General features: G+C 70.7%; 52 protein-coding genes and 2 pseudogenes (2 of these 54 cut by a window edge). 36 read left to right on the top strand and 18 right to left on the bottom strand.

Going from position 1 to position 55712, the window contains the following annotated elements; genetic code table 11:
- Positions 1 to 817, top strand: the 3' portion of a protein-coding gene (locus tag ABZ464_RS07085) for an endonuclease/exonuclease/phosphatase family protein (protein ID WP_359272050.1). Its footprint begins 221 nt before the window's first position; 817 of the gene's 1038 nt are visible here — the last part of the coding sequence; the start codon falls outside the window, past its left edge; the stop codon is at positions 815 to 817.
- A 121-nt stretch (positions 818 to 938) separates the two neighbouring features.
- Here ABZ464_RS07085 and ABZ464_RS07080 read toward each other — a convergent pair whose 3' ends face one another.
- The 4 genes from ABZ464_RS07080 to ABZ464_RS07065 are packed head-to-tail and all read right to left on the bottom strand — an operon-like array spanning position 939 to position 5698.
- The gene (locus ABZ464_RS07080; RefSeq protein ID WP_359272047.1) at positions 939 to 2585 is read right to left on the bottom strand and encodes a glycoside hydrolase family 13 protein; all 1647 of its coding nucleotides are present in this window, start codon (positions 2583 to 2585) and stop codon (positions 939 to 941) included.
- A gap of 4 nt (positions 2586 to 2589) precedes the next feature.
- Entirely contained in the window at positions 2590 to 3423 is an 834-nt protein-coding gene (locus ABZ464_RS07075) for a carbohydrate ABC transporter permease (protein ID WP_359272044.1), read from the bottom strand.
- The gene (locus ABZ464_RS07070) at positions 3420 to 4391 is read right to left on the bottom strand and encodes a sugar ABC transporter permease (RefSeq protein ID WP_359272042.1); all 972 of its coding nucleotides are present in this window, start codon (positions 4389 to 4391) and stop codon (positions 3420 to 3422) included. Before ABZ464_RS07070 ends, ABZ464_RS07075 begins: the two co-directional genes overlap by 4 nt.
- A gap of 11 nt (positions 4392 to 4402) precedes the next feature.
- The gene (locus tag ABZ464_RS07065) at positions 4403 to 5698 is read right to left on the bottom strand and encodes an ABC transporter substrate-binding protein (protein ID WP_359272039.1); all 1296 of its coding nucleotides are present in this window, start codon (positions 5696 to 5698) and stop codon (positions 4403 to 4405) included.
- 318 nt (positions 5699 to 6016) lie between these two features.
- Here ABZ464_RS07065 and ABZ464_RS07060 point away from each other — a divergent pair, with 318 nt between their 5' ends.
- The 5 genes from ABZ464_RS07060 (at position 6017) to ABZ464_RS07040 (ending at position 11533) form a co-directional block, all read left to right on the top strand.
- Positions 6017 to 7084: a LacI family DNA-binding transcriptional regulator gene (locus ABZ464_RS07060; protein ID WP_359272036.1), complete on the top strand. Its 1068-nt coding sequence runs from the start codon at positions 6017 to 6019 to the stop codon at positions 7082 to 7084.
- Positions 7085 to 7670: 586 nt separating this feature from the next.
- Positions 7671 to 8591, top strand: coding sequence for an ABC transporter ATP-binding protein (locus ABZ464_RS07055; protein ID WP_359272033.1), 921 nt, complete (start codon positions 7671 to 7673; stop codon positions 8589 to 8591).
- Complete coding sequence (locus tag ABZ464_RS07050) at positions 8591 to 9430, top strand: ABC transporter permease (RefSeq protein WP_359272031.1); 840 nt, start codon at positions 8591 to 8593, stop codon at positions 9428 to 9430. Before ABZ464_RS07055 ends, ABZ464_RS07050 begins: the two co-directional genes overlap by 1 nt.
- A 226-nt stretch (positions 9431 to 9656) precedes the next feature.
- Positions 9657 to 10871 carry a histidine kinase gene (locus ABZ464_RS07045; RefSeq protein WP_359272027.1) on the top strand — a complete coding sequence of 405 codons (1215 nt, stop codon included), beginning with the start codon at positions 9657 to 9659 and terminating at the stop codon, positions 10869 to 10871.
- Positions 10868 to 11533: a response regulator transcription factor gene (locus ABZ464_RS07040; protein WP_359272023.1), complete on the top strand. Its 666-nt coding sequence runs from the start codon at positions 10868 to 10870 to the stop codon at positions 11531 to 11533. Before ABZ464_RS07045 ends, ABZ464_RS07040 begins: the two co-directional genes overlap by 4 nt.
- A gap of 86 nt (positions 11534 to 11619) precedes the next feature.
- Here the strand turns inward: ABZ464_RS07040 and ABZ464_RS07035 are convergent, their stop codons facing one another.
- The 4 genes and pseudogenes from ABZ464_RS07035 to ABZ464_RS07020 form a co-directional block, all read right to left on the bottom strand.
- Positions 11620 to 12990 carry a sialidase family protein gene (locus ABZ464_RS07035; protein ID WP_359272020.1) on the bottom strand — a complete coding sequence of 457 codons (1371 nt, stop codon included), beginning with the start codon at positions 12988 to 12990 and terminating at the stop codon, positions 11620 to 11622.
- A 782-nt stretch (positions 12991 to 13772) separates the two neighbouring features.
- Positions 13773 to 13898, bottom strand: coding sequence for a hypothetical protein (locus tag ABZ464_RS07030; RefSeq protein WP_359272017.1), 126 nt, complete (start codon positions 13896 to 13898; stop codon positions 13773 to 13775).
- A gap of 301 nt (positions 13899 to 14199) precedes the next feature.
- Positions 14200 to 14577, bottom strand: coding sequence for an ASCH domain-containing protein (locus ABZ464_RS07025; protein WP_359272014.1), 378 nt, complete (start codon positions 14575 to 14577; stop codon positions 14200 to 14202).
- Positions 14574 to 15403 (bottom strand): annotated as a pseudogene (locus ABZ464_RS07020) (hypothetical protein); the annotation flags it as partial. The gene ABZ464_RS07025 and the pseudogene ABZ464_RS07020, both read right to left, overlap by 4 nt.
- A 63-nt stretch (positions 15404 to 15466) precedes the next feature.
- On the opposite strand from ABZ464_RS07020, the pseudogene ABZ464_RS07015 reads away from it, so the two are divergent.
- Positions 15467 to 15669, top strand: a pseudogene (locus ABZ464_RS07015) (site-specific integrase); the annotation flags it as partial.
- A 67-nt stretch (positions 15670 to 15736) separates the two neighbouring features.
- Here the strand turns inward: ABZ464_RS07015 and ABZ464_RS07010 are convergent.
- Positions 15737 to 16399: a hypothetical protein gene (locus ABZ464_RS07010; RefSeq protein WP_359272011.1), complete on the bottom strand. Its 663-nt coding sequence runs from the start codon at positions 16397 to 16399 to the stop codon at positions 15737 to 15739.
- Positions 16400 to 16737: 338 nt separating this feature from the next.
- Here ABZ464_RS07010 and hemL point away from each other — a divergent pair, with 338 nt between their 5' ends.
- The 10 genes from hemL to ABZ464_RS06960 all read left to right on the top strand — a co-directional run bounded on the left by hemL (position 16738) and on the right by ABZ464_RS06960 (position 26472).
- Positions 16738 to 18057: a glutamate-1-semialdehyde 2,1-aminomutase gene (hemL, locus tag ABZ464_RS07005; RefSeq protein ID WP_359272008.1), complete on the top strand. Its 1320-nt coding sequence runs from the start codon at positions 16738 to 16740 to the stop codon at positions 18055 to 18057.
- Positions 18054 to 18764: a histidine phosphatase family protein gene (locus ABZ464_RS07000; RefSeq protein ID WP_359272006.1), complete on the top strand. Its 711-nt coding sequence runs from the start codon at positions 18054 to 18056 to the stop codon at positions 18762 to 18764. Before hemL ends, ABZ464_RS07000 begins: the two co-directional genes overlap by 4 nt.
- A 144-nt stretch (positions 18765 to 18908) precedes the next feature.
- Positions 18909 to 20198, top strand: coding sequence for a hypothetical protein (locus tag ABZ464_RS06995; RefSeq protein WP_359272003.1), 1290 nt, complete (start codon positions 18909 to 18911; stop codon positions 20196 to 20198).
- 66 nt (positions 20199 to 20264) lie between these two features.
- On the top strand, positions 20265 to 20852 hold the full coding sequence (locus ABZ464_RS06990) for a TlpA disulfide reductase family protein (protein WP_359272000.1): 588 nt from the start codon (positions 20265 to 20267) through the stop codon (positions 20850 to 20852).
- Position 20853: 1 nt separating this feature from the next.
- Complete coding sequence (locus ABZ464_RS06985; protein ID WP_359271997.1) at positions 20854 to 21627, top strand: cytochrome c biogenesis protein CcdA; 774 nt, start codon at positions 20854 to 20856, stop codon at positions 21625 to 21627.
- A 3-nt stretch (positions 21628 to 21630) separates the two neighbouring features.
- Positions 21631 to 23355, top strand: a complete 1725-nt coding sequence (locus ABZ464_RS06980; protein WP_359271995.1) for a cytochrome c biogenesis protein ResB — start codon at positions 21631 to 21633, stop codon at positions 23353 to 23355.
- On the top strand, positions 23352 to 24434 hold the full coding sequence (gene ccsB / locus ABZ464_RS06975) for a c-type cytochrome biogenesis protein CcsB (protein ID WP_359271993.1): 1083 nt from the start codon (positions 23352 to 23354) through the stop codon (positions 24432 to 24434). The genes ABZ464_RS06980 and ccsB overlap by 4 nt, the downstream gene beginning before the upstream one ends.
- An 87-nt stretch (positions 24435 to 24521) precedes the next feature.
- Positions 24522 to 25127 carry an RNA polymerase sigma factor gene (locus ABZ464_RS06970; RefSeq protein ID WP_359271990.1) on the top strand — a complete coding sequence of 202 codons (606 nt, stop codon included), beginning with the start codon at positions 24522 to 24524 and terminating at the stop codon, positions 25125 to 25127.
- Complete coding sequence (locus tag ABZ464_RS06965; protein ID WP_359271987.1) at positions 25124 to 26065, top strand: CU044_5270 family protein; 942 nt, start codon at positions 25124 to 25126, stop codon at positions 26063 to 26065. Before ABZ464_RS06970 ends, ABZ464_RS06965 begins: the two co-directional genes overlap by 4 nt.
- Before the next feature lie 38 nt (positions 26066 to 26103).
- Positions 26104 to 26472: an SRPBCC domain-containing protein gene (locus ABZ464_RS06960; RefSeq protein WP_359271984.1), complete on the top strand. Its 369-nt coding sequence runs from the start codon at positions 26104 to 26106 to the stop codon at positions 26470 to 26472.
- On the opposite strand, the gene ABZ464_RS06955 is transcribed toward ABZ464_RS06960, so the two are convergent.
- Together ABZ464_RS06955 and ABZ464_RS06950 are read right to left on the bottom strand one after the other, a co-directional pair.
- Positions 26469 to 28022: a hypothetical protein gene (locus ABZ464_RS06955; protein WP_359271981.1), complete on the bottom strand. Its 1554-nt coding sequence runs from the start codon at positions 28020 to 28022 to the stop codon at positions 26469 to 26471. The two genes, ABZ464_RS06960 and ABZ464_RS06955, sit on opposite strands and share 4 nt — an antisense overlap.
- Positions 28022 to 30211: a hypothetical protein gene (locus ABZ464_RS06950; RefSeq protein ID WP_359271979.1), complete on the bottom strand. Its 2190-nt coding sequence runs from the start codon at positions 30209 to 30211 to the stop codon at positions 28022 to 28024. The genes ABZ464_RS06955 and ABZ464_RS06950 overlap by 1 nt, the downstream gene beginning before the upstream one ends.
- Positions 30212 to 30383: 172 nt before the next feature.
- Between ABZ464_RS06950 and ABZ464_RS06945 the strand changes: the two genes are divergently transcribed.
- The 4 genes from ABZ464_RS06945 to ABZ464_RS06930 all read left to right on the top strand — a co-directional run bounded on the left by ABZ464_RS06945 (position 30384) and on the right by ABZ464_RS06930 (position 32883).
- A complete protein-coding gene (locus ABZ464_RS06945; RefSeq protein WP_359271976.1) occupies positions 30384 to 30989 on the top strand; it encodes a DUF6232 family protein in 606 nt (201 codons plus the stop codon).
- Positions 30986 to 31336 (top strand): hypothetical protein, encoded by a 351-nt coding sequence (locus ABZ464_RS06940; RefSeq protein ID WP_359271974.1) that lies wholly within the window; start codon positions 30986 to 30988, stop codon positions 31334 to 31336. Before ABZ464_RS06945 ends, ABZ464_RS06940 begins: the two co-directional genes overlap by 4 nt.
- Positions 31337 to 31424: 88 nt before the next feature.
- Entirely contained in the window at positions 31425 to 31925 is a 501-nt protein-coding gene (locus ABZ464_RS06935) for a nucleoside deaminase (protein WP_359271972.1), read from the top strand.
- Complete coding sequence (locus ABZ464_RS06930) at positions 31918 to 32883, top strand: 2-oxoglutarate and iron-dependent oxygenase domain-containing protein (RefSeq protein WP_359271969.1); 966 nt, start codon at positions 31918 to 31920, stop codon at positions 32881 to 32883. Before ABZ464_RS06935 ends, ABZ464_RS06930 begins: the two co-directional genes overlap by 8 nt.
- Positions 32884 to 33023: 140 nt before the next feature.
- On the opposite strand, the gene ABZ464_RS06925 is transcribed toward ABZ464_RS06930, so the two are convergent.
- Positions 33024 to 33989, bottom strand: a complete 966-nt coding sequence (locus tag ABZ464_RS06925) for a WYL domain-containing protein (protein WP_359271967.1) — start codon at positions 33987 to 33989, stop codon at positions 33024 to 33026.
- 113 nt (positions 33990 to 34102) lie between these two features.
- Between ABZ464_RS06925 and ABZ464_RS06920 the strand changes: the two genes are divergently transcribed.
- Complete coding sequence (locus ABZ464_RS06920) at positions 34103 to 34525, top strand: VOC family protein (protein ID WP_359271964.1); 423 nt, start codon at positions 34103 to 34105, stop codon at positions 34523 to 34525.
- Positions 34526 to 34547: 22 nt separating this feature from the next.
- On the top strand, positions 34548 to 35645 hold the full coding sequence (locus ABZ464_RS06915; protein ID WP_359271962.1) for a winged helix DNA-binding domain-containing protein: 1098 nt from the start codon (positions 34548 to 34550) through the stop codon (positions 35643 to 35645).
- Positions 35646 to 35714: 69 nt separating this feature from the next.
- On the opposite strand, the gene ABZ464_RS06910 is transcribed toward ABZ464_RS06915, so the two are convergent.
- A complete protein-coding gene (locus tag ABZ464_RS06910) occupies positions 35715 to 36101 on the bottom strand; it encodes a PLD nuclease N-terminal domain-containing protein (protein WP_359271959.1) in 387 nt (128 codons plus the stop codon).
- An 87-nt stretch (positions 36102 to 36188) separates the two neighbouring features.
- Between ABZ464_RS06910 and ABZ464_RS06905 the strand changes: the two genes are divergently transcribed.
- From ABZ464_RS06905 to ABZ464_RS06865, 9 genes are all read left to right on the top strand, one after another.
- Entirely contained in the window at positions 36189 to 37646 is a 1458-nt protein-coding gene (locus tag ABZ464_RS06905) for a menaquinone biosynthesis decarboxylase (protein WP_359271956.1), read from the top strand.
- Positions 37643 to 38545: a menaquinone biosynthesis prenyltransferase MqnP gene (mqnP, locus tag ABZ464_RS06900; protein WP_359271953.1), complete on the top strand. Its 903-nt coding sequence runs from the start codon at positions 37643 to 37645 to the stop codon at positions 38543 to 38545. The genes ABZ464_RS06905 and mqnP overlap by 4 nt, the downstream gene beginning before the upstream one ends.
- A gap of 66 nt (positions 38546 to 38611) precedes the next feature.
- The gene (locus tag ABZ464_RS06895; protein ID WP_359271950.1) at positions 38612 to 39268 is read left to right on the top strand and encodes a UbiX family flavin prenyltransferase; all 657 of its coding nucleotides are present in this window, start codon (positions 38612 to 38614) and stop codon (positions 39266 to 39268) included.
- A gap of 68 nt (positions 39269 to 39336) precedes the next feature.
- Positions 39337 to 39792, top strand: coding sequence for an Lrp/AsnC family transcriptional regulator (locus tag ABZ464_RS06890; RefSeq protein ID WP_359271948.1), 456 nt, complete (start codon positions 39337 to 39339; stop codon positions 39790 to 39792).
- A 62-nt stretch (positions 39793 to 39854) separates the two neighbouring features.
- Positions 39855 to 41018 (top strand): aminofutalosine synthase MqnE, encoded by a 1164-nt coding sequence (gene mqnE / locus ABZ464_RS06885; protein WP_359271945.1) that lies wholly within the window; start codon positions 39855 to 39857, stop codon positions 41016 to 41018.
- Between the two features lie 75 nt (positions 41019 to 41093).
- Positions 41094 to 41618 (top strand): GNAT family N-acetyltransferase, encoded by a 525-nt coding sequence (locus ABZ464_RS06880; protein ID WP_359271942.1) that lies wholly within the window; start codon positions 41094 to 41096, stop codon positions 41616 to 41618.
- A 93-nt stretch (positions 41619 to 41711) separates the two neighbouring features.
- Positions 41712 to 42017 carry a DUF4229 domain-containing protein gene (locus ABZ464_RS06875; RefSeq protein ID WP_359271940.1) on the top strand — a complete coding sequence of 102 codons (306 nt, stop codon included), beginning with the start codon at positions 41712 to 41714 and terminating at the stop codon, positions 42015 to 42017.
- A 38-nt stretch (positions 42018 to 42055) separates the two neighbouring features.
- Positions 42056 to 42709, top strand: coding sequence for a TetR/AcrR family transcriptional regulator (locus ABZ464_RS06870; RefSeq protein ID WP_359271937.1), 654 nt, complete (start codon positions 42056 to 42058; stop codon positions 42707 to 42709).
- A gap of 70 nt (positions 42710 to 42779) precedes the next feature.
- Positions 42780 to 43133 (top strand): hypothetical protein, encoded by a 354-nt coding sequence (locus ABZ464_RS06865; protein WP_359271935.1) that lies wholly within the window; start codon positions 42780 to 42782, stop codon positions 43131 to 43133.
- An 18-nt stretch (positions 43134 to 43151) separates the two neighbouring features.
- On the opposite strand, the gene ABZ464_RS06860 is transcribed toward ABZ464_RS06865, so the two are convergent.
- From ABZ464_RS06860 to ABZ464_RS06850, 3 genes are all read right to left on the bottom strand, one after another.
- A complete protein-coding gene (locus ABZ464_RS06860; RefSeq protein ID WP_359271932.1) occupies positions 43152 to 44447 on the bottom strand; it encodes a DUF6716 putative glycosyltransferase in 1296 nt (431 codons plus the stop codon).
- A gap of 215 nt (positions 44448 to 44662) precedes the next feature.
- Positions 44663 to 45613: a MaoC/PaaZ C-terminal domain-containing protein gene (locus tag ABZ464_RS06855; RefSeq protein WP_359271930.1), complete on the bottom strand. Its 951-nt coding sequence runs from the start codon at positions 45611 to 45613 to the stop codon at positions 44663 to 44665.
- The gene (locus ABZ464_RS06850; protein WP_359272251.1) at positions 45613 to 46923 is read right to left on the bottom strand and encodes a 3-oxoacyl-ACP reductase; all 1311 of its coding nucleotides are present in this window, start codon (positions 46921 to 46923) and stop codon (positions 45613 to 45615) included. The genes ABZ464_RS06855 and ABZ464_RS06850 overlap by 1 nt, the downstream gene beginning before the upstream one ends.
- Positions 46924 to 47026: 103 nt before the next feature.
- Between ABZ464_RS06850 and ABZ464_RS06845 the strand changes: the two genes are divergently transcribed.
- From ABZ464_RS06845 to ABZ464_RS06830, 4 genes are all read left to right on the top strand, one after another.
- The gene (locus ABZ464_RS06845; RefSeq protein ID WP_359271927.1) at positions 47027 to 48385 is read left to right on the top strand and encodes an acetyl-CoA C-acetyltransferase; all 1359 of its coding nucleotides are present in this window, start codon (positions 47027 to 47029) and stop codon (positions 48383 to 48385) included.
- 235 nt (positions 48386 to 48620) lie between these two features.
- Positions 48621 to 50564, top strand: coding sequence for an AMP-binding protein (locus ABZ464_RS06840; RefSeq protein WP_359271924.1), 1944 nt, complete (start codon positions 48621 to 48623; stop codon positions 50562 to 50564).
- 21 nt (positions 50565 to 50585) lie between these two features.
- Positions 50586 to 50999, top strand: coding sequence for a hypothetical protein (locus ABZ464_RS06835; protein WP_359271921.1), 414 nt, complete (start codon positions 50586 to 50588; stop codon positions 50997 to 50999).
- A gap of 2 nt (positions 51000 to 51001) precedes the next feature.
- Positions 51002 to 51790 carry a HEAT repeat domain-containing protein gene (locus tag ABZ464_RS06830; protein ID WP_359271918.1) on the top strand — a complete coding sequence of 263 codons (789 nt, stop codon included), beginning with the start codon at positions 51002 to 51004 and terminating at the stop codon, positions 51788 to 51790.
- Here ABZ464_RS06830 and ABZ464_RS06825 read toward each other — a convergent pair.
- Positions 51785 to 52717, bottom strand: a complete 933-nt coding sequence (locus ABZ464_RS06825; protein ID WP_359271915.1) for an aminoglycoside phosphotransferase family protein — start codon at positions 52715 to 52717, stop codon at positions 51785 to 51787. The two genes, ABZ464_RS06830 and ABZ464_RS06825, sit on opposite strands and share 6 nt — an antisense overlap.
- A 90-nt stretch (positions 52718 to 52807) precedes the next feature.
- Positions 52808 to 55712, bottom strand: the 3' portion of a protein-coding gene (locus ABZ464_RS06820; RefSeq protein WP_359271912.1) for a DNRLRE domain-containing protein. The gene runs 539 nt beyond the window's last position; only the last 2905 of its 3444 coding nucleotides appear in the window; its start codon lies beyond the right edge, outside the window; the stop codon is at positions 52808 to 52810.

Genomic DNA, 55712 nt, shown 5'->3' with positions numbered 1-55712 from the left:
GCTGCTGGCCGGGGCGCTCCGGCGCCGCTCCGCCTCGGCGGTGGCCGCGCTGCTGCTGCCGGTCACGGTGTGGCTGAGCCTCTTCGGCGGGCTGCTCGGCGACAGGTCCCGCCCGGGCGGCGACCTCACCGTGGCCTCCCACAACGTCCGCGCCGACAACCCCGACCCGGCCGGCACCGCCCGCGACCTGGCCGCCTCGGGGGTGGACGTGCTGGCCCTGGAGGAGCTGACGCCGCAGGCCCGGGGCACGTACGAGAAGGGGCTGGCGAAGGCGTACCCGTACCACACGGTGCTCGGCACGGTCGGGCTGTGGAGCAGGCTGCCGCTGTCGGACACCCGGCCGGTCGACATCGGGACGGACGCCGGCCCGCTGGGCGACGCCAAGCCGGCCGACGTCAAGCTGTCCTACAACCGGGCGCTGCGCACCACGGTGGCCACGGACCGGGGGCCGCTGGCCGTGTACGTGGCCCACCTGGGGTCCGTACGTGTGCTTCCCCGGACCGGCTTCTGGACGGACAGCCGGGACCGGGGCACGAAGGCGCTCGGCAAGGCGATCGCCGCCGAGCCGAACAAGCGGGTGGTGCTGCTCGGCGACCTGAACGGCACCCTGGACGACCGCGCCTTCGACGGCCTCACCGCACAACTGCGCTCGGCCCAGGCCGCGGCCGGGGCCGGCTTCGGCTTCACCTGGCCGGCGGGGTTCCCGATGGAACGGATCGACGAGATCCTGGTCCGCGGCGTGACCCCGAAGAGCGCATGGGTACTCCCGGCCACGGGCAGCGACCACCGGCCGGTGGCGGCCCGGGTCAGCTGGTGAAGCGGACGGTGCAGCCGCGCAGCGAGGTGGTGCCGACCTGGGAGTTCGCGCTGTGGCCAGGGCCTGTCCGGACGGCGGGGAGTGAGACCGGACAGGCCCTGGGGATTCGGGGTGCGGGTTGCTACAGCGCGAGCCAGGCGGCCTGGTCCGGGGCCAGTCGGCCGTTCTCGACGGGCTCGCCGGCCAGCAGGACCGAGGTGTGTTCGGGGAGCGGGTACGGCTCCGTCGACAGGTTGACCACGCAGACGAAGCCGGGCTCGCGGCGGAAGGCGAGGACTCCTTCGGGGGCGTCGTCCAGCCAGGTGAGGGTGCCGTCGCCGAGGGCGGGGTGGTCGCGGCGCACACGGAGGGCGGCGCGGTAGAGCTCCAGCATCGAGGTCTCGTCGCCGGTCTGGGCCGCCACGGTGTACGGCGCCCAGTCGGCGGGCTGGGGGAGCCAGGGCGCGGCGGTGGCGTCGGCGGGGCTGAAGCCGTAGGGGGCGGTCTCGCCGGACCAGGGGATCGGGACCCGGCAGCCGTCGCGGCCGCGGTCGGTGTGGCCGGAGCGCTCCCAGACGGGGTCCTGGAGGACGGATTCTGGCAGGTCCTCGACCTCGGGCAGGCCGAGCTCCTCGCCCTGGTAGACGTAGGCGCCGCCGGGGAGGGCGAGGGTGAGCAGGGCGGCGGCGCGGGCGCGGCGGGTGCCGAGGGCGAGGTCGGCGGGGCCCGCGGGGACGTAGGACTCGTTGGCCACCCACTTCTTCGCGGCCCTACGGCCGTAGCGGCTGGCGTGGCGCATGACGTCGTGGTTGGACATGACCCAGGTGGCCGGGGCGCCGACCGTGCCGAGCATCGCGAGGGTGTCGTCGATGACGGCGCGCAGGTCCTTCGCGTCCCAGTCGGTCATGAGGAAGTCGAAGTTGAAGGCGGTGTGCAGGCCGTCGGAGCGGACGTAGGAGGCGAGGCGCTCAGGGGTGTCCGTCCACGCCTCGGCGACGAAGGAGCGGTCGCCGGGGTACTCGTCGGCCAGCCTGCGCCAGGCGCGGTAGATGTCGTGGACCTGGTCACGGTCCCAGAAGGGGTGCACCCCACCGTCTGTCAGGCCGGCCAGGTCGGGCAGTTCGGGGTCCTTGACGAGGCCGTGGGCCACGTCGATGCGGAAGCCGTCCACGCCGCGCTCGAACCAGAACCGCAGGACGGCCTCGAACTCCGCGTGCACGTCCGGGTGCTGCCAGTCGAGGTCCGGCTGCTGGGGCGCGAACAAATGCAGGTACCACTCGCCGTCGGCCACCCGCGTCCAGGCCGGACCGCCGAAGCGGGAGTCCCAGTCGTTGGGCGGCAGGGAGCCGTCGGGGCCGCGACCCGGGCGGAAGATGTAGCGCTCGCGTTCCGGGCTGCCAGGGCCCGCGGCCAGCGCCGCCCGGAACCAGGCGTGTTGGTCGGAGGAGTGGTTGGGGACGATGTCCGGGACGATCCGGATGCCGTGCGCGTGCGCTTCCTCGATGAACTGCTCCGCCTCGGCGACCGTGCCGAACAGCGGGTCGATCTCGCGGTAGTCGGCGACGTCGTAACCGTGGTCGGCCTGCGGGGACTTGTACCAGGGGTTGATCCAGAGGGCGTCCACGCCGAGCGACTTGAGGTACGGCAGCCGGGAGCGGATGCCGGCGATGTCGCCGACGCCGTCGCCGTCGCCGTCGGCGAAGCTGCGGATGTAGACCTGGTAGATGACGGCACTGCGCCACCAGGGGGCGGTGGTGGGGGGCACAGGTGTTGCTCCTTGCTCGTTCATGGGTTTACTTCGCGGCGCCGGCGGTCAGCCCGGCGACGATGCGGCGCTGGAAGAGCAGCACCATGACAACCAGCGGGATGGTCACGAGGACACCGGCGGCCATCTGGCTGCCGAACGGAGTCTCGTACGTCGTGGCGCCGGTGAACTTGGAGATGGCGACCGGCGCGGTCTGCATCTCGGGCTTGTTGGTCATCGTCAGGGCGATGAGGAACTCGTTCCAGGCGGCGATGAAGGTGATGATCGCGGTGGTGAAGATGCCGGGCGCGGCGAGCGGGATGATGACCTTGCGGAACGCCTGGCCACGGGTGCAGCCGTCGATCATCGCCGCGTGCTCCAGCTCGTCCGGCATCTGCCGGAAGAAGGTGGTCAGGTTCCACACCGCCAGCGGCAGCGCGAACGACAGGCTCGGCACGATCATCGACTGGTAGGTGTTGATCCAGCCGATGTCCGTGAACAGCTTCAGCAGCGGGACGACGATCGACACCACCGGGAACATCGAGGTGGCGATGATCAGGGTCAGGATGAACCGCTTGAAGCGGAACTCCAGCCGGGCCATCGCGTACGCCGTGAAGATGGCCAGCAGCAGGGACAGCGCGGTCGTGATCCCGGCGACGATCAGGCTGTTGAGCAGGGCGCGGGGAAAGCCCTGTGAAGTGTCCAGCAGGGCACGGTAGTTCGTGAGCGACACCCTGGCGGGGAAGAGCGAGGTGTCGAAGATGTCCGCGGTGCCGCGCAGGCTGGAGACCAGCATCCAGTAGAAGGGGGCCAGGCAGTAGACCACCACGGCCAGGACACCGACGTACGGCAGCCATCTGCGCCACTGGGCCGAGGAGCTCATGCCGTCACCTCCGTACGACGACGCAGCAGCGGCTTGCGGCGCCCGCTCCCCGAATCGCCCGCGTCACCGACGAGGTCGGCGCCGAGCAGTCGTACGAAGGCGAGCGCGACGAGGAAGACGTAGAGGAAGAGGAGCACCGAGTAGGCGGAGGCCGGTCCGAAGCGGACGTTGGACGCCTCGCTCTGCGCGAGCATGGAGAGGGTTTCCACGGAGTCCTTCTGGGCGCCGACGAGGATGTAGGGCAGGTCGAACATCCGCAGCGCGTCCATGCAGCGGAACAGCATCGCCACCAGCAGGGCGGGCTTCACCAGGGGCAGCGTGATGTGCCAGAACTGGCGTGGCGCGGCGGCGCCGTCGAGGCGGGCGGCCTCGTAGACCTCCTTGCCGATCACCTGGAGGCCGGCCAGGACCAGCAGGCCGATGAACGGGGAGGTCTTCCACACCTCGGCGATGACGACGGCGACCTTGGCGTGGAAGCCCTCGGTGGTCCACAGGACCTGGTGGCCGATGAGGGCGTTGGCGATGCCGTTGCTGTTGAAGATCCAGCGCCACAGCAGGCCCGAGATGGCGGTGGGCACCGCCCAGGGGATGAGGATGCTCGCCCGGATCAGCCCTCGGCCGCTGAACGCCTTGTGCATGATCAGGGCCATGGCCACACCGATCACCGTCTCCAGTCCGACCGTGACGACGGTGAAGAACGTGGTGTTCCAGAAGGCGTTCCAGAACCGGTCTCCGGCGGCGCCGAAGATGTCGGCGTAGTTCTTCAGCCCCACGAACGGCTCGGTGTCGCTGATGAACCCGGTCTTCGGGTCCAGCCCCTTGGTCCCGTACAACGACTGCTGCAGTGCCATGATCGTCGGGTAGAGCACGACGATCGACAGCACCAGCAGGGTCGGGGAGACCAGCAGAGCTGCCACCCGTCCCGAGCCCTCAGCACCGGGTCCCGGTGGGATCTTGGTGTCGGCCATGGCCCCGTTCCTCACTGCGCGCTGGACTTCTGGAGCTCCTGCTGGAGGTCCTTCAGTGCCGCTGCGCTGGTCTTGGCGCCGGTCAGCGCGGCGTACGCCTCCTGCTGGATCGCCGATGACACATCGCCGTACTGCACGACCCGCGGACGCGGCACGGCGTTCAGGATCGACTTCTTGAGGACCGGCAGGTACGGGTACTGCTCGACCAGCGCCTGGTCGTCGTACAGGGCCGCGTACGGAGGGGCGAGGGAGGCGTCCTTGAGGAAGGTGCTCGCGCTGTCCTCGCTCGTGTAGAACTTCATGAAGTCCAGTGCCGTGGCCTTGTTCTTGGCGAAGGAGGACAGGGCCAGGTTGTGACCGCCCAGGCTGGAGGAGCCGGGGCCGTTCAGACCGGGCAGCGGTGCGACCGCGAACTTGCCGGCCACCTCGCTCTTCCCGGCCAGCGAGTACACGTACGGCCAGTTCCGCAGGAAGATCAGTTTGCCGTCCTGGAACGCCTGACGGCCGTCCTCCTCCTGGTAGGTGATGCCTTCCTTGGGGATGGTCCCGTCCTTGACGGAGTCGACGAGGAAGTCCAGGCCCTGCTTCGCCTCGGCCGTGTCGACGTCCGGCTTGCCGTTCGCATCGGTGACGACGCCGCCCGCCGAGTTCACGGCCTCGGAGAAGTTCACCGTCAGGCCCTCGTACTTCTGGAACTGCCCGGCGTAACAGGACATGCCCTTGGCCTCGGACAGCTTCTTCACCTTGGCGCAGGCTGCCTTCATCTCCGCCCATGTCGTCGGCGGCGCGGTGACGCCGGCCTTCTTCAGCAGGTCGGTGCGGTAGTAGAGCACTCCGCCGTCCGAGGCGGCGGGGACCGCGTACAGGCCGCCGCGGTACTTCGCCGTCTCCACGACCGGCTTCAGCATCTCGTCCAGCGGGAACTGCTTCTCGGGCAGCTTGTCGATCCACTGGTGGGCGGCGAACTCCGAGGTCCACACGACGTCGAGGGAGAGGACCGTGTAGGCGTCCGACTTCGTCTCGGCGTTCTGGATCATCTGCTGACGCTGTGAGTCGGCGTCGGTCGGCAGCTGGATGAAGGTGACCTTCTCCTTCGGGTGCAGCTTGTTCCAGCTGTCGATCACCTTCTGGACGACGCCGGAGCTGTCCTTGCCGGCCGCGTAGGTGATGGGGCCACGGCCGGTGAACGACTCGCTCCGGGACTGCCCCGAGGAGCTGTCGCCGCCGGAGGAACCGCAGGCGGTGAGGGTGAGCCCGGCGGCGACGAGCGCGGCCGAGCACTGAAGGGCTCTGGTTCTGGCGTTCACTGTCTCTCCTGGACGTGCGGTACCGGGGTCTCGCTGAGGAGACTGTGCTGTCACGGCATTTTGTTGATCAGAAACGCAGGTCAAAGCCCCGAAGGGCAGCAGCACGGTCACGGCTTCGACTCCGCTGAGACAACGCTTGCAAGGTAGGAGCGCAACACGGTGGAAGTCAATGCGTAACGTCCAGGTAGTACGGAGAGAAATGTAGGGGTGGTGAAGCTTATATGCGGTCATAGTCGCCCATAATCTTCTCCTGTGTGGTCGAGACAGCGCTGTCACGCAGGGTCTGGCGAGGGCGTGAATCTGTGCTAACTTCCGCTCATGCCGCCAGCTCAACGACTGCCCACCATGGCCGATGTCGCCGAACGGGCCGGGGTCTCCCCGTCCACCGTCTCGCGCACCCTGCGCGGCCTGACATCGGTTTCACCGGACGTCCGCGCCCGGGTCGAGGAGGCCGCCCGCGAGCTGAACTTCGCGGTCTCCCGGCATGCCGCGAGCCTGGTCACCGGCAAGACCGGAGTGGTGGCGGTGCTGGTGCCCACGCTGGACGCGTGGTTCATGGGCGCGGCGCTGACACGACTGGGCCCGTTGCTGCGGGAGGGCGGCCTGGAGATGACCGTCTACGTCATCCCCGACCTCGCGGAACGCACCGCGTTCTTCGAACGCCTCCCGGCCCGACGCAACGCCGACGCGCTGCTCGTCTTCTCCTTCGACCTCACCGCCGAGGAGACCGCGCGCCTGGACGACCTCGAAATGCCGGTCATCTACGTCAGCCAGCACGTCGAGGGCCGCCCGAGCGTGTACGTCGACGACGTCGCCGGCGCCGGCAAGGCCACCCGCCACCTGCTCAACCTCGGGCACCGCCGGATCGCCTTCGCGCAGACCATCGGGGCCCGCGGCTTCAGCTTCAGCAGCCGCGACCGGCTGATCGGCTACCGGCAGGCGCTCACCGAGGCGGGCGTCCCCCTGGACGACGACCTGGTCGTCACCCTCCCGCCCCGCGACAGGCGCGGCACCATGGAGGCGGTGGGCCATCTGCTGAGCCTGCGCGAACCCCCCACGGCGATCTTCGCCGACGCCGACGAGCAGGCCGTCTCCGTCATCTGGACCCTGCGCAAGACCGGCATCGAGGTACCCGAGCGGATGTCCGTCGTCGGCTTCGACGACCAGGACGTGGCCGAGTGGTTCGACCTGTCCACCGTGGCCCAGTCACCCTCGGACATCGGCCGCGTCGCCGGCGAACTGGCCCTGAAGCTGATCGACGACCTCGACGACTCCGGGACGGACCGCACACGGCATGTCGTCCTGCCCACGACACTGATCCCCCGAGGGAGCACGGCCCCGCCCCCCGCCCCGCAGGGCGAACCCGTGAGCGGCCCCGCCTCCTGACCGGCCCGGCACATGACGAAGGCGGGGTCCGAAAACCCCGCCCGAGATCAGTGAGGCCCCGGCTCAGGGCCACACCAGGCAGTACGGCTGATGGCCCGCCTCATGCAGCGAATGGGAGGGGCGGGTTGCTGACCTGGGGTTTCTCGGTGGAATGACCCCTCTTGTTGGTCGGCGGGCGGCCGAGCGTGGGAAGCGAGCGTTGGCCGGTAGGTCACCGTTGCAAGAGCCACGTCCGCGTGTGTGAAGGGCATGAAGGGAGCGGTTGTGCTCTCCTCGTCGGCCATGTCGGTGCGGATCTTGCGCAGGATTTTCGACAGGAGCCGTGAGACGTGTATCCGAGAGACGCCGAGCTCGGTGCCGATCCGGGCCCGCTCCGGGGGCATCACGGCATACCGCCCACTGCGGCTGAGCCCCGGACGACGTTCCAGGCGTCCGACCGTCGCAGCTGTTGGCCGGTGGTACCGCGGTACCAGTGACCAGCGGTGATTGTGACCTCCGGGTCCACGGGTCGTGGCGTGGCCGCTCCTAGCCTCGAAAGCAGTGATCCGGCCGGATGTCGGCCCGGGCAGAAGCGGGGAGTGGCACTGTGATCGAAGTTCGTGAGCTGACCAAGCGCTACGGGGACAAAACGGCGGTGGACGACCTGAGTTTCACCGCCCCGCCGGGGCAGGTCACCGGGTTCCTGGGGCCGAACGGGGCGGGCAAGTCCACCACCATGCGGATGATCGTGGGCCTCGACGCGCCGACCAGCGGTACCGCCCTGGTCAACGGTAAGCGCTACACCCAACACCGTGCACCCTTGCAGGAGTTGGGGGTACTGCTGGAGGCGAAGGCGGTGCATCCGGGTCGTAGCGCGTTCAACCACCTGATGGCGCTGGCCTACACGCATGGCGTGCCGAGGCGGCGGGTGGAGGAGGTCATCGGCCTGGCCGGTCTGGACGCCGTGGCGCACAAGCGGGTCGGGGCGTTCTCGCTGGGGATGGGCCAGCGGCTCGGTATCGCCGCCGCGCTTCTCGGCGATCCCGCGGTGGTGATGCTCGACGAGCCGGTCAACGGGCTCGACCCCGAAGGCGTGCGCTGGGTACGGGAGTTGCTGCGCGGACTGGCCGCCGAGAGCCGCACCGTGATGCTGTCGTCGCACCTGATGAGCGAGATGGCGCAGACCGCCGACCGCCTGGTGGTCGTCGGGCGGGGACGGCTGCTGGCCGAGACGACCGTCGACGCGCTGGTGGAGCGGTCGGAGGACAAGGGTGTGCGGGTGGCCACCGGCGAGCCCGCGCGGTTGCGCTCGCTGCTGGCGGCGCCCGGAGTCACCGTGACCTCGACCGGTGCCGAGCGGCTCGTGGTCTCCGGCCTGGACACAAGGCGGATCGGGCAGCTGGCCGCTGAGCACCAGGTGCCGCTGTACGAACTGGTCACCGAGTCGGTGTCCTTGGAAGAGGCGTTCATGAACCTGACGCAGGACGCGGTGGAGTACCACAGCAGCGACGCCGGGAGGGCCGCCTGATGACCGCCGCCGACACCATCACATCCCCTGCAGCCGCCCCGTCGTCGGTGCATCCGGTGTACCGCGTGACCGGTTGGCGGGTGATCCGTTCGGAGTGGGCCAAGTTCTGGTCGCTGCGCTCCAGTTGGGTCACGCTCGGCGTGGCCGTGCTGTTCCTGGTGGCGATCGGGGCGATCGCCGCCGCCGTCTACAGCCCGAGCGGTCCGCTGGGCGGCAAGGACGCGGCATCCGGTGCGGCGCTGACCCTGGCACTGGCCGGCACCAACCTCGCGGCCCTGGCCGTAGGCGCGCTCGGTGTCCTGCTGTCGGCCGGTGAGTACAGCACGGGGATGGTCCGCTCGACGTTCGCCGCCGTGCCGGGCCGGCTGCCCGTGCTGTGGGCGAAGTGCGCGGTCTACGGTCCGATCGCGTTCGTCACGTCCACCGTCGGCGCCCTGGTCTCGTTCCTGCTCGGGAGTGCCGCCCTGCACGGCGAGAAGATCGCGCTGTCCCTCGGGGATGCCGGGGCCTTCCGGTGCCTGGTGGGCGCGGGCCTGTATCTGGGCCTGGTCGGTGTGTACGGCGTGACGGTCGGCCTGTTGGTGCGCAACAACGCCGGGGGCATCGCGATCCTGGCCGGTGCGGTGCTCGTACTGCCCGGTCTGACCGGGCTGCTGCCCAGCTCCTTGGGCGACACCGTCAGCCGGTACCTGCCCAGCAACGCCGGCCAGTCGGTGATGACCCTGCACGAGTCCAGTGACTCTCTCGTCAGCCCGGGAGCGGGTGTGACAGCGCTGATCGTGTGGGCCGTACTGCTGATGGCCGGTGCGGCCTACCGACTGCGCCGCAGTGACGTCTGAGAGGCCGTCCGCGAGGATGGAGCCGATGGATCACACAAGGCGGCCGGACGACTCGGGCCGGGCGGGGACGGCGTCCCGCTTGCCCGGGTCGCCGCCCCGGGCAAGGGCGGCGTCGCCCTCGACCGAGCCGACCCCCGGGCCGAGAACTGTCGGCCCGGGGCCCGAGGCTGTCTGGGCGCACCCCGTCATGCGGGCGCTGCTGGGGATGCTGAGCCGGTTGCGGGCGGTGGACCATAGGCGTCCGTGGCTCCTGGACACCGTCGTGGTGGTCCTGGTCGCCGCCGCCGCTCCGCCGGATCTGCTGGTGCACAGCCCGGGGCATCCGGTGTCGCGCCCGGTGGGGGCCGGCCTGCCCGTCGGAGTGGTGCTCGGCATCGCGGCCGTGCTCGTCGTGCCGCTGTGGTGGCGACGCCGCCAACCCGCCGCGGTCTTCGGCATCTGCCTCGTGGTGTGCCCGGTCATGTGGTCGCTGGGCCTGGGGCCCGCGGCCGCCCTCGTCCTGCTGATCGCTCTGTTCGACCTCGCCCTGCACGCGTCGCCCCGGGCGATCTTCTGGGCGCTGCCGGTGACCGTGGCGGGGTGGGTGCTGATCGTGGTCACCGTGATCCCGGCAGCCAGTCCGGTGGCCTTCCTGGTCCTGTCCACCGGCACCGGCGTCGGGGCCGTCGCCCTGGGGCTGACCTTCCGGATCAGCCGCCTGTACCTGTCCGCACTGCGCGACCGGGCGACACGGCTGGAGATCGAGCGGGACCAACGCGTCCGGCTGACCGCGGCGGCGGAGCGCTCGCGGATCGCCCGCGAGATGCACGACATCGTCGGCCACAACCTGTCGGTCATGGTGAACCTCGCCGACGGCGCCGCCGTGCTCACCACCCGCGACCCCGCACGGACCGACCAGGCACTCCACCTGATCGGCGACACCGGCCGACAGGCCATGGACGAACTGCGTCGCGTGCTGGGGGTGCTGCGCGAGTCCCCGGAATCGGAGGACGACGGCACGCCCCGGTCCCCGCAGCCGGGTGTCCGGGATCTGGAACCCCTGCTCGACCGGGTGCGCGCGGCCGGTCTGCCGGTGGCGTACCGCACCGTCGGCCCGGTCGACGAGCTGGGCCGCGGCGTGCAGCTCGCGGTGTTCCGCGTGGTGCAGGAGGCCCTGACCAACACCCTCAAGCACGTCGGTCCCGGTGCCAGGGCCGATGTCCTGCTCGCCGTCGAGGACAACCGGCTCCGTGTGCGGGTCACCGACACCGGTTCGCTGTCGCGGAAACCGTCCACGGCTCAACGCAAGGACAGCGGGCACGGCCTGGTCGGCATCCGCCAACGGGCCGCGCTCTACGACGGCACCGTCACCATCGGACCGCGCGACGACGACCGGGGCTGGATCGTGGAAGTCCTGTTCGATCCGTCCGCCTCGGCCACCTCAGGAGAGTCCGCGCCATGACCACCGTGTTGATCGCCGATGACCAGCCGCTGCCCCGCATGGGCTTCCGGATGCTGCTCGACGGCACCCCCGGCATGAGCGTCGTCGGTGAGGCCGACAACGGCGCGCAGGCCGTCCGTATGGCGGCCGACCTGCGCCCCGACGTGGTCCTGATGGACGTACGGATGCCCGGTATCGACGGCATCGAGGCGACCCGCCGGATCGTCGCGGCCGGCGCTCGCACCCGCGTGCTCATCCTGACGACCTTCGATCTCGACGAGTACGCCTACGCCGGCCTGCGTGCCGGGGCCAGTGGCTTCCTGCTCAAGGACGTCAGGCCGGCGGAACTCCTCGCAGGCATCCAGGCGGTCGCGACCGGCGACGCCGTCGTGTCACCCCGGTTGACCCGCCGCCTGCTCGACGCGCACGCCCACCACTTCCTGGCACCCGACGCCCAGCGCCACACGGACGCGCGGCTGACCGCGCTCAGTGAACGCGAGCTCGAGGTACTCGTGGCGATCGGCATGGGGTGGACGAACGCCGAGATCGCCGAACGTCTCGTGCTGACCGAGTCCACCGTGAAGAAGCACGTCGGCCGGGTCATGGCCAAGGTCGGCGCCCGCGACCGTATCCAGGCGGTCATCGTCGCCTACGACGCGGGACTGGTCACTCCCCGCCCCTGACACTTCTGTCGGTCGCATTCTGCCGGTCGTATGACGATGTTCCGCCGAGGCGCCTCGGCGGAACATCGTCATGGGTAGGACCGCCGTCAGTTCGAGCCCTTCGAGGCGGTGCGCTTCTTGTACAGCTTCAGCGGCACGCGGCTGATGTTGGAGTCGAGGGAGGAGTTGTTCCGCCCGTCGGCCCAGGTGACGTACGCATACCCCCCGGCGAGGGTGATGCCCGACCAGCGGTCACCGGGAGGGCCCATCTCGCCGACCGGCTCGGTCACGTGGTTGACCTGCACCGGGGTGCTGAACGAGCGTCCGTGGTCGAATGAGACGACCGAGAACGCGTCGCCCGTGGTGGTCCGCCACATGACACCCAGGTCACCGTTGGTGCCGAAGTCGATCGCCGGTCGCTGGGCGTTCGGGGTGGCGATCGTCGTCGGCCCGTTCCAGGTCTTGCCGGCGTCCGGAGTGACATAGACGTCCAGGGTGTTGGAGTCCCGCGGCACCATGACGGCGAACCGCCCGCGGTGGGAGGGATCGGCAGCCACCCACGGGACGGGGTCGGCGGCTGCGCCCAGCCCCGGCGTCGGCACCAGGGACCCGGTGCCCGCCGGAACAGGGGTTCCCTGGCCGTCCTTGACGGTGGTGTTCGTCCATGTCTTGCCGTCGTCGCGGCTGACGTGGAAGTTCACCGGCTTGCCCGCCTCCTGGGAGGCGGACACGAGGATCCCGCCGTACACGGCGATCTCACGACCCGGATAGCCGCACACGAGCGGGATGCCCGGCGCCACCTCGATGCATGGCATCGGGCCCGGGATCACCCGCGAGTCACTGCTGAAGGTCTTGCCGCCGTCAGCGCTGACGGAGACCGCGCTCGGGTACTCCCAGGCCGCTCCCGCCACCGCGTAGACCTTGCCGGTCGCGGCGTCCACCCGCATCTTCGGGGCACCGCCGAGGAGAAGCGGCGTGGACACGGGGTCGGTCCAGGTCTTGCCTCCGTCCGTCGACTTCGCGACCTGGTTGTGGTTCACCAGGTTCGCGTCCAGGCCGGAGCTGACCTGGTTGTTGTCCACGTACGCGGTGCCCTTCGCGTCGAACTGCACGCTCGGCTCACCGCACTTGGGCGCCGCGTCACCCAGCGGCCACGCCACCCGCGTCCAGGTGTCGCCCCTGTCGTTCGAGTAGGCCAGGAAACACCCGCCGTCGACGGGCTCCAGGCCCGGTGACGGCGGGAAGATCGTCGAGACGAAGACGAGGTTCTTCGGGTTTCTCGGGTTGACGGCGACCGTCGGCTGGCCCTCTTTGGTGGCCGGCATGTTGGTGACGTCGACTTCGTGAATGGCCGCGTCGCCCGTGTTCTTCGGCGCCGCCATAGCGGCGGGTGAACCACACAGCAGGGCCAGTGCGGAGAGCGCCGCCGCACTTAATGTCGTTGACGAACTTCTGAACAGCACCATGTAGTCCTTCATGTTCGCGTCCGTAGACTAGAATTCTTTTATGCTCTGGGGTGCAGGACCGAAAAGGGTCGCCCTGTGCCGGTCTGCCGGATATCCGCACGTCGGTCGTGATACGGCTCCTGCTTTCGGATCCCTGGGCACAGCGCTGTGCTGACTCCGGGGTCCCGGCTGCACGCCCGGAGCCAATCGGCCAATTCCGTTGCCAATTAGCGAGCCCGATTGCGCCGGACGGGGAATCGGCTTCACTTTGGTGCTCTATATCCAGCCCGCTCAGGTTAGATGGGCGCGCCGCCGCGCCCGTGGGACCATGGGAGACAATCGGCGCGACGGAGTGGTACCGCAGTACCAATCCTCCGAGTGAATCCCTCATTTGCGGGCAACTTCGTCGAAGCCGATGTTTGGGATCAATTCTGCGGTGGCCGCGAATGGGGTGAGCACGAGCGGACGGGATGCAGGGCTGTGTGTGAGCAGGGCGACTGGAGTGGCGCGGCCGGGTGCCAGTCATCCGGTTCGTGACGCCGGTCGCCGTGTACACGCGCCGGACTTGGTCCCGAACCTGCCTCAAGGCGAGCCGGTCGAGGGGCGGTTCCACGTGAAGGGCGGCAGGACCCGACGACCTGGGTGGCGGTGCTCACCCTCCACGGTGCAACCGTCGGCCGGGACGCTGAGCGAGCAGGCCGTCTCCTCAGTGCCTCTGGGCCCGCCGGAATCGGATGTTTCCCGGTGCTGCGCCTGTTCGTCTTCGCCGACGGCCGGAACCGAACCGCGGTGCGGCCGAACAGTCCGGCGCGCGTTCAGGAGAGGGGCGGGACGGTGCCGGTGTCCATCCCGGTGCCGAAGCGTACGAGGGACGTGCCGGCGGTGAGGGGGACGGCGGACAGCACTACGCCAGGCAGGCCGAACGCCTCGATCGGTGTCATCCGGCGCAGCGTGAGGGAGACGACGACGGTGTCGACCGTCCGGGGGCGACTCTCGGTGCAGGACTGTCGGGCGTCCTCGGTGAGAACAGGCCACCGGTGTACTCACTCGGTGTAGCCCTCGATCGCGTGCTTGGAGGCGGCGTTGGCGGCCATGCAGGGCTGAGGCAGGAACCCGAGTACGGACGGAGATGTTGATGACGCGATGATCGGCCGACACGGGGGTCGGTTTTCCAGGCGCTGCTGAGGCTTGAACTCGGAAGACGGCGGGATTCTTCTCCGATGAGCCCCCCGGCAGTGCGCCCTAGGATCCAGGTCCGGTACGTGCGGGCTGGAGCAGAGCGATCTCGATCGCGAGGGCGCCGAGAGCTTCCTTCTCGGGTGGGTAGATGGCGCGGATGTTGGCCAGTTGCCGGTCGCGGGTGGCGGTCGGGTCGACGTTGGCCGCCCCCTCACCGTTGAGCAGGGCCGCGAAGTCGGCGTACTCAGTGACCTGGACGATTCTGACCTCGCACGCCTCGTCGGTGCCCTTGATGCGGAACCGGATGGTGTCGCCGGCTGCGAGGTCGGCGAGGTGCGGGTACTTCACGCGCACCTCGATGGTCTTGGTGCCGGCGGCGACGAGGTCGAAGTACTGCTGGTAGAGGTTGAGTTCGCGGACACGAGCGTGGGTCTCGGTCATTGGGCGGGAACGCTCCTGGGGGCTGGTGAGGTGATCAGGCGGCCGATCTCGGCTGCGGAGTACGAGCGGAAGAAGTGGCGGGGGTCGGACAGCAGGGTCGCTGTCAGGGCCAGCAGCTGCTCGGCGTACTCGGGGATGCTGCCGGGCCACTGCCGGGTGTCGAGCATCCAGTCCGCCGCGCCCGTCGGCAAGGTGGCGTGTCCTTCGCGGATCAAGGACTTGGAGAGTTTCGCGCCGGTGTCGGTGACGACCTGGGGGCAGAACCGGCGGGCGGGGAGCTGGGATCGGGTGAGGCCGACGGCTTGCAGGGCCTCGTCGATGAGGAGCGAGCCGAAGATCCAGTCGCCGCCCTTGACCATGACCTGCAGGGTGCCGCCCTCTCGTGGGTTGGTCAGAGCGAGTTCCTTGACCAGGTTGCGGTACAGGGTGGCCAGATCAAGGTAGGCGCCAGCGGTGGGCGTGATGGCGGTCTGGTGGGCGCCGTGGTGCAGGCAGATGGCGGCGACGGTGGCGGTGTCGCGGTCGGTGAGTGCACGCGGGTGCGTTCGGCGTGTTTCTCGGCCCACCCGCAGCCGGGTTGCGGGCAGGGGATGCGTAGGTGCGGGGTGCCGGTGGAGGGGGCGAGCCACCAGCGGGCGGCGTCGAGGCGGGGAAGGAGCCGCAGCCAGGTGCGGCGGAAGTGCTCGTCGGCCTGCTGTCGGCTGTAGGTCTCGACGTGGTACGGGATGCCCAGGCGCCGGGACAGGGTGGTGAACAGGGGCTGGTAGAGGGCGTCGACGAGGCCGGTCAGGCACTGTTCCTCGATGGCCTGGGCGTAGGCGCGCTGCCCCACGTCGTCACGGCCGGCGTGATACCTCCCCACGAGCGCTGCGCGCCCGGCCTCCAGGGGGCGCTCTCCGAGTACCTCGGCCACTCGGACCCGGGCTTCACGCTGCGGACGTACACGCACCTGCTGTCATCCAGTGAGACCCGCACCCGCAAGGCGATCGATGATGCCTTCACGGAACCGGAGACCCGGGAGACCGGCGAGGCCGAGGGCACATCAGTGCCCGCAGAAAACCAATGTGCCCTCAATGCGCCCTGGCCGCCTGACGGCGCCTCTCGACACATGACGAGGGCGGGGTCGGAAACCCCGCCCAAAAACCACCGAAACCCCGGCTCAGGGCCACACCAGGCAATACGGCTGATGCCCCGCCTCATGCAGCCGGTGGCTGAAGTCCTGCCACTCGTGCAGCAGCTGGTACACGTTGAACGCGTCCCGTGGGCCGCCCCGGTCCGGGACCGTGGACCAGATGAAGGCCGCCGCGCCGACCGCTTCCTCGCCTATGTCGCGCAGGGGGTCGACCACCGTCATGGGGAGCTTCACGACCGCGTAGTCGGGGTGGAGGACGACCAGCTCGAGCGGGGGCACCTTGTGCAGGGGGACGCCTTCGATGCCCGTGAGGACCATCGCGGCCATCGTCTCCGGCTTGATCTTGGTGAACATGCCGTTCATGCCGAGCTCGTCGCCGCCGAGTTCCTCGGGGCGCATCGAGATCGGGACACGGGCCGCGGTCGCACCGTCCGGCGCGCCGAAGTACTTGTACGTCACCCCCACCCGACCACCATTCCTGCTCCCCGCCCGGAGGCGATCGACCCGCCGGTCGACTCGCCGGTCGCCCTGCTCGGGTTCATTCGGTCCACCCTGGTTCACACCGGGGCCCTGACGTGCTTCGTTCCGTCCCTCGTCGGCTTCCTCCGCGTCGCGCCGGTGCCTTCCCCGATGGGCACGTCGAGGACCCAGGTCATCAGTCCCCTCGCCCAGTCCGCCACCGCGATGCATATCTCCACCCGACTGCTTTTCTAGGACGCGTGGCCCCGGCCGCGCAACCCGATCATCGTGTCAGTGACCTCCCCCACGGCCGCACGCCGAAACGTGCGTTGAAACACCTGTCCGCAGGATCTTCGCAGCCCCTCGACACACGGTCGTTGTGAGCTACGTCTATCAGCCTCAGTCCGTCTCATATCAGGATCGGTCCGTCTCAGTTTCTCAGATGACGGCCGGTGGGGGAGGGCCACTGGCTTCCCGCCCCGCGGTCCCGCACGCCCACTGGCCTACCCTGGGGAGTCAATGGCAACCGGAGTCCAGCACGTCGGAGAAGGTCGGAGAAGCCGCAGGTCATGAGCGAACTGCCCTATTCATACGATGCGCCCGTCTCGCAGGCGCTGTTCGACCGAGCGGCCGCCGTCACCCCGGGCGGGGTGAACTCGCCGGTCCGCGCCTTCCGCGCCGTGGGCGGAACGCCCCGCTTCATGGTGTCCGGTCAGGGTGCGTATCTGACCGATGCCGACGGGCGGGAGTACGTCGACCTCGTCTGCTCCTGGGGGCCCATGATCCTCGGGCACTCCCACCCCGAGGTGATCGCCGCCGTGCGGGAGGCCGTCTCGCGCGGCACCTCCTTCGGTACGCCCGGTGAGGGCGAGGTCGCCCTCGGCGAGGAGATGGTCGACCGGATCGAGCCGCTGGAGCAGGTACGGCTCGTCAGCAGCGGGACCGAGGCCACCATGTCGGCCATCCGGCTGGCCCGCGGCTTCACCCGGCGGACCAAGGTGATCAAGTTCGCCGGCTGCTACCACGGGCACGTCGACTCGCTGCTCGCCGCCGCCGGGTCCGGGGTCGCCACCTTCGCCCTGCCCGACACCCCCGGCGTCACCGGCGCCCAGGCCGGCGACACCATCGTGCTGCCGTACAACGACCTGGAGGCCGTGCAGGAGGCCTTCCACCGGCACCCCGGTGAGATCGCCTGCGTGATCACCGAGGCCTCCCCGGGCAACATGGGCGTCGTCCCGCCGCTGCCCGGCTTCAACCAGGGACTCAAGGACGCCTGCCGGGCCAACGGCGCGCTCTTCATCTCCGACGAGGTGATGACCGGGTTCCGGACCAGCCGCGCCGGGTGGTACGGGATCGACGGGGTCAGGCCCGATCTCATGACCTTCGGGAAGGTGATGGGCGGGGGGTTCCCCGCCGCCGCCTTCGGGGGGCGCGCCGACGTCATGGCGCACCTCGCGCCCGCCGGGCCCGTCTACCAGGCCGGCACCCTCTCCGGGAACCCGGTCGCCACCGCCGCCGGTCTCGCCCAGCTCCGCCTCCTCGACGACGCGGCGTACGCCAAGGTCGACGCCGCCTCCGAGCAGATCCGGACGCTGGTCTCCGGGGCGCTCACCAAGGAGGGCGTCGCGCACACGCTGCAGAGCGCCTCCAACATGTTCTCGGTGTTCTTCACCGACCGGCCGGTGCGCAACTACGAGGACGCCAAGGCGCAGGAGTCCTTCCGGTTCACCGCCTTCTTCCACTCGCTGCTGGCGAACGGCGTCTATCTGCCGCCGTCGTCCTTCGAGTCCTGGTTCGTTTCCACGGCCCACGACGACCGGGCCATCCAGTGGATCGCCGACGCCCTCCCGGCGGCGGCCCGAGCGGCTGCGGAGGCCACAGCAGCATGACCACCGAGCAGAACCGGAACAACGGCGACCTCACCGTCGTCCACCTGATGCGGCACGGCGAGGTCGCCAACCCGGACGGGATCCTCTACGGCCGGCTCGCCGGCTACCACCTCTCCGAGCTGGGCCGGCAGATGGCCGACCGGGTCGCCGAGCATCTCGCCTCCCGGGACGTCCGGTACGTCGTCGCGTCCCCGCTGGAGCGGGCGCAGGAGACGGCGACCCCGATCGCCAAGGCGCACGGGCTCGACCTCGCCACCGACGAGCGGCTCATCGAGGCCGACAACGTCTTCCAGGGCAAGACCTTCGGGGTCGGCGACGGCGCGCTGAAGAAGCCCGAGAACTGGAAGCACCTCGTCAACCCCTTCAAGCCGTCCTGGGGCGAGCCGTACGTCGACCAGGTCGTCCGGATGAAGGGGGCGCTGGACGCGGCGAAGGACGCGGCGCGCGGCCATGAGGCGGTGCTGGTCAGCCATCAGCTGCCGATCTGGATCGTGCGGTCCTATGTCGAGCGGCGCCGGCTGTGGCACGACCCGCGCAAGCGGCAGTGCACGCTCGCCTCGCTGACGACCTTCACCTACCGCGGCGACCGGATCGTCTCCGTCGGTTACGCCGAGCCCGCCATCGACCTCGTACCGGCCCATCTGCGGGCCGGCGCCAAGCCGGCGAAGGGGGCGGCGCCGGGGCAGGGCAAGGCCTTCGGCGCGTAGTTCCGGCGCGCAACGCATTTCGGCCGTGCCTGGGTGCTTCCTGAGTGTCGACTGTTACCGAATCCGGACGTATGAGCGGAACCCGCTCGTTCGTCGTGTCCTCTGAATGGGTGACCACCAGAGGACGCGACGAACGGGAATGCCATGCGCGCCATCACCCGAAGGGGAGCACTCGGACTCGGTGCCGGTGCCGCCGCCGCTGCCGGACTCGTCGGATGCGGGAGTCTGACCCGTACCGAGCCCTCCCCCGCGGGCGGCTCCGGGAAGGGCGGTGCCGGCAAGAAGGGCTCGCCCAAGCCGACCGCCACCGCCAAGCCCATCGGGGACGGTTCCACGGCCTTCACCGGCAAGCAGTCGCACCAGCCCGTCAAGCCCGTGCCGCTGGAGCCGGGCCAGGAGCCGCCGCAGTTCGTCATCTTCTCCTGGGACGGCGCCGGCGAGGTCGGCAACGGTCTGTTCCCGCGCTTCCTGGACCTCGCCAAGGAGCACGGCGCGTCCATGACCTTCTTCCTCTCCGGGCTGTATCTGCTGCCCGAGTCGAAGAAGCGGCTCTACGACCCTCCGAACAACCCCGTCGGCGCCTCCGACATCGGCTACCTCACCGACGAGCACGTCAAGATGACGCTCACCAACGTCCGCCGGGCCTGGCTCGAGGGGCACGAGATAGGCACCCACTTCAACGGGCACTTCTGCGGCGGCTCCGGCTCGGTCGGCAACTGGACGCCCGCGCAGTGGCGCAGCGAGATCGACCAGGCGAAGAAGTTCGTGAAGGAGTGGCGGACCAACACCGGCTGGACCGATCTGGCCGCGCTGCCCTTCGACTACGACAAGGAACTCGTCGGCGGCCGCACGCCCTGCCTCCTCGGCCAGGACAACCTGCTGCCCACCGCCAAGGCGCTCGGCTGGCGCTACGACGCCTCCTCGCCGGGCGGGCGTCAGGTGTGGCCGCAGAAGAAGCAGGGGCTGTGGGATCTGCCGTTGCAGCAGATACCTTTCCCCGGCCACAGTTTCGAGGTCCTCTCGATGGACTACAACATGCTCGCCAACCAGTCGGTCAACTCGACCAACGCGCCCAGCTACAACTACCCGGGCTGGCGCAAGCAGTCCGCGCAGGCGTACATCCAGGGATTCCAGCGGGCATACGAGACGAACCGGGCCCCCTTCTTCGTCGGCAACCACTTCGAGCACTGGAACGGCGGCATCTACATGGACGCCGTCGAGGAGGCGTTCAAGCACATCGCCGCAGAGAAGGAGAGCGGCGCCGACGTCAGGCTCGTCTCCTTCCGGCAGTTCGTGGACTGGATCGACGTACAGAAGCCGGAGGTGCTCGACAAGCTGCGCACCCTGGACGTCGGCCAGCAGCCGGCCGGGGGCTGGAAGGAGTTCATGAAGGACACCGCGAGCTCCCCCAGCCCCACCGGAACCGCCGCCTGAAATGCGGTTTTCCGCCCGCAAGGGGGGTGCGCAAGATCCCCGGAACGGGCATGCGAAACTTTTCACATGAGTGCCAGCCGCACCCCTCTGTCCCTCGCCGTCGCCGCCGCCGCGACCCTGCTGCTGTCCGCCTGCACCGCCGGCGGGGTCTCCGGCGGTGGCGGTGACACCAAATTCATCATGGGCAAGGACGGCATCTCCACCGTCGCGCAGGGCAAGCGCGACGCGGCCCCGGACCTGTCCGGCAAGACCATCGACGACCAGCAGCTCGCGCTCTCCTCGTACAAGGGCAAGGTCGTCGTCCTGAACGTGTGGGGATCCTGGTGCGCGCCCTGCCGCGCCGAGGCCCCCAACTTCCAGAAGGTCTCCGAGGACCTGGCGGCGAAGGGCGTGCAGTTCGTCGGCATCAACGTCGCCGACCCCAAGGTCCAGAGCGCCCGCGCCTTCGAGAAGGGCTTCGGCGTCACCTACCCCAGCCTGTACGACCCGAGCAGCAAGCTGATGCTCCGCTTCAAGAAGGGCACGCTCAACCCGCAGGCCATCCCCTCCACGCTGGTCATCGACCGCGACGGGAAGATCGCCGCGCGCTCGCTGGCCGCGCTCAGCGAGGACCGGCTGCGCAAGATGATCGCCCCGGTCCTCGCGGAGAAGTGACGTGAGCGCGCTCACCACCCTCGCCGAGGTGACCGGCCCCAACCAGACGGTCCTGAGCGGCGCCCTCATCCTCGCCCTGCCCATCGCCCTGCTCGGCGGCCTCGTCTCCTTCTTCTCGCCCTGCGTCCTGCCGCTCGTCCCCGGCTACCTCTCCTATGTCACCGGAGTGACCGGCACGGACCTGGCCGAGGCCAAGCGCGGGCGGATGGTCGCCGGCGCCTCCCTGTTCGTCCTCGGCTTCACCGCCGTGTTCGTCTCCAGCGGCGCCCTGTTCGGCTACTTCGGCCAGACGCTCCAGGAGAACCAGGGCGTCCTGTCCAAGGTGCTGGGCGTCCTCATGATCTTCATGGGCGTCTTCTTCATGGGCCTGATGCCCTGGATGACCGCGCGGGAGTTCCGCTTCCACAAGAAGCCCGCCACCGGACTCGTCGGCGCCCCGCTGCTCGGCGCGCTGTTCGGCATCGGCTGGACCCCGTGCATCGGCCCCACCCTCGCCTCCGTGATCGCCCTCTCCTCGAATCAGGGGAGCGCGGGCCGCGGTGCCATACTGACCGTCGCCTACTGCGTCGGCCTCGGCGTGCCGTTCGTGCTGGCCGCGGTCGCCTTCCGCAAGGCGCTCGGCGCCTTCGGCTGGGTCAAGCGCCACTACGTCTGGGTGCTGCGGGCCGGCGGCACGATGATGATCGTGACCGGGCTGCTGCTGCTGACCGGGGCGTGGGACCGAATCGTGCAGGACATGCAGTCCTGGTCCGCCGGCTTCACTGTGGGGATCTGATCCATGAGCAAGACCACGACCAGCGACGAGACGGCGGCCTCCCCCGAGGAAGCGGCCTCCCCTGAAGAAGGGGATCTCGGTGCCGCCGGCTCCCAGCTGTCCACCGCCCCCGCCGAGACCCTGGCGAGCGTGCCCGGCCTCGGCGTCATCGGCTGGGCCCGCTGGTTCTGGCGCCAGCTGACCTCCATGCGGGTCGCCCTGCTGCTCCTGCTGCTGGTGGCGCTGGGCGCGATCCCCGGCTCACTGATCCCGCAGACCGGCCAGGACGCCACGAAGGTCGCCGACTTCGAGAAGGCCCACCCGACCCTCGCGCCGGTCTACGAGAAGCTCGGCCTCTTCCACGTCTACAGCTCGGTGTGGTTCTCGGCCGTCTACATCCTGCTGTTCGTCTCCCTCATCGGCTGCATCGTGCCCCGCACCTGGCAGTTCGTCGGGCAGCTGCGCAGCCGCCCGCCGGGCGCCCCCAAGCGGCTGACCCGGCTGCCGGCGTACACCACCTGGCGGACGACGGCCGATCCGGAGCAGGTCCGCGAGGCCGCACTCGCCCTGCTGAAGAAGCGCCGCTTCCGCGCGCACCTCGTGGGGGACGCGGTCTCCGCCGAGAAGGGCTACCTCCGTGAGGTCGGCAACCTCGCCTTCCACATCGCGCTCATCGTGATGCTGGTGTCCTTCGCCTGGGGCCAGCTCTTCAAGTCCGAGGGCAACAAACTCCTCGTCGAGGGCGGCAGCGGCTTCTCCAACACCCTGATCGCCTACGACGACTTCAAGTCCGGCAACCTCTTCGGCGTGGACGACCTGAACCCGTTCAGCTTCGCCCTGGACAAGTTCGACGGCACGTACGAGACGACCGGCCCCAACAAGGGCACCGCCCGCACCTTCCAGGCGGCGGTCACCTACAGCGTCGGCGCGTACGGCAAGGACAAGCAGGACCTGATCAAGGTCAACCACCCGCTGGAGATCGACGACTCGAAGATCTACCTCACCGCCCACGGCTACGCTCCGGTGATCACGGTCCGGGACGGCAAGGGCGAGGTCGTCTTCCACGACGCCGTCCCGCTGCTGCCGCTGGACTCCAACGTCACCTCGTCCGGTGTCATCAAGGTCCTCGACGGCTACCGCAACGCCAAGGGCGTCACCGAGCAGCTGGGCATCTCGGCCTTCTTCCTGCCGACGTACACCGCGGGCAGCGAGACCGCCTCCACCTTCCCGGCGCTGAACAACCCGGTGCTGAACCTGGCGCCGTACCACGGCGACCTCGGGGTCGACTCGGGCATCCCGCAGAGCGTGTACCAGATGGACAAGACCCATATGAAGGAGTTCAAGGACTCCAAGGGCCTCCAGCTGCGGGAGAACCTCAAGCCCGGCGAGACCATGACGCTCCCGAACGGCGCGGGCACGGTCACCTACGAGGGCACCAAGCAGTGGGCCAACTTCCAGATCACGCAGCAGCCCGGCAGCGGCTGGGCGCTGACCGGCGCGATCGCCGCGATCTTCGGCCTGGCCGGCTCCCTGTTCATCCAGCGCCGCCGGGTGTGGGTGCGCGCGGTGAAGGGCGCCGACGGCGTCACCGTCGTCGAGATGGCCGGCCTCGGCCGCAGCGAGTCCGCGAAGGTACCCGAGGAGCTCGGCGACCTCGCCGGGATCCTGTACGACCGGGCTCCCGGAGCCCCCGAACACCCCGACACCCCCGAACCCGAAGTCGTACCTGCCGAAGGGGCTGAGCAGTGACTCTCGCCGCCGCCACCAACGAACACCTCGCGAGCATCAGCAACACGCTGATCTACTCCGCGATGGCCGTCTACACCCTGGCCTTCTTCGCGTACATCGCGGAATGGCTCTTCGGCAGCCGCAGCAAGGTCGGCCGTACCGCCGCCGCGCTCACCGCCACGGCGCAGACCAAGGCGAAGGGCCCGGCCGTCACCGTCAAGAAGGACGGCGGCACCGCCGTACTGGAGCGCCCGCAGGTCGTCGTCCGCTCGGCGGCCGGCGCGCGGGACGTGCCCGACGGGCCGGGCGCGCACGGCGGGGACGAGCAGGGCGACATGTACGGCCGGATCGCGATCTCCCTCACGGTGCTCGCGTTCCTGGTCGAGCTCGGCGGAGTGATCGCCCGCGCGGCCTCGGTGGAGCGCGCCCCCTGGGGCAACATGTACGAGTTCAACCTCACCTTCTCCACGGTGGCCGTCGGCGTCTACCTCGGCCTGCTGGCGCTGAGGAAGAACGTCCGCTGGCTCGGCCTCTTCCTCATCACTTCGGTCCTGCTCGACCTCGGCCTCGCGGTGACGGTCCTCTACACGGCGAGCGACCAGCTGGTCCCCGCCCTGCACTCGTACTGGCTGTACATCCACGTCTCCACCGCGATCTTCTGCGGCGCGGTGTTCTACGTCGGCGCGGTCGCCACGATCCTCTACCTCTTCAAGGACGCCTACGAGAACAAGCTGGCGACCGGCGGCAAGCCCGGCGCGTTCGCCAACTCGGTCCTCGACCGGCTCCCCGCCGCCGCGTCCCTGGACAAGTTCGCCTACCGCGTCAACGCGGCCGTCTTCCCGCTGTGGACCTTCACGATCATCGCCGGCGCGATCTGGGCGGGCGACGCCTGGGGCCGCTACTGGGGCTGGGACCCCAAGGAGACCTGGTCCTTCATCACCTGGGTCGCCTACGCCTGCTACCTGCACGCCCGCGCCACGGCCGGCTGGAAGGGCCGCAAGGCCGCCTACCTGGCCATGATCGCCTTCGGCTGCTGGCTCTTCAACTACTACGGCGTCAACATCTTCGTGAACGGCAAGCACTCGTACGCGGGCGTCTGACACGCCTCCGGTGAAGGCCACTGAGGGCCGGTTCCTGTGACCTGAGTCACGGGAACCGGCCTTCGTCGTACGGACAGGTAGAGGGGCGTGGATACGAATCCGAGGAAACGCATCCGCGCGGGGGATCACGAAGCCTTCGGTGACCTCTTCGACGCGTACGCACGCACCGTCTACAACCACGCCTATCGGCTCACCGGGAACTGGGCGACCGCCCAGGACATCGTCTCGCTGACCTTCCTGGAGGCGTGGCGGCTGCGCGGGACGCTCGACGAGGACGGCGGTTCCCTGCGCCCCTGGCTGCTCGGCATCGCCACCAACGTCACCCGCAACACCCGCCGCGCCGCGCGAAGACACGCGGCGGCTGTCTCCCGGCTGCCCCGTGACGAGACCGTGCGCGACTTCGCCGACGAGGTCGCCGGACGCGTCGACGACTCGGCCCAACTGGCCCTCGTGCGAGCCGCCCTGACGAAGCTGCGACGAGCCGAGCGGGAGGTGCTGGCGCTGTGCGTGTGGTCCGGGCTCGACTACGGGACCGCCGCCGAGGCGCTCGGGGTGCCGGTGGGGACCGTGCGGTCGAGGCTCTCCCGGGCGAGGACGAAACTCGCGAAACATCTGGAACCACCCCGAACGACCGGACAGATGACAGGTGACCGCACCGACGCGGTCGGGCCCCTGAAGGAGGGAAACCGATGAACCAGCTTCCCGAGCAGGACCTTCCGCCGGGCCGTCACCGACTCCTCAAGGAGCATCTGATGACCGAGATCCGGCTGTCCGAGGCCGTGCGCGACGGGCAGGAGCCGCTGCCCGCGCGGAGAGGCGGGCGCTGGCTGCGGCCGGCGCTCGCCGGGGCCGCCGTCGCCACCGCCGCCGCCGTCGCCCTCGTCCTGCTGCCGTCCTCGGGCGAGAGCGCGCAGCCGCCCAGCAGGGCCACCGTGGCGTTGCTGGAGGACATCGCGCTGGCCGCCGAGCACGAGCAGCCGTACGGCAGGATCCGCGACGACCAGTTCGTCTACGTCGACAGCAAGGTGTCCGGTGGCGAGGCGGCCGACGGGAAGTTCACGGTCACGCCGCTGCACCGGCTGCAGACCTGGACGTCGGTGGACGGCCGGCACACCGGGCTGGGCCGGGAGGACGGGCGGGAGGACTGGAACTACGAACCCGGGGGCGGACCGGGGTCGGAGAGCTGGGAGATCGCCCCCTACTACAACCATGTGAAGACCCTGCCCACCACGGCCGACGCGATGTGGGACTACCTGTACCGGACGGCCCCCCGGTACAGCGGCCAGGAGCGGTACCAGGCGATGTTCGTGCTGGCCGGAGATCTGCTCAACCAGGCGCTGCTGCCACCGGAGCAGAGCGCGGCGCTGTTCCGGGCCGTCGCCAGGATTCCCGGTGTGACGCTGGTGGACGACGCGGTGGACGCCGTCGGCCGCCACGGGGTGGGCGTCGCGCGCACGGACCCCGACAACCCCAGCCGGGACGAGTGGATCTTCGACAGGCGGACCTACGCGTTCCTCGGTGATCGCCGTGTGGCCACGGAGGACTTCTCGAACGTCAAGAAGGGCACGGTCCTCGCGCACACGGCGGTACTGCGCCGCGCCGTCGTCGACCGTGTGGGTCAGCTGCCCTAAGGGGTGCGGATCCGGTGGGCCGGGGCCACCCTGGTGTCATGCACCTCCGGATACGGCTCCCGGCGCCCATGGAGACGGTCTGGCCGGCGGTGAGCACGTCGGACGGGCTGGCGGCCTGGTGGGTGGAGGCGGACCTGCTGGAACCCCGGCTCGGCGGCGCGGTCGTGCTGCGCGGGCCGGGGGAGGGCCGGGTCACCGCCTGGGACGTGGACCGGGTCGCCGAGTACACCTTCCCGGCGATCGGCCGCGTCCGCTTCCACCTGGAGCGGGACGGGGACACCGCCTCGGTGCTGCGCTTCACGCACGAGTTCCGGGGCGGGGAGCCGCCGGACTCGGGCGCGGAACCGGCCTGGCGGGCCCGATTCGAACACCTGGCCGAAATCCTCGCCGTGCCGGAGGGCCGCTAGGACGGCGGCAGACACTCCTTCCCCGGCGGCTTCCCCTCCGGCCAGGCGATACGGACGAAGACCGAGCCGCCGTCGGGGTGGAGCTCCACGATCGGTACGGCCTTGTCGTACGGGTTGCCGTGGACGTCCAGACAGATCCACCCGCTCGCCCCGCTCACCCGCAGCGAGCCCTTGACCTGCGGCCACTGCAGACCGACGTCGGCGAGGGCCGGGACGCTCCCGCCGTCGGGCGTGGCCTCGCGGATGCCGTGGACGGCGAGGGTCATCGCGTCGTAGGCGATGATCAGCTGGCCGTCGGCCAGATCGACCGTCCCGATCGGGCCGACCGGGGAGCCGCCGGCGCGGGCGAGCAGGTCGGTCAGCACCTTCAGGTCCGCCGCCGAACCGCCCGTCCTCGCCTTGTCCAGCGCCCAGGCCTCGCCGTGGGCGAGGGCGGTGTAGCGCACGGAGAGCCGGTGGCGCAGCGCGCTGCGGTCCAGCTTCTTGTCCCCCGTCAGATACGAGCCCTCGTCCCCGGTCAGCACCGTGAACCTCCGCTCCTGGCAGCCCCGCGTGCCGAGCGCGTTGATGAACTGCCGCAGCTGGGTGTGCCGGCCGGCGAACAGGATCGTGTCGGTCTGCGGCGAGGTGTCGCACACCAGGTGCGTGATCTGCCGGAACGTGTTCGCGGTCGTCCCCTCCTGGGTGCGGTCGGCGGGCGGGGTGAAGGGCTGCGGCTCGTAGGGCGAGCCCTTGATCAGCGCGGCGAACGACGTCTGCAGCGTCCGGGTGTACGGATCGCCCGGCTTGTCGTACACCAGCAGCGCCCGCCCCGCTTCGACCTTCGCGAACGCGGCCAGCGCGCGGGCCTCGTCGGTGTTGGTGGGGGAGACCCGGGCCAGCCCGGGGAAGGGGTCCTCGCCGTCCTGCCCGTTGGCGAGGTCGTCGGCGGTGATGGAGGCGCCGACCACCGGGATGCCCCGCCGGGTCAGCTCCGCCACGGCCTTCTTGTTGTTGTCGGTGCTCTGGCCGACCCCGGCGACCGCGCGCAGCCGGTCGGGCCCCCGCGTCATCCCCTCCAGCCGGTCGACCATCGCCTCCCAGTGCTCGCTGGTGGCCCCGGGGTTGGCGAGCACCAGCCGGATCGCCGGGGCCTGCCCGTTGGAGCTGTGGTTGGCCTGGTACTGGGCGAGGTAGGCGCCCTGCATCTCGTGCTGGATGTCACTGAGCGTCGAGGGGGTGGAGGCGGTGTACGGCAGCATCAGCGCGACCGTGACGTAGGTGTCCTTCTTCAGCCGGTCGTTCTCGGCGTAGATCGCCCGTACGACGTTCCGGAGCTGGGCGTGCCCGAAGTCGTACGCCTCCGTCGCCACCCCCACGCACTCGGCGGCGCCGGGCGGGCGGGCCACCCCGGCCGCGCAGGAGCGGTCCTCGCGGGTCAGCGCCCGTACGCCGAACACCAGACCGGTGACCAGGGCGGCCGTGAGCAGGAGGGCCGTGTAGCGGTACAGCCGGATCTCCCAGACGTCCCGCAGCCACCGTATGAGCGGACTTCTGTCTCCCGCGGCCATCAGCCCTCCCCGTCGCCGTCGCCGTTGCCGTCCCCGTGCCTGTTGCCGTGCCCGTGCCCGTCCCCGTCGCCCTCGCCTTCGTCCGGTGTGCGCAGCGGCCGGCCCGCGAGGGCGTCCCGGGGCCAGGCCCGGGACGCCGCGAACAGCAGCGCGCCCCCGGCGGGCCGCAGGTCGGACAGTTGCAGCAGCTCGAACTCCAGCCGCCCGCAGACCCGCGCGTCGGGCAGCACCAGCGGGTCGGTCACCTGCCACACCGCGTGCAGCAGCCGCCGTATCCGCAGATGGAGGGAGGCGTCGACGCCTTCCGGGGGCTCCTGGTCGGCGTCGGTGCGGCCGAGCGCGATCGCGGTGCGCCGGTCGCCGTGACCGACCGCGTCCCGGCCCTCGGCGTCGTGGGCGTGGAAGTAGGGCGCGGTGGCCGCGAAGCGGACGGTCTCCAGCCAGGAGCGGGTGTCGAGGACGGGGAAGGCACGGCACAGGTAGGCCACCGCACCGGCCGTGTCGCCGAGGGCGAGCTCGTGATAGAGCCGGAGCAGGACGACCAGGGGGTTCGGCGAGCTGTCGTCGGGATCCGTCGCGAAGTGCCGGACCAGTGTCTCGTGCACCTCGCGCCACTGGACGTGGTCCGCGCCGAGGAGGTGCAGCCGGAGCAGCAGCAGGGTGCGGACGAAGGGGTCTCCGACGAAGCGGCGGCGCTCGGCCGGCACCCCTTCCTCGGCGAGCCGCAGATGCAGGGACCGTACGCCCGAGGAACCGAAATCCTCCGGCAGCCGGGTGTTCGCGAGGGCGACCGCGGAGCCGTGGCCGTGGGCGGCGGCGAGGACCGTCAGTTCGTCGAGGCGGTCGGCGGGCACGAGCCGGCACAGCAGCTCCGAGTAGACCGGCCGGCCGTCGTCGGCCTGGTCCTCCGTCAGCCGGACCTTCGTGGTGAGCAGCCGCCCCAGGGAGGCGGCCTCCTCCGGGTGCTGGCGCGCGGCGGTGGCGAGCAGCTCGATCCCGAGCGGATTGCCGCCGGTCAACCGGTGTATGGCTTGGGGCAGTCGGGGCGGCACCTCGACCTCGTCACAGATCGCGCCCACCATGTGCAGGGTGTCGTCCGGGGACAGCGGCGGCAGTGGCACCAGCAGCGCCCGGGAGGAGGGCGAGGGCCCCGGCTCCCACTCCGTCGCGCGGGCGACCTCGGGCAGCTCGCGCCGTACGGCGTCCCGCAGTACCGGATCTCCGGTGCCTCGTACGGTCGCCACGCACACCACCTGGTCCACGACCCCGTCCGCCCGGTCGCGCAGGACGGCGTCCAGCAGCCCGGGACCGGGGCCGCCGCGCGCGTTGTCGAGCAGCACGATCGGCCGCCCGAGCCGCCGCAGATGCGAGCCGAGCCCCGCGTACGCCTCCGCGAGGTCGGCGAGCAGGGCCCGGACCAGCCAGCGCTCGGCGTGCTCGCGGGAGGTGCCGCCGGCCCGGAAGTTCCCGGCGAGCAGCAGCAGACCGCGCTTGGCGTTGCCGCCCGCGTTGGGATAGGCGCGGTACCAGGTGGCCGGCTTCTGCTCCTTGTGTGAGGTGAAGCCCTCCGAGAGCGCCTCCAGGGTGGCCTCGACGGTCGCCGCGACGAACGGGCCGCCGCCGCCGGCCGCCGCGATCACCTTCGCGGCGACCTTCCCCGCCCACCGCCCGGCGAGCGAGAAGTGCGTCCGGCGCTCGTTCAGCAGCAGGATCCGGGTCAGCTCCCGGCGGATCCGGTCCGAGTCGCTGCGCCCGCTCCAGTCGCTCGCCCGCATCGCGACCAGGCCCGCCGTCAGCCGGGGGAAGGAGAGCTGTCCGGCCGCCTTCACCGGCTCGGTGAGCTGCTCGGCCACCACCAGCAGCGCCTGCCACACCGGCGACCAGGACTCGGGGCTCTCCTCGTGCGGAGGGCGCGCGAACTGCTCGTCCTCGCAGTCGATCAGCGCGAGGGGGGTGCGCTTGCGGGACTCGCCCTTGCGCAGCCGCTCGGTGTAGGAGTCCAGCAGCTCGGCCAGCACCGCGCTCTTGCCGAGCCCCCGCCCGCCGGCCAGCACCAACAGCGGTGGCCCGGTGGGATGTTCGGCCCGCTCGCCCTGGTGGGCGTAGGGGCGGAGCCCCACGAGCCGGGGCACCAGCCCGGGCGGCTCCACATCGAACAGCGCACCACGCCCGTACAACCGTCCGCGCACCGCACCTCCCCCAGGGCCGGTCACTCAACTCCAGGGTAAGGAGCGTGTGTTGATGTGTGCCAGATCGCGTGAGGTCCCGGTAACAACTTGCCCCGAACACCTGTCCCGTAGTTAATGGTGCTCGGAGAGTGACGGGAATCACCGGCAACTCGCTCAACTCACGGGGGACTTGATGACCACACCGGAACCGCCGGGACACTTCGACGTCCCGCCCCCACCCCCCGCGCCACCGCTGCACCAGCCGGGACTCGAACTACGGGTCAGCAAGCGGCTGCTGTGGGTCGGCGGGGCCTGCTACCCGCTGGCGAACATCGCCCGGGTCTACACCCTCACGATCCATCCGCGGCGCAAGGAGGCGGTGCTGCGGTTCGTGCGGACCCTGCTGATCACGGGGGCCGTGGCCGTCACCCTCAGTGTCCTCAGCGGTATCACCATGCTCGGGGACCAGGACACCGGAAGCGGGCTGATGGTCCTCGTCTGGCTGGGCGCGTTCGGCGTGGTGGTCTACGCCCTGGTGGAGATGGTCCAGGTCCTCGGCGCGCCGTCGCACTACGTGATGGCCGTCGAGACCTCCGGCCCGTCCCAGGCGGTGGTCACCAGCCGCGACCCGCACCATCTGAACCAGCTCGTCGGCCAGATCGCGCACGCGATCGAGAACCCCGAGAGCGAGTTCCAGGTGCGGGTGGAGAGCATCACGATCAGCCCGAAGAACTACTACTTCGGCGACAACGTCAACATGTACGGCGGCAGCGGCAATGTGGGGATGGCGAGTTCATGAGCACGCACAACTACTACGGCGACAACGTGAACATGCACGGCGGCAGCGGCAACGTGGGCATGATCAAGAACCAGGGTGCCGCTGCCGCCGCCCCCGCCTCCCCCGAGCTTGAGGCGGCCGTACAGGAGCTGCTGGCGCTGCTGCGGGAGGTGCGCCCGCAGATCCCGGCGGCCAGCGCCCAGGCCCTCGACGAGTCGCTGCCCGCCCTCACCGCCGACGCCACCGCGCCCGCGCAGGAGCGGCACCGGGCCCTCCTCGCCGTCGCGGGCATCGCGGCCACGATCGGCGCGGTGGGCCAGCCGGTGCTGGAGGCGGTGAACCGGGTCCTGGAGCTGCTGGCCGCATGAGTACGGCACCGGCCCTCGACTTCTCGGCTGCGCTGACCGGCCCTCGTGGCACGTTGCCCCGGCGGTGCGGCCCCAGCACAGTGGAGCCATGAACCCTGTGGATCAGGCTCCCCCGGATCAGGTTCCGGATCAGGTTCCCCCGGACCGGGCGACGGCCCACGACTGGCTCGCCATCGCCGTCGCCGAGGCCCGTGCCGGGCTGGCCGAGGGCGGCATCCCGATCGGCGCCGCGCTCTACGGCCCCGACGGCACCCTCCTCGGCCGCGGCCACAACCGGCGCGTCCAGGACGACGACCCCTCCACGCACGCGGAGACGGCCGCCTTCCGCGCGGCGGGCCGGCAGCGCTCGTACCGCGGCACCACCATGGTGACCACGCTCTCCCCCTGCTGGTACTGCTCCGGCCTGGTCCGCCAGTTCGGCATCTCCCGGGTCGTGGTGGGTGAGGCCGTGACCTTCCACGGCGGCCACGACTGGCTCGCCGAGCACGGCGTGGAGATCGTGCTGCTCGACGACCCCGGATGCGTCGAGATGATGCGCGACTTCATCGCGAAGAACCCGGCCCTGTGGAACGAGGACATCGGTGAGTGAGCCGCGCATTCCGACCATTGACCTCAAGCCCTGGATCGACGGCGATCCCGGGGCGCGGGCGGCGATCGCCCGCACCGTCGACGAGGCCCTCCAGACCGCCGGCTTCCTGCTGGTCACCGGGCACGGCGTGGACCCGACCCTCCGCTCCCGCATCCGGAAGGCCGCGCGGGCCTTCTTCACCCTCCCCGTCGAGCGGAAGCAGCCGTACGCCGTGAAGGTCGGCGGTCGCGGCTGGCTGGGCCCCGGCGCCGAGGCGAACGCCTACTCGGAGGGTACGCAGACCCCGCCGGACCTCAAGGAGTCCCTGACCTTCGCCACGCACGAGCCGTTCTCCGACCCCGTGATCAACGCGGAGTGGTACGCGCCGAACGTCTGGCCGGCGGAGGTGCCGGAGCTGGAGGGCCTCTGCGAGGAGTACCTGGCGAGGATGGCCGAGCTGGAGAAGCGACTGCTGTCGCTGCTGGGCGAGGCCCTCGGCCTGGAACCCGACTTCTTCTCCCGTCACATGGACCACCCCACCTACGGCTTCAACATCAACTGGTACCCGGGCACGGACGTCCTGGGCGCCCCGGAGCCCGGCCAGTTCCGCATCGGCCCGCACACCGACTTCGGCACGGTCACCATCCTCGACCGCCAGGCCGGCAAGGGCGGACTCCAGGTCTGGACGGAGGCGGGCGGCTGGGAGGACGCCCCCTTCGACCCGGCGGCCTTCACCATCAACATCGGTGACCTGATGGCCCGTTGGACGGGCGACCGATGGCGCTCGGGTCGGCACCGCGTGCTGCCCCCGCCCGCCGACGAACCCGCCGAGGAACTGATGTCCCTCGTCTACTTCGGCGAGTGCACCCCCGGCACGCTCGTGGAGTCCGTACCGGCACCGGTGGGGCGGGTGGCGTACGAACCGGTGGACTCGCATGTGTATCTGCGGGGGAAGCTGGACTCGATCACCGTGGACTGAATCACCGTGGACTGACCGGGGAGATCACCCTGGTGGTGGAGACCACTCCGGGCAGCGGGCGCTCCCCCGTGAGCAGGCCGTCGCCGCCCGTCCGTGACAGCAGGACCCCCGACGGCCCCGTCCTGCTGCCTGCTCCACCCTCACGGCCTCCGGCCCGCGCGGGCATAGCGCGCCGCCAAGTCGTTGAAGGCCGCGGCCAGTTGGGGTGGGCCGGTGATCTCGATCTCGGTGTCGAAGCGGCCGAGGGCGGCGGCGAGGCCCGGCCAGGACCAGGAGCCGAGGGTGAGGCGGCAGCGGTGGGGGCCGAGTTCCTCGACGACGCCGTCCTGGGCGTAGGGCGCGACGGCGTGGGCCGGGAGGTGGAGGATGACCTCCCCGCGGCAGGGCCAGTCGGTGGTGGTGCCGTCGTTGCCGCGGAATCGGCCGGTGAGGAAGGTGGAGACGTCGCCGCCGGGCAGTTCGCGTGGGGTGAAGCGGGGGCCGGTCGGGGTGCGGGGGCGGATGCGGTCGACGCGGAAGGCGCGCCAGTCCTCGCGGGTGAGGTCCCAGGCCACGAGGTACCAGCGAGCACGCCAGGTGACCAGGTGGTGGGGTTGTACGCGGCGGGGGCGGTCGGGGTCCGGCGTGTGGTCGAGGCGCAGTTCCTCGTGGGCGTGGATGGCGCGGCTCAGGTCCATCAACAGGTGAGGGTCCACCTCTGGGGTGTGGTTTTCGGGCGGCGGGGGGACCGCCGTGATGTGCAGCAGGTCGATGCGGTGGCGCAGGCGGGGCGGCATGACCTGGCGGAGGGTGGCCAGGGCGCGGGTGGCGTCCTCGGCGATCGTGGTGCCGGTGGCGGCCGCGGTCCGCAGCGCGACGGCCAGGGCGATCACCTGACCGTCGTCGAACAGCAGGGGCGGCAGTTGGGCGCCGGCCTCCAGGCGGTAGCCGCCGGCCGGTCCCCTGACGGTGGTGATCCGGTAGCCGAGTTCGCGCAGGCGGTCGATGTCACGCCGCACGGTGCGCGAGGTGATGTCGAGGCGGTCGGCGAGATCCTCTCCCGACCAGTCGCGGTGCGTCTGGAGCAGCGAGAGCAGGGCGAGCAGCCGGGAGGAGGTTTTCTGCATGCGATCGATTTTCCCCGCAGTACAGGACACACCCTGTCCGCTACCTCCGCCAGGGTGGGCTTCACCGCCGAGGCAACCGAGGCAACCGAGGCAACCGAAGCAAGGAGCAGACCATGTCCGTCACGACCACCACCCACCTGAACTTCCGGGGCACCGCACGCGAGGCGCTCGACTTCTACGGGTCCGTCTTCGGCGGACGCACGGTCGCCGTCACCTACAAGGACGCGGGCGCCGTGCAGAGCGAGAGCGAGGCGGACTGGGTGATGTGGGGCGAGGTGGCCGGTGACAACGGCTTCCACGTCATGGCGTACGACGTGCCCTCGCAGCTGCCCTGGAACCAGGGCGACAACCCGTTCTTCGTGTCCGTGCGCGGTGACGACGCCGAGGAGATCGGCGCCCTGTGGGGGAAGCTCGCCGACGGCTCGGCCGTCGTGCGCCCGCTGGAGCCCGCGCCGTGGGCGCCGCTGTACGGCATGCTCACCGACCCCTTCGGCGTCACCTGGGTCCTGGACGTCACCGCCCCGTACCAGGGCTGAGCCGGCGACACCCGGGAACGCCATGACCGCCGTCCTCGACAGCCGCGCCCTCAACCGGGCCACGCTCGCCCGCCAGCACCTGCTCGCCCGCAGCGACGCGTCGGTGCCCGAGGCGGTGGCCCGGCTGTGCGGCCTGCAGGCGCAGGAGCCCCAGGAACCGTTCGTCGGGCTGTGGTCCCGCCTCGCCGGCTTCGAACCGGGGCGGCTGGACGACGCGCTGACGGGCCGTACGGTGGTGCGCACCCATCTGATGCGCCGTACCGTCCATCTCGTCGCCGCCGACGACGCGCTCGCCTGGCGGGCCCGCCACGACGCCATGCTGCGGCAGCGGGTGCTGGGCACCTACCGGCGCGAACTGGCCGGCATCGACCTGGACGAGGTCGCCGCCGCCGGCCGCGCGGTCATGGCCGACCGGCGGCCCCGCACCATGAGCGAGCTCGTCCAGGCCGTCGCGGACCGCTGGCCCGGCCCACCGCGCCGGGTGCTGGGCGAGCTGCTCGTCGCGGCCCTCGTCCCCATGGTCCAACTCCCGCCCCGCGGGCTCTGGCAGCAGACCGCCGGCGTACGCAACCTGCCGTTGGCCACCTGGCTGGAACGGGACATCGACCCCCTGCCCGCCGGGGACGACGATCCCGTGGGGCAGCGGCTGCTGCGCCGCTACCTCGCCGCCCACGGGCCCGCCGCCAGTGCGGACCTCCGGGCCTGGTGCGGCCTGGCCGGTCTGCCCGCCGCCGTCAGAGCCGTCCGGGAGGAACTCGTCGTCTTCCGCGACGAACGCGGGCGCGAGCTGCTCGACCTGCCCGACGCGCCCCGCCCCGACCCCGACACCCCGGCGCCCGTCCGCTTCCTGCCCGCCTTCGACAACGCCGTCCTCGGCTACCACGACCGCGGCCGCATCATCGACGCCGCCCACCTCGGCCTGTCCGTCGCGGGCCACCGCATGGTCCTGGTCGACGGACGCGTCACCGCCATCTGGACCGTACGCGACCACCACCTGCGCATCAGCCCCCTCCGCCCCCTCACCGCCCGGGAACGGGAAGCCGTCCGCACCGAGGCCCAGGACCTGGCCGCCTTCCTGGACGAGGACATCCAGCAGATCCGACTCGACACCGGAGCCTGACGTGCACCGTGGCCTCGGTGGCCTCGGTGGCCTCGGTGACCTCGGTGTACGAGCGGTCGGTCGGGCCGCTCAGCTCTCCTTGGGGTCCTCGCCCGCCTCGCGCCGCTTGAGTTCCTCCTCGCGGCGGCGCAGGTCCTCCTCCCAGTCCTTCAGGAGCTTCTCGTCCTGCTTGGCCTGATCGTCCTTCAGGGACTTGAGGAACTCGGGGTTGTCGTCGGGCGCCACCCACTCGTGGCGCGGGCCGGTCCCCTCGCCGGGCCGGCCGCCGCCGTGCCGCACCTTGCCCGCCACCAGCCAGGCCACCGGACCGACCAGCACCTCGCCGAAGAGCAGGATGATCAGCACCCACACCACCTTCGGCAGGCCCCGGACCTCGTTCTCGGGGGTGTTCAGGCAGTCGATGAAGGCATAGATCCACAGCGCCAGGACCAGCAGGAACGGCAGATACCTGAGCATGGCGGCGGATTCTCCCAGGAGGTGGCGAGGGGCGCGGGGCGGCCCCGGTGACGGGGTCAGGGTAGCGGGTGGCCGATACTGGGACACATGGCTTACGACGATCTTCGTTCCCTGCTCAGGGCCCTGGAGCGTGAAGGCGACCTCAAGCGCGTGAAGGCCGAGGTCGATCCGTATCTGGAGATCGGGGACATCGTCGACCGGGTCCAGAAGTCCGGTGGCCCCGCGCTCCTCTTCGAGAACGTGAAGGGGTCGGCGATGCCCCTCGCGATGAACGTCTTCGGCACCGACCGGCGGCTGCTCAAGGCGCTCGGGCTGAAATCGTACGGCGAGATCAGCGACAGGATCGGCGGACTGCTGCGGCCCGAACTGCCGCACGGGTTCATGGGCGTGCGCGAGGCGTTCGGGAAGCTCGGCGCGATGACCCACGTACCGCCGAAGAAGGTGAAGTCGGCGGACGCGCCCGTGCACGACATCGTGCTGGAGGGCGACGAGGTCGACCTGGACCTGCTTCCCGCCCTCTTCACCTGGCCGCAGGACGGCGGCTCCTTCTTCAACCTGGGGCTCACCCACACCAAGGACCCGGAGTCCGGGATCCGCAACCTCGGGCTCTACCGCCTCCAGCGCCACGACAAGCGCACCATCGGCATGCACTGGCAGATCCACAAGGACAGCCGCAACCACTACCAGGTCGCGGCCCGGCGCGGGGAGCGGCTGCCCGTCGCGATCGCCTTCGGCTGCCCGCCCGCCGTCACCTACGCCTCCACCGCGCCGCTCCCCGGCGACATCGACGAGTACCTCTTCGCCGGGTTCCTCGCGGGCAAGCGGATCGAGATGGTCGACTGCCTGACGGTGCCGTTGCAGGTGCCGGCGCAGGCGGAGGTCGTGCTGGAGGGCTGGCTGGAGCCGGGCGAGATGCTGCCCGAGGGCCCCTTCGGCGACCACACCGGCTTCTACACCCCGCAGGAGCCGTTCCCCGCGCTGAAGATCGACTGCGTGACGACGCGCCATCGCCCGCTCCTCCAGTCGATCGTCGTCGGCCGGCCGCCGACGGAGGACGGACCGCTGGGGAAGGCCACGGAACGCTTCTTCCTCCCCCTGCTGAAGATCATCGTCCCGGACATCGTGGACTACCACCTCCCCGAGGCGGGCGGCTTCCACAACTGCGCGATCGTGTCGATCGACAAGAAGTACCCCAAGCACGCGCAGAAGGTCATGCACGCGATCTGGGGCGCCCACATGATGTCCCTGACCAAGCTGATCGTGGTCGTCGACTCCGACTGCGACGTCCACGATCTGCACGAGGTCGCCTGGCGGGCCCTCGGCAACACGGACTACGCCCGCGACCTGAGCATCGTCGAAGGCCCGGTCGACCACCTCGACCACGCCTCCTACCAGCAGTTCTGGGGCGGCAAGGCGGGCATCGACGCGACGAAGAAGTGGCCCGAGGAGGGCTACACGCGGGACGGGGGCTGGCCGGACATGGTGCTCCCGGACCCGGACACGGCGGCGAAGGTCGACCGCCGCTGGAAGGAGTACGGGCTGTGAGCTCCGCTTCCGCCGCGCTCCCGCAGCCGGGACGCACGAAGGCCTTCCTCCGGCTGGTGATGATCGAGCACTCGGTCTTCGCGCTGCCCTTCGCCTACATCGCCGCGCTGACGGCGATGTTCCAGCTCGACAGGAACATCCACTGGGGGCGGCTGCTCCTGGTGACGGTCTGCATGGTCGGCCTGCGCACCTTCGCCATGGCCGTCAACCGGATCATCGACCGCGAGATCGACGCCCGGAACCCGCGCACGGCCCACCGTGAGCTGGTGACGGGCGCGATGTCGGTGAAGCACGCCTGGACCGGCGCGCTGATCGCCGTGGCGGTCTTCCTGGGCTCGGCGGCGATGCTGAACCCCCTCTGCCTCGCCCTGGCGCCGGTCGCGGTGATCCCGATGGTGGTCTACCCCTACGGCAAACGCTTCACGAACTTCCCGCAGGCCATCCTGGGTCTCGCCCAGGCGATGGGGCCGGTCGGCGGCTGGCTGGCCATCACCGGCGAGTGGTCCTGGGACGCGGTCGTCCTCGGCCTCGCCGTCGGCATCTGGATCGGCGGCTTCGACCTGATCTACGCCTGCCAGGACGTCGAGACCGACCGCGAGATCGGCGTCATGTCGGTCCCGGCCCGGTTCGGCATCCCGGCGGCGGTCTGGGGCGCCCGCGTCTGCCACGCCATCACCACGGCCCTGTTCGTCTGGTACGCGCTCGCCACCGACGCGGGCGCGTTCTTCTGGCTCGGCCTGGTGATCGTCGCCGCAGCTTTCGGCTACGAGCACACGATCGTGCGCCCTCATGATCTGTCCCGTCTGAACAGGGCGTTCTTCTCGACGAACGGTTTCATCGGGATCAGCCTGTTCGTCTGTGCGCTCGTCGACCTCCTGATGCGCGGGCTCACGCTGTAGTCCCGTCCTGAAGACCCTCCTGCCCACCGGTACGCTCAAGGTGTGAACGCAGGAGAAACGCAGCGCGTGCCTTGGATCGTGGGGGTGTCCGGGGCGTCCGGTACGCCGTATGCCGCCGCTGTGCTGCGGGCGCTGCTCGCCGGGGGCGAGAGCGTGGACCTGGTGGTCAGCCGGGCCTCGCGGCTCACCCTGCTCGACGAGACCGGGATCTCCTTCCGGGACGCGCACTGGCAGGACGACCTGCGGGAATGGCTCGGGAGGGGGGCCGACGGCAAGCCGGGCGCCTTCGACGCCGACGTCAGCGCGGTGCGGTACTGGGGCGCCGGGGACCTGGCCGCGGGGCCGTCCTCGGGGTCGTATCCCGCGAAAGGGATGATCATCGTCCCGGCCTCGACCGCCTGTGTCGCCGGGGTCGCGCTCGGGCTGTCCAAGGATCTGCTCCAGCGGGCCGCCTCCGTCACCCTCAAGGAACGCCGGACGCTCGTCGTCGCCGTACGGGAGACCCCGCTGAACGGGCAGACCCTGCGGCATCTGGTGACGCTGGACGACCTGGGCGCCGCCGTGGTCCCCGCCTCGCCCGCCTTCTACGCGGGCGCCACCCACATCCAGGACCTGGTCGACTTCGTCGCCGGACGGGTGCTCGACGCGGCGGGGGCCGCGCACGGGCTCTACCGCCGGTGGGAGGGCGAGTTGGGCGGCGGGTCCGGAACCAGGGACAGCTGAGCGTCATCTGAGCAAGTCGCAGTACCTCTCATCTCTTCAGGAACTTTGATCGGAAGGCTTCGATTCGCATGGACGCGGTGGACAGGCAGCTCATCCAGGCCCTGCGGGAGAACGGCCGGGCCTCCTACGCGGAACTGGGGCGCCTCGTCGGCCTGTCGGGACCCAGCGTCACCGACCGCATCAACCGGCTGGAGGCGGCCGACGTCATCACCGGCTACCGCGCCACGGTGAACGCCGCCCAGCTCGGCCTCGGCGTCACCGCCCTCATCGGCATCTCCCTCTCCGACGCCGCCGACCACGAGGACGTGGCGAACCGGCTGAGGGACTTCGGCGAGATCGAGGACTGCTGGTTCATCGCCGGCGACGACTCGTTCATGCTCAAGGTGCGGGCCAACGACGTGGACGGGCTGGAGAAGATCATCCGGCGGCTGTCCGGGACCAAGGGGGTCTCCCGGACCCGTACCACCATCGTGCTCTCCACGAAGTGGGAGAACCGGGTCGGGGAGCTTCCGGAAGAGGTCTAGAGCTGTAGGCGTACGGTTGGTCAGTCGTTGTCGTCAGTGGTTGTCGCGGGAAAGGTGTGGGCATGGACGTCGGGCTCAAGCGCGAGCTGGAGGAGAAGGTCAGGGCCGGTGAGCGGCTGAGCCGTGAGGACGGCATCGCGCTGTACGAGTCGGACGACCTGGCGTGGCTGGGCGGGCTCGCGCACGAGGTGCGGACGCGGAAGAACGGCGACGTCGTCCACTTCAACGTCAACCGGCACCTCAACATGACCAACGTGTGCACCGCCTCCTGCGCCTACTGCTCCTTCCAGCGCAAGCCGGGCGAGAAGGACGCGTACACGATGCGCATCGAGGAGGCGGTGAAGCTGGCGAAGGCGATGGAGTCGGAGAACCTCACCGAGCTCCACATCGTCAATGGCCTGCACCCGAACCTCCCGTGGCGCTACTACCCGCGCTCGCTGCGCGAGCTGAAGGCGGCCCTCCCGGACGTCTCCCTGAAGGCCTTCACGGCCACGGAGATCCACCACTTCGAGACGATCAGCGGACTGTCGGCGTCGGAGATCCTCGACGAGCTGATCGACGCGGGTCTCGAGGCCCTCACCGGCGGCGGCGCGGAGATCTTCGACTGGGAGGTCCGACAGCACATCGTGGACCACCGCACCCACTGGGAGGACTGGTCCCGCATCCACCGCCTGGCGCACGAGAAGGGCCTCAAGACGCCCTGCACGATGCTGTACGGCCACATCGAGGAGCCCCGCCACCGCGTGGACCACGTGCTGCGCCTGCGTGAACTCCAGGACGAGACGAACGGCTTCCAGGTCTTCATCCCGCTGCGCTACCAGCACGACTTCGTGGACATGAAGGACGGGAAGGTACGCAACCGGCTCCAGGCCCGCACCCAGATGGCGACCGGCGCGGAGGCCCTGAAGACCTTCGCGGTCTCCCGCCTGCTCTTCGACAACGTCCCGCACGTCAAGGTCTTCTGGGTCATGCACGGCGTCCAGACCGCGCAGCTCGCCCTCCAGCACGGCGCCGACGACATGGACGGTTCGGTCGTCGAGTACAAGATCACCCACGACGCCGACAACTACGGCACGCCCAACAAGCTGACCCGAGAGGACCTCCTCGACCTCATTCGTGACGCGGGCTTCCGCCCGGTGGAACGGAACACGCGGTACGAGATCATCCGCGAGTACGAGGGCCCGGACCCGGCGCGCAGGGAGTCGCCGCAGCCGATGCGGGTGTGACGTCGTGTGCGGGCCGTGGGGGCTGGTGCCGACCGTGCACCCGCCGTCCGTTGTCGTAAGGCGTACGATGCCGAGGTGTCCCTTACTTTCACTCTCGACCCGGCCGTCAGCCGCGACCTCCGGGACGGCATCCTCGACCTCTGGGTGGACGTGTCCAACGCGGGCGGGGCCGTCGGCTTCGTGGCGCCGGTGGAGCGGGAGGAGATCCGGCCCGAGCTGGTGAGGCATCTCGTGGCGATGGCCGAGGGGCGGCACCGGCTGCTCGTCGGGCACGACGCGGCGGGGCGGATCGCCGCCACCGCCTTCTTCTCCTTCAACGCGCACCGGCTGCAGACCCACTGGGTGTGGCTGTACACGGTGATGGTGCACCCGCGTCACCAGGGCAGGGGATACGGCCGTGACCTGATGGCGGCGGCCGCCGACGCGGCCCGCGGCTTCGACGGCATCGACGCGATCCGCCTCGGCTGCCGGGGCGGACTCGGCCTGGAGCGGTTCTACGGCTCCTGCGGCTACCAGGAGGTCGGCCGGGTCCCCGGCGCCATCCGGGTCGCCCCGGGCGACCACCGCGACGACATCACCATGCTGCTGCCGCTCGGCTGACCGCCCGCACCCCCGTGCAAGATCGGGAGCCCGGCGTGCTTCACTGGACGACGGCCCTTTGTGGAGAAGTTGGAGAAGGAAGAGTGGGTTGAGATGCTCCGCTACACGCTGATGCGCCTCGGCGTCTTCGCCGGCAGCCTCCTGGCCGTCTGGGGCCTGGTCTACGCAGGCGTCCTGCCGCGCGGCCTCGGCGACTCCAACGGCATGTGGATCGCCCTGCTCGCGCTGGTCGTCTCCGCCCCCATCAGCTTCGTCGTCCTGCGCAAGGAGCGCGACCGCGCCTCGGTGAGCGTCGTGCAGCGGGTGGACCGGATGAAGGCCAACCTGGAGGCCAACCGCTCCCAGGAGGACGAGGCGGTCGACGCGGCCGAGGCCCAGGCCCAGAGTCGGGCGTCCTGACGGAGTTCACTCCCGTCCGGTCCAACTAGGCTGGTCCCATGGGTGCCGTGAAGACCAAACGGATGCCACGCGCGGTCCGTGAGCAGCAGATGCTGGACGCCGCCGTGGAGATCTTCGGGCAGCGGGGGTACATGGCCGCGTCCATGGACGAGATCGCCGAACTGGCGGGTGTCTCCAAGCCGTTGGTGTACCTGTACCTGAACTCCAAGGAAGACCTCTTCACCGCCTGCATCCGCCGTGAGGCGCGGGCGCTGGTGGACGCGGTGCGCTCCGGCGTCCGTACCGACCTGCCGGCCGACCGCCGGCTCTGGGACGGTGTGCTGGCGTTCTTCGCCCACACCGCCGCCCATCCGCACGCCTGGTCCGTCGTGCACCTCCAGGCCCGTACCCACGGTGAGACCTTCGCCGCCGAGGCCGCCGCGATGCGCGAGGAGATCGTCGCGTTCGTCACCCACCTCATAGCCGTGGGGGCCCGCGAGGCACACCGTGACCCCGACCTCCCCGAGCACGAGGTCGCCGGTCTCGCCGAGGCCCTCGTCGGCGCGGCGGAGTCCCTCGCCGTCTGGGCCAACGCCACCGAAGGCGTCACGGCTCGGCAGGCGGCGGCCACCCTGATGAACTTCGCGTGGGCGGGGCTGGGCGATCTGACGCAGGGACGGTCCTGGTCCCCGCCGCCCACGGCTGAGACATGACACTTGTCATGTCCAAGGGAGGACGCGCGGCACTGCACCGCCCCCACCTCGCGCTCCTACTGTTGTGCCCATGACGAAGCCCAGCGCGGACCAGACGCAGAAGACGGACATCAAGATCAGCCTCATCGGCGGTCACCGGCTCGACGGGGCCACCCTCCACGAGCGCACCCTCACCGTCTCCCTCGTCGGCGGAGCCGATGTCGACCTGACGGACGTGGAGATCCCGGACGGCGCCGAACTGCGGATCACCAAGCTGAGCCTCATCGGCGGCGTCTCCCTCCGGGTCCGCCCCGACGTCCGGGTGGAGGTCCGCGGCGTGCGCCTCGGCGGCGTCCGCGACACGGGCCCCACCGAGCCGGACGGCCCCACCGTCCGCATCGACGCCTGGGGCCTGGTGGGCGGAGTCTCGGTCCGCCGCGACTGACCGCACACCGACCGACCCTCAGGCCGCCCCCCACCTCCGCAGCGCCGGCGCCACCCGCTGGTGACCCATGCGGTACAGCTTGCGGGCCCCCCGGCCCGCCACCCGGCGGACGGCCCCGCCCGCCCGTCCCGACCCGGCGGCCCCCTCGGGCAGCGGGCGCCCCTTCTCGTCCAGGCCGTGGCGTTCGAGGATCGGGACGAGGTACGGGCCCGCCGAACTCGGTGTGTAGTACGGCCGCAGGGGCGGGAGCGGGCCGCCGGAGCGCAGCCACGCCAGCCGGTCGCGGGCCGCCGTGTACGGGTCGGCCTTGCCGATGCCCTGCTCGGCGGCCCACTCGGGCAGCGGCTGCGGCAGCGCCCCGGCGTCGAGGTCGTCCCAGGAGGCCAGGCAGCCGGAGTGCAGGAAGTAGTGGTTGCCGTGGGCCTCGCGGACCCCGAGGTCGGTGAGGATCGCGGTCGGGATGCCCCGGTGCATGGACTCCAGGGCCGCCGTGGAGCTGACCGTCACCAGCAGGTCGGTGCGGTCGAGTACCTCGGCCATGTTGCCGTACACCAGCTCGAGGTTGGCGGGAGCCCGCTCGGGCAGCGCCTCGACCAGCAGCTGGTAGGGGTCGGCCTCGACATGGGTGGTCTGCTCGCCGGGCAGACTGCGCAGCTTGACCAGCACCTCCCGCTCCGGATGGCGCCGGGCGTGCGCGGCGGCCCGGCCGAGCAGATGCAGCCGCGCCGCGCGGTCCTTGGGCACCGACGGCTGCACGGCGAAGGTGAGCGTGAACGGCCGCTCCCGGGACGGCCGGTGCGGCGCGCCGCCGAGGAACGGCAGCGCGCACTCCACGACCGAGCCCGGGTCCACCCCGACGGAGTCGAAGGCACGGGCGAACCGGCCGGCGTCGTAGGCGGAGTTGGCGAGGACGATGTCCGTGCCCGCGCGGGTCAGCAGCCCGTCGACCAGCTTCTCGTAGACGACGCCGACATATCCGCTGACGGTCACCGGCCGCCGCTCGCGCCCCTCCCAGGCGAGGCCCAGCGCATGCGTGAGCGCCAGGACCGTACCGCCCGCCACCGCCAGCACGACCACGTCGGCGGCGGCCAGTTCCGCGTCGTCGACCAGCTCGGCCGGCGCGACCTCGCGCCGCCGGTCGGGCACGATCCCGACCTCCGCGAGCTGCCGCTCGGTCGGGGTGGACCGGCCGCGCAGGAAGACGGCGTCGAGGGCGTGGGAGGGGGCCAGTTCCCGGGCCACCGAGGCACCCCACTTCCACCGGGTGTCCGAGTCCGCGACGACGGCGACGCGTCTGGGAGGGGTGACGGTCATGGCGGGGCCTTCCTGGCGGAGGTGCGCGGGGTGCGCCGAGGCTAGGAAGATCACCTGAGGGAAGAGCGAGCGTTTGTTGTGCGTCCGCTGGGAGGGCTGGGCGGCCCCTGTGCATGTCCTGACAATCCCGCGCCGATCAGGGGGAGTTGATCGCCGGGGCGGATGTCCGGACATCGACTGTTCGCCGGAAGTTCATTGGTTCGGGCCGCCGGTTCTCAGAACATGAGCCGGTCCACCCGCCCGCTCACATGGAGCCGCTCCGCCGCCTCCCCCGTCCCGCGCAGCTCGAACCGTACGCCGTCCGAGGCGAACGCCACCGTACCCGGCAGCAGCACCGGAGCCCGGAACTCCGCCCGGGTCCGTACGGCCGGCGGGGTGCCGTGGGCGGCGAGGCAGCGGGCGACCGTCCACATGCCGTGGGCGATGGCGCGGGGGAAGCCGAAGAGGCGGGCGGTGAGCGGGTGGAGGTGGATGGGGTTGCGGTCGCCGGAGGCGGCCCCGTAGCGCCGGCCGACGTCGGCGGCGAGCCGCCACTCGTCGAGGAGGGGGAGAGGAGCGGCGGCCCCGGGCTCCGAGGGGGCCGATGAGGCCGAGGGGGCCGATGAGGCCGAGGGGGCCGATGACGTCGAGGGGGCCGATGACGTCGAGGGGGCCGATGACGTCGATGGGGCTGACGGCTCACGCTCGGTGCGGTGCCGGGCCAGATACGTGCTCGTCGACTCCCATACGACGGCGTCGGCCTCCCGCAGCTGCGTCACCACGAACGCCTCCGTACCGCGTCGGTGCGGGGCCAGTCGGTCGACGTACACGCCGAGTTCGTACGTCCCGGCGGCGGCGAGCGGCCGGTAGCGGGTGATGTCGATCGAGGTGTGGACGAGACCGAGCAGCGGGAGCGGGAAGTCCCGGCCGCTCATGATGCTCATGGCGAGCGGGAAGCCCAGCACATGCGGATAGGTGAGCGGCATCGCGTCCTCGCCGGTGGGGAAGCCGCAGACCCGCTCGTAGGCCGCCAGCCGGGCCAGGTCGACCCGCAGCCCGGGCAGGACCAGCCGGCCGCCGGTGAAGTCGGCCCCGGGCTGCGGCCGTTTGAACGGCGAGCGCAGGGCCCCGCGGGCCAGCAGCGGGGCGAGGGCGGGGGAGGAGGAGAGGGTCGTCACCGCGGTCATCACGCCCCCAGCAGGCTCTGGCCGCACACCCGTACGACCTGTCCGTTGACCGCGCCGGACGCCGGGTGCGCGAGCCAGGCGGTGGTCTCGGCGACGTCGACGGGCAGGCCACCCTGGGCGAGGGAGTTCATCCGGCGGCCCGCCTCTCGGATGAACAGCGGTACGGCGGCCGTCATCCTCGTCTCGATGAAGCCGGGCGCGACCGCGTTCACGGTCACCCCGTGCGTGTCGAGCGCGCGCGGCGCGAGGGCGCGGACCAGCCCGGCCACGCCCGCCTTGCTCGCGCCGTAGTTCGTCTGCCCCGCGTTGCCCGCGAGCCCGGCGATGGAGGCGGTCGCCACGATCCGGCCGCCCGGCCTGAGGGTGCCCTTGGCGAGCAGGGCGTCGGTGGTGCGCAGCACGCTCGCGAGGTTGACGTCCAGGACCGAACTCCAGCGGTCGGCGGGCATGTTGACCAGCCGGCGGTCACGGGTGACGCCCGCGTTGTGGATCAGCAGGTCGAGCCCGTCGGGGAGTTCGGCGGCGATCCGCTCGCCGGCGTCGGCGGCCGTGATGTCGAGCGCGAGGGCCCGCCCGCCCAGCCGCCCGGCGACCCGCCGCGCATCCGCCTCGGCCTGCGGCACATCGAGCACGACGACTTCGGCCCCGTCCCGTGCAAGCACCTCGCCAACAGCCTCCCCGATCCCCCGCGCACCCCCGGTGACGAGGGCGACGCGCCCGGCGAGGGGCCGCTCCCCGAAGTCACGAGCAGCCCACTGCCCGCCCCCGGCCCCCACCCCGATGACCTGCCCACTGACATAGGCCGACTTGGGGGAGAGGAGGAAACGCAGGGTCGACTCGGCGGATGTCGCGTCCGTGAGGCGTACGAGGTTCACGGTTCGGCCGCGGCCGATCTCCTTGCCGAGGGAGCGGGTGAATCCCTCCAGGGCCTGCTGCACGGCCGCCCGATGGTGGTCGTCGTCGGCGTCGAGGGGGGAGCCGAGGATCACGATCCGGCCGCTCGCCGCGACCGTCCGGAGCACCGGGTGCAGGGCCGCGTGCACCTCGGCGAGGGTGTCGACGTCATGGACCCCGGTCGCGTCCAGGACGACGGCGGCGGGGTCGGCGGCGCCGAGGGGGAGGCCGGTGCGGGCGAGGACCGGCGCGAGATCGAGGGTCGACTTTCCGGCCGTAAGGTGAAGCAAGTCGCCTGTGAGGGACGGATGTTCGGGGGACCAGCGCCTGAGCGCCGCCGGCTGGGGAAGCCCGAGCCGTCGGGTGAGGAAACGGCCGGGTGCGGTGGCGGTGAAACTCAGATAGCGGTCGGCCATGTTCGTCTCGTCTCCCACGGGCTCGGCATGACGGAAAATGTTCCTTACTCCGGAGTAAGGTTACCCGGGGTAAGTCTAGGTCAAGGGTGAGGAGCAGGTCGAGATGAGTACCTCGGAGTCGTCCCAGGCGAGTACCTCGGAGCCGTCGAAGGTGACCTATCTGAGAGGCGCGCGGAAACCCGCCTTCGAACCCCCGCGCGCCCGCCGCGTCGCGGTCATCGGCGGCAGCCGCACCCCCTTCGCCCGCTCCGACGGCCCGTACGCCACCGCCTCCAACCAGGAGATGCTCACGGCGGCGCTCAACGGCCTGGCCACCCGCTACGGACTCGACGTGCCCGGCGTCGTCGGCGAGGTCGTCGCCGGCGCCGTCCTCAAGCACAGCCGCGACTTCAACCTCACCCGCGAGACCGTCCTCGGCTCCAAGCTCGACCCGCGCACCCCCGCCTACGACATCCAGCAGGCCTGCGGCACCGGCCTCCAGGCCGTCATCGCCGCCGCCAACAAGATCGCCCTCGGCCAGACCGAATCGGCCGTCGCGGGCGGCGCCGACACCGCGAGCGACGCCCCGCTCGGCGTCAACGACTCACTCCGCCGCATCCTGCTCCAGGCCCGCCGCGCCAAGTCGACCGTCGGCCGCCTCAAGGCGCTCGCGCAGATCCGCCCCGGCCACCTCGTCCCCGACGTCCCGCGCAACGCCGAGCCGCGCACCGGCCTCTCCATGGGCGAGCACGCGGCGGTCACCGCCCGCACCTGGGGCATCGAGCGCGAGGCCCAGGACGAACTGGCGGCGACCAGCCACCAACGGCTGGCGGCCGCGTACGAGCGCGGCTTCTTCGGCGACCTCGTCGTCCCCTTCCGCGACCTGACCCGCGACCAGAACCTGCGCCCGGACTCCACCGTGGAGAAACTCGCCACGCTGAAGCCGGTGTTCGGCACGGACGGCCCCAACCCCACGATGACAGCGGGCAATTCGACCCCCCTCACCGACGGCGCGGCGGTCGTCCTGCTCGCCTCCGAGGAGTGGGCCGAGACCCGGGGCCTGGAACCGCTCGCGTACCTCACCGTGTACGAGACGGCGGCCGTCGACTTCGTCCACGGCGATGTCGCGGGCGGCGAGGACGGGCTGCTGATGGCCCCCGCCCACGCCGTCCCGCGCATGCTGGCGCGAGCCGGCCTCGGCATCGAGGACTTCGACCTGGTGGAGGTCCACGAGGCCTTCGCCTCCCAGGTGCTGGCCACGCTCGCCGCCTGGGAGAAGCAGGGGCTCGCACCGGTCGACCGGGACAAGCTCAACGTCACCGGCTCCTCCCTCGCCACCGGTCACCCCTTCGCCGCGACCGGCGCCCGGATCGTGGCGACCCTGGCGAAGCTGCTCGCCGAACGGGGCACCCCCGGACGCGGGTTGATATCGATCTGCGCGGCGGGCGGCCAGGGGGTGACGGCCGTACTGGAACGCCCCTGACCAGCGGTCAGGGCTGAACCTGAACCCCTGTCACATAACCCCCGAGATTGCACAGCCCTGACCCCGGATCATCCCCGAACACGCACAAGCCCCCCACGCCAACGCCGTACGATCCCCTACCTAACCGTCGGTAACCCCTTAGTTCGGGGCCATCCCGGTGAACGCCTCCATACCCGAGGCACGTACGTCTTTGCAGCAAGCAGTTCTTTCGTGCTGCACGCCAAGGGAGCCGCCCGTGTCCACGCCCTACGCCACCTCGACCGACTTCGCCGACGCTCCCCCCGCACTCGTGGAACCCGAGACGCGTCGGCTGGACGGTCAGGTGCGGGAAGCCGCCGTACCGGCGTTCGCCCAGCCGGTCACCCACGGCTCCCTCGCCGACCTGCCCTACGACAACGCCTCCGCCGCCCCGCAGGCGGTGGTCCTCAGCCGCAAGGAGCAGGACGGCACCGGAACCGGCACCGGCACCTGGACCGACATCACGGCGGAAGGCTTCGCCGCCCAGGTGCACGCGGTGGCCAAGGGGCTGATCGCGGAAGGGCTGATGCCGGGCGACCGGATCGCCATCATGGCCCGTACGACGTACGAGTGGACGCTGCTCGACTTCGCCGCCTGGGCGGCCGGCCTGGTCACCGTCCCCATCTACCCCACCTCCTCCGTCTTCCAGACCCGCTGGATCCTCCAGGACTCCGGCGCGGTCGCCCTGGTCACCGAGACCCTCGGCCAGGCTGCCGCACTCGGCCCCGAGCGAGACCGGCTGCCCGACCTCCAGCACATGTGGGTGATGGAGAAGGGCCACATCGACCGGCTGGGCGAGGCGGGTGTCCATGTCCCTGACGGCGAAGTGGCGGTACGGCGCGGGGTGCTGGGCCCCGACACCCTCGCCACCCTCATCTACACCTCCGGCACCACCGGCCGCCCCAAGGGCTGCGCGCTCACCCACGGCAACTTCTTCGCCGAGGTCGACAACGCGATCGAACTCCTCTACCCCGTCTTCAAGGCACAGGAAGGCGCGAAGGGCGACGAACTCTCCGTCCTCCTTTTCCTCCCCATGTCCCATGTCTTCGGCCGGATGGTGGCGATCGCCTGCATCCGTGCCCGGGTCCGCCTCGGCCACGCCCCGAGCCTGAAGGCCGACGAACTCCTCCCCGACCTGGCCGCCTTCCGGCCCACCTGCCTCCTCTCCATCCCCTACATGCTGGAGAAGGTCTTCAACACGGCCCGCGCGAAGGCCGAGGCGGGCGGCCGGCTGACCACCTTCGACCGGGCCGTGTCCGTCGCCCGCCGCTACGGCGAGGCCGTCGAGGCCCAGAAGACCGGCACCGGCTCCGGCCCCGGCGCCACCCTGCGCGCCGCCCGCACCTTCTACGACCCGCTGGTCTACCGCCGTATCCGCAACGCCATGGGCGGCCGGGTCCGCCACGCCATCTGCGGCGGCTCCCCGCTGGGCCGCCGCCTCTCCTCCTTCTACCTCGGCGCGGGAATCGAGATCTACGAGGGCTACGGCCTCACGGAGACCACCGGCGCCTCCACCGTGACCCCGCCGCTCAAACCCCGCCTCGGCACGGTCGGCTGGCCGCTCCCCGGCACGAAGATCCGTATCGCCGCCGACGGGGAGATCCTCATCGCCGGCGACCACGTCCTGCGCGGCTACTGGGACCCGGCGGCGGGCGGAGTCGTCCCCGCCGCCCCCGACGGCTGGCTGCCGACCGGCGACATAGGCGAACTCGACGACGAGGGCTACCTGACCATCACCGGCCGCAAGAAGGAAATGATCATCACGGCGGGCGGCAAGAGCGTGGCCCCCGCCCCCCTGGAGAACTGGCTCCGCTCCCACCCCCTGATCTCCCAGGCCCTGGTCCTCGGCGACGACCGCCCCTACGTCTCCGCCCTCCTCACCCTCGACCCCGACGGCCTCACCCACTGGCGCAACATGAACGGCAAGCATCCGGTGCCGGTGGAACTGCTGCTCGGCGACGAGGAGTTGTACGCCGTCCTCCAGCGCGCGATCGACGAGGCCAACAAACTCGTCTCGAGACCGGAGTCCATCCGGCGGTTCGCCGTCCTGCCGGTGGACTTCACAGAGACGGCGGGCCACCTCACCCCCTCGATGAAACTCCGCCGCGAGACGATCCTGCGGGACTTCTCGGAACAGGTGGAGGCCCTGTACCCGCAATAGACCGGACCGGACCGGACCGGATTGGACCGGACCCGACTGGACTGGACCGGTAAATTCCGTCGCGCGGAGACGGACCTGCCGTCGACGATGCCGGATGTGAACGGCATCGAGTTCTTCCAGTACCCGTCGCGGAACCCCGTCTGGGGCATCCGCGTCGACGGCACCGACCTGCGCGCCCGCGCGGCCTGGGCGACACGTGAACTGTGGCGGCCGGAACTGGAGGACCAGTTCGAGGACCAGGAGCGGGAGTCGGCGGACCTGCTGTGGGGACAGCACGCCGGCCTGGACACCACGGAGTTCACCGATACCGCCTTCCTCCCCGCGGCCCCAGACCCCGTCCCTCTCCTCGGCTGCCGCTGCGGCGTCTGGCGCTGCTGGCCACTGACGGCCCGGATCACGGCGACCGCCACCACGATCACCTGGTCCGGCTTCTGACCATGGCGATGTTCGTGCACCTGACCTCATCGGCCGACGCGCCCCGCATCCGCCGCTCCGGCATCCGGGCGGTGAGCCACGGCCAGGGAGGCCTGCGCGGGGTGTACTGCTTCCCCGTGCTGCCGTCCTACACCCTCACCCACCAGTGGCTGCGCGAGCTGGCCCGGTTCGGGACCCGGGGCGGGCTGGTCGCCGTACATCTGCGGCTGGACGACCACGAGCCGGTGCGCGTCGGCCGGTACCCGGACCGGGCCCGGGAGGCGCAGGCGAGGGTGGGCGCGGCGGAGGCGGTCCGGCGGGTCGCGGCGCTGGAGGATCCGCGGGGGTGGGAGGTGTTCGTGCCACGCCCCGTACGGGCGGCGGAGATCCACCGCGTACGCGCGGTACCGCAGACGGTCGGCTGGCGCTACCGCCCCGACGCCCACGGCACCCGCCCCTGCACCTGCTTCGGCTGCGCGGTGCGCGGCGAGTACGGCGGCCGCCGCCTCCGCGAACGCCTGCCCCACCCCCTGGACGGCCCCCCGCCCCCGCCCCGGGAACTCCTCACCCGGATCTCGGGGACCGACGACCCGGCAGCCCTCCGCGAGGCCCTGCACTGGTTCGGCATGCGCCGCCGAGGCCCCGTCCCCGAGCTCGCGCACCTCGCTGCCCACCCCGACCCGACCGTCCGCGAGGCGCTGGTATGGGCGGTCGCGAGATGGTCGACCCCCAGCGTCACCGACCTCCTGGACCGCCTCGCCGACGACCCGGACGACGACGTACGGGAGGCGGTGGCGGAGGTGCGCTCATAGAAGAAGGTCGGCGAACCCCTCCACGAACTGATTGACCCGATCGAGGAACGGCCCACCGCGCGCCACCCGGAACCCGTGCCGCCGCCCATGGAACGCGCCCCGCACGACATGGAAGTGCGCCCAGCGCCCCACCCGCTCCCGGTCCAGCCCGGCGGCCTCGGAGAAGACGTCCAGGACCCGGAGCGCGGCCTTGCGTACGTCACCGGGATCGTCCAGCGCGACCAGCCGCAGCCCGAGCGCCTTCAGCAGCGTCCCCCCGTCATACGCCGGATCCCCCACCCACCCCTTCGGGTCCACCGCCAGCCACGGCTCGCGCTCGGCGCGCAGGATGTTCCGCGCGTGCAGATCACCGTGCACGAGGAGACCGGGCTGCGCCCGCCCCAGCTCCCGCACGGTGGCCAGGGCGGCCCCGAAGGACCGCTCGGAGACCCCGTGCGCGAACTCGGCCCGGTCCAGCCGCAGTTCCTCGTCCCAAGCGAGGGCCATGTCCTGTATCCGGGGCAGCCCGGCAGGCGCGGCCACGGCCAGCCGCCGACTGACCCGCCCCGCGACGACGGCGACCTCGTCCGTGTCCTCCACCTCGGCGAGCGACTCCGCCCGGACCCGCTCCAGCAACATCGCGAACCGCTCGTCGTCCCGCGCCAGCAGCCGTACGGCCCCGCGCCCGCCCCAGGCGGCGAAGGCGTCGGGCTCATGGACGTTCCCGGGATGCGGAAAGGACACCTTGACCACGGCGGACCCGTGCCCGGACGCGACGACGGGGACGACGATCCCGACTCCGCCGTGCAGGACGTCCCCATCGAGAACGCACCCCCACCGCCCGACCAACTCCCCGACGAGCGAGGGCAACCCGGCGATCCAGCGCGCCCCTTCCTCTCCCTCCCGCTCGACGGTCTGCCGGACGAACGTCTCTGGAATGTCGATCACGCTGTCATTCTCACAAGGAGAACGCGGCCGGCACGGGGGAACGCATGAGGCCCGTCCCCGAAGACCGGGGACGGGCCTGGGCCAGGTGTCTCAGCCGATGGCGATGCGTGTCTGCCAGTACGTCTTCGGCGTGACTATCTCGGTGCCGGAACCCGACAGCGCGGTCTTGCTGCCGGCGTAGAAGCGCACTTGGCCCGTGGAGATGACGGCCCAGATGTCGGGGATGGTGTCGTTGTTCGCGTCGGGGGTGCCCATCAGCTTCGGGATGGCGGCGCGGGACCATCCGGAGCCGCCGTACACCGTGTCCGCTCCGCCCGCCGAGTTGGCGGCGGACGCCAGGGAGCTGAGGTTGACCCCGCCGCCGCTCGCCGCGACGCCCGTGCGCAGCAGCAGCCGTGCGGAGGAGTCGGAGCGGTAGACGAGGTCGGCGACCCCGTCTCCGGTGACGTCCATGACGGTGACCAGGTCACGTGTGGTCCACGTGGAGGATGTCAGCAAGAGGGTGGCCTGGTTGACGGTGGCGCCGTGGTAGCCGGTGAGAGCCCACAGTTGGTCGCCGACGAGAACGAGGAAGTCCGTCCGGCCGTCAGCGGTGATGTCTCCGGCGGCGACGATCTGGGTGAAGGCGGCGGGGCTGGGTGCGCCGGCGGGCAGCAGGATCTGCTGACGCTTGTCGATGTTGACCGCGCCGTAGCCGTCTCCGGGGTAGACCCACAGCTTGTCGCCGAGTCGGACGACGAGGTCCTGGAGGCCGTCACCGCCGTAGATGTCGCCGTTGTGGGTGATGAGGGCGCCCTTGAAGTGGCCGTTGGGCGCGGCCACGTACGGGGGCAGGTCATCGCCGTTGGGATCCTTGTCCGGGTTGGCCCGGTAGGCGCCCGGCATGGAGTAGTCCAGGTCGCCGTCCTTGTCGGCCTGCGCGGGGTAGAGCGCGAGGTTGCCCTCGGCCGTGACCGTCATCATGTCCGGCAGCGCGTCGCCGGTGAAGTCGCCTGCCTTGTCGGCCTGGTCTCTCGGGGTGACGTAGAAGAAGTACCTGGTCGGTTCGGAGACGTTGCCGGCGCTGTCGACGGTGCGGACGTAGAGGACGTTGGGTCCGGCCGTGGGGGGCTTGGCGCCGCTGATGGTCGCACTGACCGTGACGGCTGTGTTGTTGGTGCGGGCCAGTGTTCCTGTGTACGAGGGTGAGTTGAAGCCGTACTCGTAGCGCACGACGTCGGTGTCCAGCGCGCGCACGGTGAAGGAGCCGGCCGTGCCGAACTTCTTGGTCGACCACTTGGCGTCCTCGGCGTCGATGCCGAACCCGTTCTCGTTGCCGTCGGCGTTGGGGAAGTCGGTGGAGCCGACCACCGGCGGCTTGGGGGAGGCGGTGTCGAGGACGAACTGGCAGGGGGCCTTCGGGTACCACGGTGAGGTGCCGCCGACGTCGTCCATGGCGTGCACGCGCCAGGAATAGGTGGTTCCGGCCTTGAGTTTGCTGGTGGCGAAGCTGTTCGTGGTCTTCAGCGCGACGCTCTTGTCCGCCCCGACCGAGACCTTTCCTATCGTTCCGAGCAGATCGCCGGTGGTCGCCCACTGGCCGGTGGGCCACAGATCGAAGTCGAGGTAGTCGAGGTTGCCGTCCTTGTCGGTGGCCTTGGCGGTGAAGGTCAGGTTGCCCGAGCCCATGCGGACGTACGGCGCGCTCGTGGTGCACTTCCCGTCCGGGTTGAGGTCGAGGGAGTCGGTGACGATCGCCGGTGCGCGGTTGAAGGCGATCTCGAGGAAGGGCGCGTTGTCGCCGTTGGCCTGGAACTTCTTCCACGCGTACTGGGCGTCCTCGTCACGGGCGCGCAGTCCGAAGGTGATCGTGTCCTGCCCCTTGTCGACCGCCTTCTGGGCGCCGCTCTTGACGTCGAACTTCTCGTACGCGTCCCGGCAGCCGGACTTGTAGCCGTGGGCGAAGCTCTTGGTGGCCAGCTTGTTGCCGTCGTGCAGCTTGGGCGCGTTCTTCCAGTTGGTGTGGCTGTTGATGGCCCCGGTCAGATGCACGCTCATGGAGCGGTCCTGGCAGGACCACGAGTAGGTCTCCAGCATGTACAGCGTGGCGCTGGTGAGCTTGGTGCCCTTGAGGTCCTTGTCGAACTCGATGTTGAAGAAGGACCGGGAGGTGCCCCAGGTGTCGGACTCGAAGCCGACGCGGGCCTCCTGGGTGCCGCCCTGGTTGAAGTCCTTGCCGTTGTAGAACGTGGCGTTGGGATACCGGTTGTAGGCGGTGGTCCAGTTCTGCACGTGCTTCTTGACCGCCGGGTCGATGAAGACCGGGTAGGTGGTCGCCGTGTCGTTCAGGAAATCCTGGTCGGGGGTGAGCGTCCACTGGCCGACGGACAGGTCGGCCTTGACCAGCTCGCCGCGTGAGTCGGGTGAAGGGCCGTTCAGCGACGGCAGACTCAGAGTGGCCGAGGACCCGCTCTGCGAAGGCAGCGGCGTGGGTTCCGCGGGCGCGGACGGCAGCGGCGACGGGGACACGGTGACGGGGTCGTCGGTGGCCGAGGGGAGGACCTCGGCACTGCCGTCGTTCTGCTCGTCCGAGACGGGAGCCTCTTCCTCGGAGGCACTGGGGCTCGCCGAGGATGAGGAGGTGGTGGTGGCGGTCGGGTTCGGGGACTCCGAGGCGGTCGGCTGGGCGGAGGCGCCCACGCCGCCGTCGGTCACGGCGGGGACGCCGCTGCTGTCCCACATCAGGGGCGTCGGCGAGAGCGCGACCTCGTCGCCGTCGGCGTCCAGGGCGCTGACCAGTCCGGTCAGCGGATCGAGCCGGAAGGTGAGATCGGGCGAGTGGAGGCCGTACACGAGCTGCTGTACGTGCGGATCCGCGGCCGCCTGACGGTTCTTCACGACGACGACCTGTCCGAAGCCGTCGTCGTCCGCGGTCAGCACCAGGTCGCCGCCCGGGAACACCTCCGGGTACAGGATCCGGTTGCCGTCGACGACGGGCGTCGGTACGGGACCCGGC

This window comes from Streptomyces sp. NPDC005820, from assembly GCF_040630255.1.
In the GTDB taxonomy this organism is placed as follows: Bacteria; Actinomycetota; Actinomycetes; order Streptomycetales; family Streptomycetaceae; genus Streptomyces.
The sequence above is the reverse complement of the archived record's forward strand: the minus strand, read 5'-3'. Positions and strand labels throughout refer to the sequence as shown.

Excerpts from the sequence above, each read along its gene's own strand:
- ABZ464_RS07050 (WP_359272031.1), top strand. The coding sequence starts at position 8,591 with ATGACCGCCGCCGACACCATCACATCCCCTGCAGCCGCCCCGTCGTCG.
- ABZ464_RS06945 (WP_359271976.1), top strand. The coding sequence starts at position 30,384 with ATGACCACACCGGAACCGCCGGGACACTTCGACGTCCCGCCCCCACCC.
- ABZ464_RS06935 (WP_359271972.1), top strand. The coding sequence starts at position 31,425 with ATGAACCCTGTGGATCAGGCTCCCCCGGATCAGGTTCCGGATCAGGTT.
- ABZ464_RS07025 (WP_359272014.1), bottom strand. The coding sequence starts at position 14,577 with ATGACCGAGACCCACGCTCGTGTCCGCGAACTCAACCTCTACCAGCAG.
- hemL (WP_359272008.1), top strand. The coding sequence starts at position 16,738 with ATGAGCGAACTGCCCTATTCATACGATGCGCCCGTCTCGCAGGCGCTG.
- ABZ464_RS06865 (WP_359271935.1), top strand. The coding sequence starts at position 42,780 with ATGACGAAGCCCAGCGCGGACCAGACGCAGAAGACGGACATCAAGATC.
- ABZ464_RS07040 (WP_359272023.1), top strand. The coding sequence starts at position 10,868 with ATGACCACCGTGTTGATCGCCGATGACCAGCCGCTGCCCCGCATGGGC.
- ABZ464_RS06995 (WP_359272003.1), top strand. The coding sequence starts at position 18,909 with ATGCGCGCCATCACCCGAAGGGGAGCACTCGGACTCGGTGCCGGTGCC.
- ABZ464_RS06860 (WP_359271932.1), bottom strand. The coding sequence starts at position 44,447 with ATGACCGTCACCCCTCCCAGACGCGTCGCCGTCGTCGCGGACTCGGAC.
- ABZ464_RS07030 (WP_359272017.1), bottom strand. The coding sequence starts at position 13,898 with ATGACACCGATCGAGGCGTTCGGCCTGCCTGGCGTAGTGCTGTCCGCC.
- ABZ464_RS06845 (WP_359271927.1), top strand. The coding sequence starts at position 47,027 with ATGAGTACCTCGGAGTCGTCCCAGGCGAGTACCTCGGAGCCGTCGAAG.
- ABZ464_RS06980 (WP_359271995.1), top strand. The coding sequence starts at position 21,631 with ATGAGCAAGACCACGACCAGCGACGAGACGGCGGCCTCCCCCGAGGAA.
- ABZ464_RS06940 (WP_359271974.1), top strand. The coding sequence starts at position 30,986 with ATGAGCACGCACAACTACTACGGCGACAACGTGAACATGCACGGCGGC.
- ABZ464_RS06990 (WP_359272000.1), top strand. The coding sequence starts at position 20,265 with ATGAGTGCCAGCCGCACCCCTCTGTCCCTCGCCGTCGCCGCCGCCGCG.
- ABZ464_RS07035 (WP_359272020.1), bottom strand. The coding sequence starts at position 12,990 with ATGAAGGACTACATGGTGCTGTTCAGAAGTTCGTCAACGACATTAAGT.
- ABZ464_RS07080 (WP_359272047.1), bottom strand. The coding sequence starts at position 2,585 with ATGAACGAGCAAGGAGCAACACCTGTGCCCCCCACCACCGCCCCCTGG.
- ABZ464_RS06855 (WP_359271930.1), bottom strand. The coding sequence starts at position 45,613 with ATGACCGCGGTGACGACCCTCTCCTCCTCCCCCGCCCTCGCCCCGCTG.
- ABZ464_RS06915 (WP_359271962.1), top strand. The coding sequence starts at position 34,548 with ATGACCGCCGTCCTCGACAGCCGCGCCCTCAACCGGGCCACGCTCGCC.
- ABZ464_RS06850 (WP_359272251.1), bottom strand. The coding sequence starts at position 46,923 with ATGGCCGACCGCTATCTGAGTTTCACCGCCACCGCACCCGGCCGTTTC.
- ABZ464_RS07000 (WP_359272006.1), top strand. The coding sequence starts at position 18,054 with ATGACCACCGAGCAGAACCGGAACAACGGCGACCTCACCGTCGTCCAC.
- ABZ464_RS06925 (WP_359271967.1), bottom strand. The coding sequence starts at position 33,989 with ATGCAGAAAACCTCCTCCCGGCTGCTCGCCCTGCTCTCGCTGCTCCAG.
- ABZ464_RS07010 (WP_359272011.1), bottom strand. The coding sequence starts at position 16,399 with ATGCATCGCGGTGGCGGACTGGGCGAGGGGACTGATGACCTGGGTCCT.
- ABZ464_RS07075 (WP_359272044.1), bottom strand. The coding sequence starts at position 3,423 with ATGAGCTCCTCGGCCCAGTGGCGCAGATGGCTGCCGTACGTCGGTGTC.
- ABZ464_RS06870 (WP_359271937.1), top strand. The coding sequence starts at position 42,056 with ATGGGTGCCGTGAAGACCAAACGGATGCCACGCGCGGTCCGTGAGCAG.
- ABZ464_RS06960 (WP_359271984.1), top strand. The coding sequence starts at position 26,104 with ATGCACCTCCGGATACGGCTCCCGGCGCCCATGGAGACGGTCTGGCCG.
- ABZ464_RS06910 (WP_359271959.1), bottom strand. The coding sequence starts at position 36,101 with ATGCTCAGGTATCTGCCGTTCCTGCTGGTCCTGGCGCTGTGGATCTAT.
- ABZ464_RS06890 (WP_359271948.1), top strand. The coding sequence starts at position 39,337 with ATGGACGCGGTGGACAGGCAGCTCATCCAGGCCCTGCGGGAGAACGGC.
- ABZ464_RS07060 (WP_359272036.1), top strand. The coding sequence starts at position 6,017 with ATGCCGCCAGCTCAACGACTGCCCACCATGGCCGATGTCGCCGAACGG.
- ABZ464_RS06920 (WP_359271964.1), top strand. The coding sequence starts at position 34,103 with ATGTCCGTCACGACCACCACCCACCTGAACTTCCGGGGCACCGCACGC.
- ABZ464_RS07070 (WP_359272042.1), bottom strand. The coding sequence starts at position 4,391 with ATGGCCGACACCAAGATCCCACCGGGACCCGGTGCTGAGGGCTCGGGA.
- ABZ464_RS06875 (WP_359271940.1), top strand. The coding sequence starts at position 41,712 with ATGCTCCGCTACACGCTGATGCGCCTCGGCGTCTTCGCCGGCAGCCTC.
- ABZ464_RS06965 (WP_359271987.1), top strand. The coding sequence starts at position 25,124 with ATGAACCAGCTTCCCGAGCAGGACCTTCCGCCGGGCCGTCACCGACTC.
- mqnE (WP_359271945.1), top strand. The coding sequence starts at position 39,855 with ATGGACGTCGGGCTCAAGCGCGAGCTGGAGGAGAAGGTCAGGGCCGGT.
- ABZ464_RS06955 (WP_359271981.1), bottom strand. The coding sequence starts at position 28,022 with ATGGCCGCGGGAGACAGAAGTCCGCTCATACGGTGGCTGCGGGACGTC.
- ABZ464_RS06830 (WP_359271918.1), top strand. The coding sequence starts at position 51,002 with ATGGCGATGTTCGTGCACCTGACCTCATCGGCCGACGCGCCCCGCATC.
- ABZ464_RS06905 (WP_359271956.1), top strand. The coding sequence starts at position 36,189 with ATGGCTTACGACGATCTTCGTTCCCTGCTCAGGGCCCTGGAGCGTGAA.